A 57441-nucleotide genomic window follows, 5' to 3' on the forward strand; every position below is an offset into this window, starting at 1 on the left:
GAGCCATGATCAAACTCTTCAATTAAATATATCGAAAAACTTTTATGAATCGTCGGTTGACACTCTTAACGAGTGCCCACACAGATTGTCTTGTCTAAATTTTTAAAGAACATTTTGACAACCGGCTTTGCCGATTGGCACGCTCCTGAGCTTATTCAATAAGCTTGTCGAGCTTTCTGCTTCAGGTGTTAGCCCCGAAGCGGGATGCGCATTCTACGCTTTTCGCTATCTGTGTCAACAACTTTCTGAAAATTTCTTTTCTCTGCTGTTTTACGTTAGCGGCTTCGTTTTTCTGAGTTACTCAGTGTCCCGAAGCGAGGTGCGCATTGTACGCTGTTCGAATTTCCCGTCAACTATTTTTTGAAATTTATTTTCAATCAAGTTTTCTTGAAACCCTTGCTACACGTAACTTATACAGTTAGGAGTAACTAGCTTTGGTTGATAAGCTGTTTTGCTTTCCTGCCGAAGCGGATGCGCATTGTAGAGATTTAATCCTCACCGTCAACCGTTAATTTAAAAAAACTGTCATATTCCGTTTTGACCGCTTATTTTTAGTTCAACGCCCAGTATTTTAGCCTTTTTCGTAGTTTAAGTTTACGTATCAGGTTAACAGGCCTGGATTTAAGCTTACCCTGATAGTAGGTAACAAAATCATCTACGGCGTCAAGGACGCGCGCACTGTTATGCCCGTCTCTGTAAGCTTCGTGCTTTGCAGTAAACTGACGAATGTTATTCATTAAACTATCAGGCCGCGATAGCCCCTTCTCAATGCCAGCCTCAATATCTGTTAACGCTGTTACATTAAGTAAGTGCGGCCCAGGATTTGTATTGCGATATGTAACTACCGGTTTATCGAGCAACATGAACTCCAGAATTATGGAAGAACTGTCTGACAGCATCACGTCTGCCTGCCGAAAGTTTTCCATTCTGACATTGTCTTCAAAGTGGACATGTTCATATTTGTCTGCCAGTGCGCGGTATCGGGAAAGCAGTGACGCATCGTTGATTTTAGGATGAAACGTTAATACCCAGTTCCATGGTTTGGTTTTAACCAGCTTTTCGATAGTGTCATAGATCACCGGCGCGGAACTTATGCCCTTGCTGAAGGTAGTCGCATACAATACCGTTGGGTTATCACTACTGACGCTTTCACTATTGTCTGTGAAAAAAGGATCGACTTTACACCAGCCAGTCTCATAAACCTTAAAATGTCCGTGCTCTTGTTCGAGACGCTTAAAGTGAGTCGTGCTGGAACTTCCCTGCGTACAGTACATGTCAAACCAACCACGTATTGCAAAGTGATCATCCGTTTTACTACTTTTCTCACCGCGTTTGGCAATAGGGTAGCCATGAAATACTGACACTTTAACGCCCGGGAAAAAGTCATAAATCATATTGCCAGGTGTAAATACTGCCAGCGGATTAAACTGCTTCACTTCATCAAAGGAACGCAAGCGTCTTTCATCTGGCTGAAGCAGGTCGGCACAGCCACTCTCCAGGAACCAGGCGACGTCACCTCCACGTTTTCTTATTTCCTCCTGTAACGGCCGCAAAATAGAAAATGCATAAGGTAAAGAGGCAAATAAAAGATAGCGTTTAGACACTCAAACTTCCTTAATGATGATAAAATCGGCGTATTGTACCAACGTTTGAATGAAAGTGAGATAGTGCCAATGACTCAAACACTAAGTACTTTTAAAGGTGTCATGCCTACCATTGCCGACGGCTGCTACGTTGCAGATTCAGCCCGGTTAGTCGGTGATCTGCATTTAGGTAATGACAGCAGTGTATGGCATATGGTTGCAGCTCGTGGAGATGTGAATCATATTCGTATTGGGCAACGCACCAACGTGCAGGACGGCACCATATTGCACGTCACCCGACGCTCGGAGTCAAACCCAGGCGGATTCCCATTGATTATAGGTGATGATGTGACCATCGGTCACAAATGCATGTTGCATGGCTGCACACTGGGTAACCGTATTCTGGTTGGCATGGGGGCCATTATCATGGACGGCGTGGTCGTCGAAGATGATGTCTTTATTGGTGCGGGGACTCTTGTACCACCAAACAAGATACTGGAGAGCGGCTATCTGTACGTAGGTAACCCCATGCAGAAAAAACGCCCGCTAAAGGACAGTGAACGTGCGTTTTTAACACAGTCGGCGATCAATTATGTTGAATTAAAGAACGATTACCTTGAAGAAGGGCAACGCTAATACAATGACCAGATGACGATGAACAGCGCAACCCGGCACTCGTCGAAGCGCACTGTCGCATCTTCTGTGGTTAATCACTGGCTAAGCCTTGCTCTCAAACGCTCTTTCACATCAAAGGTCGCCGGATTGCATCCGGTCCAGATATGAAACGCAGCTGCGGCCTGCTCAACCAGCATGCCTAAACCGTCCGCCTGGTTTTCAGCACCGTATTCACACGCGTACTTCATAAAGGACGTCGGCTGGCTTGCATATACCATGTCATAGGCCATTTCACAGCGGGTAAAAAGTGTAGGGGCAACGCCCTGTGGTAACTCATGGTGCAAGCTGGCTGACGTGGAATTAATAATAAGTTGCCCGCCGGCCTGATCCGGCGACGCTACCTGTACGCGTGTATCGGCCACTTCATCCACCAGCGCCTGCGCCTTTGCGAGGGTTCTGTTAATGATGGCGACCTTCTCCACCCCTGCGTTGAGCAACGGCATGATGACTCCCCTCGCCGCGCCGCCGGCTCCTAGCAGCGACACCTGCTTACCCTGCAGAGATATATCCAGTGCTGCAAGGTCACGGACCAGACCCATGCCATCTGTATTATAACCGAAGTACTTACCGTCTACTTTCATTAAAGTGTTTAAGGCTCTGGCGACGCAGGCCGCATCATCTTTCACATCAGCCATAACAAAAGCCCGGGTTTTAAACGGCACCGTGACATTGCAGCCCACTGCGTTGGGGTCGTCAAAAAATCCCCGTACTTCGTCTTCGAACGTATCTTCCCCGGCACAGATGCGTGAGTATTGAATGTCCTGATCACAGCTTTCGGCGAACATCTGATGAATATCCGGTGATAGACTGTGTGCAATCGGGTTTCCAAAAACGGCAAATTTCTTCATGGGACTACTTTCATTATTTCGTAAAAAAACAGCGCCCTACGCCAATACGCCCTATCAGAAGCTAGGCGGTGATGAGGCTGTAAGACAGTTAGCAAACCAGTTTTACGATATCATGAGTACTGACCCTGCGGTAGCAGACCTGTATGCCATGCATCCGAAGCCTTTAGATAGCATTCGACATACGTTTTATCTGTATTTGTCGATGTGGCTGGGCGGACCAAAAACCTACGTTGAGCAGCGGGGGCACCCTCGTCTTCGCGCACGGCATCTTTCTTTTACGGTGACACCGGCGCTAAAAGAGCAATGGATGTATTGTATGCGAAAGGCCATGTTTGCCAGCGTGAGCGACCTGGCGCTGGCACACGCGCTGCTGGCCGATTTGGATGCACTGGCGACGCATATGATAAACAGCGAAAACAATGAAGATGCTCCCGGCTAAGCGGGCCGGGAGCATGTTTTAGGTTTACTTAAAAGGTGTAGCCGACTGAAATAGTGTACACCCAGGGGTCAATTTCAATATCCGCTATGCGGCCATCGGCACCGCCCACGTCAAAACTGGCTTCTGTATCAATATCAATCCAGCGCACTGACGCATTCACATGCCAGGTCTTATTCACCATATAGTCCATTCCGACCTGCGCAGACAAGCCTGCAGAATTATCCAGCGACAAATCACTCAAGCCGGCGTCACGGTTGGCACCGGTAAACTCTTCGTCGTAAATAAAGGTATAGTTTAGCCCTGCCCCCACATAAGGCTGAAAGGCGGATGAAGGATCATTGAAGTAGTAATTAACGCTCAGCGTAGGTGGCAGATGGGTCACCTCACCAACTTTATTACCTGTTCCCAGCGGATCATTCACTGAAAAATTCACATCGTGAGTGAACGGCGTTGCAGCCAGTAGCTCAACATTGATGTTGTCCGTCAGGAAATACGCAATATTCAGCCCAAGCTGAGTATTCTTGTCAATGGTAAGTGCAACGCCCAGATCCGCCCCACCGGCAAAGATATTCGAGGTGCTCTCATCCGGAGCCACGGTGGTGGCACCAGCACGCACTAAAATGTCGCCAGCCTGATGGCTGAACGTAAAAGGGCTAAAGACTGCAGCGCTAATAGCAAGAGCAAGTAATTGTTTTTTCATGTCGTATCTCGTCGTTCCAAGGTTGATGGCTCACACCATACCGGGCGGCAAAAACGAGATATTGATCTAAAACAACAACGCCGGAATGAACGACCTTGCCCTATCGCTGGGCTTGATCCATGTCAACCTAATGCGCCAATCAACTGCGTACGCGTTACTTACGCTTTTAACTGGCGTCAGTTTACACGCTGACAACTGACGCTATTGTGGCAACATTTTAGTATCGGTATTACCAGTCAGTAGGCTTTAGGTAGTCTGTCAGCTTAGCCTCGGCACTTCCCGGCGCGGGCTGATAATCGTATTCCCAGCGAGCCAGCGGTGGCATCGACATAAGAATAGACTCAGTGCGGCCACCGGTTTGCAATCCGAAAAGGGTGCCTCGGTCATAAACCAGATTGAACTCAACATAGCGGCCACGGCGATATAACTGAAAGTGTCGTTCACGGTCGGAGTAAGTCATGCCTTTGCGTTTTTCTACTATGGGCACGTACGCATCCATAAATCCGTTGCCTACTGCCTGCATAAAGGCAAATGAGCGTTCGAACCCCCAGCCGTTGAGATCATCAAAAAACAAACCACCGACACCGCGGGTTTCCTGACGATGCTTCAGGTAAAAATAATCATCACACCACTTTTTATACAGTGGATAAACATCGTCTCCGTATGGCGCACACAATGATTTTGCGACCTGATGCCAGTGCGCGACATCTTCTTTGAATGGATAAAACGGGGTGAGATCAAAGCCTCCGCCGAACCACCAGATAGGTTTATGGCCCGGCTTTTCAGCAATGAAAAAGCGCACATTGGCGTGTGACGTGGGTACATAAGGGTTATGCGGATGAATGACCAGCGACACCCCCATAGCCTGAAAACTCCGGCCAGCAAGCTCGGGACGCGATGCCGTGGCGGAGGCTGGCATCGCGCTGCCGTGTACATGAGAGAAATTCACGCCCCCCTGCTCTATTACCGCGCCCTGCTTAAGCACGCGTGAGCGACCACCGCCGCCTTCTTCCCGCGTCCAGCTGTCCTCCACAAAGTGGCCTGTGCCATCGGCGAGCTCCAGTGTCTGGCAAATATTATCCTGCAGGCTAAGCAAGTACGTCTTTACCTGCTCGATTGCAACCTCTGTATCAATTTCTGTCAGTGCCTTGCCGTCTGCCGCCATTTCTTACTCCCTGATCATTGCGCCGGTATTACCATCACGGATGACGCTCGGCTTCGAATTGCCACCTACCTCGCCCGGCACATAGGTCACTGCGTCGGCAAACATGGCTTTGGCATCATCGATAGTAAGTGCCGGCGGCTGACCTGTCAGATTCGCGCTGGTAGAGACCAGCGGTTTACCCACCCGCTCGCATATATCGCGCACGACAGGATGACCGGTAACACGCACTGCCACAGTCGGGTGCCCGCCCGTTATCCAGTCAGGCGCCCGCGATGATTTAGGGAGCAACCAGGTATTGGCGCCTGGCCAGCTGGAAAAGATCTCGGTGCGCTTGTCCATACGTATGGCATCGTCATTGACGTATGGCAGTAGTTGCGAGTAAGTCCCTGCGATAAGGATCAGGCCTTTCTCGACGACGCGCTTTTTAAGGGCGAGCAGTTGCATCACGGCTTCTTCATTGTCGGGATCACAACCCAGCCCCATGACAGCTTCGGTAGGATAAACCAGCAGCTCACCGGCAAAAAAGCCATCCACCAGCGGATCGGTTTGTCCGGCGTTTACAACGTGCGGCGTGTCATCATGCATGACGGAGATTCTCTATTCTGATTGCTTATAATCGCATTCCGGCTGTGGACAGTGCAGTGCCCCTTTCTTTTTAATCAGCACAGACCACCCGCATGCCGGACACGGTGATTCGACGGGCGGGAAATTTAGCACATATCGGCAGTGCGGATAATGGTCGCATGCAAAAAACTGCTTTCCATATTTGTTAGTGCGTGAGACCAGCTTGCCGGTCTGGCACTTGGGGCAGGTAACGGCCGTTTCTTCCTGAGGCTTAAGCGGAGCAATATAGTGGCAGTCGGGAAACCCCGTACAGCCAATGAACATACCGTAGCGCCCTTTTTTAATCGCCAGCGCTGATGCGCACTCGGGACAGTGCGTACCGTCGATGGTTTTGAGCAGCGTGGTCTGGGTATCGTGCAGGGGCTTGACAAACGTGCAGGACGGGTACCCGCTGCACCCGACAAACGGGCCAGATTTACTGTGTTTAACATGCAACGGTTTACCGCATTCCGGGCAATCGCCCATGCTGTGTTCCAGCGCATGCTCATTGGCACTGAATAACGAGTGGTCGATTTTTGACATCAGTCAGCAGGCGATACAGAGATAGCGCTACTGCACATTAGTGCAACGTTCCGTCAGCTTCGTCAAATAACAAATCTTCCATTTGCGCGTAGGCATTTTCTTTACCTGGTACATTAAACAGGACCATCAGTACTACCCATTTCAGGTCTTCCAGGCAAAATTCTGAGGAGTCGATTTCCATGACGCGGTCAATAACCATCTCACGGGTGGAGGCATCCAGCACCCCTACCTGCTCGAGAAACAGCAAAAAGCCCCGGCATTCAACATCCAGACGCATTTGCTCTTCATGCGTATAAATACGACTTAAACTTGAGTTAATGCCCTTACAAAAGTAGGGCTTGATATCTGTTTCCTGCAACGCAGCCAGCTTTTCAAGCCAGGCCAGTGCTTTATAAATTTCATCATGATGGAAACCGGCACGCACTAACTCGTCGGTCAGTTCGTCCTGATCGACACGAATTTCAGTTTCACTGTGTATGAAATTTTCAAACAGATACATGAGGATGTCGAACATGTTATTTCCCCCTCAATTTAACGTAACCACCAGGGACAGCGGCTACCCAACCACGCAACTCGTATTCTAATAGTGCTGCCATAACTTCATTAACTGGCAAGGCGTTGCGTTCGGCTATAACGTCAATAGCAGTGACGTCAAAATTCACACTAGCTAATAATTTGTCGGTTGCCAAGCAGTTTACCTCACTTTTTTCTTCAATGACTGCACGGTCAATCCCCGCCAGACTGGGAGCAAGCGCGTCTAAAATATCGTCGGAGGATGTTACCAGTGCCGCCCCCTGCTTAATGAGGTGGTGGCAACCGCTGGCATACGAGTGATGAATACTTCCCGGTATCGCAAAAACCTCTCTTCCCAGATCTGCGGCCAGATTCGCGGTTATCAAGGTGCCACTCTTAATTGTTGCCTCAACCACCAGCGTGCCTAAACTCAGCGCCGCAATGATCCGGTTGCGGCGCGGAAAATGATAGCGGCGGGGTCCGATACCGGGAAAGAACTCACTGATCACTGCCCCGTCATTGTCGATAATTTTTTCATAGAGCGACTGGTTGCGAAGCGGATATACCCGGTCGGGCCCAGTGCCCATTACCGCTACCGTCATGCCTGCGCTGAGCGCGCCCTCATGCGCAGCCGCATCGATACCTGTCGCCAGGCCACTGGTGACGACAATACCCGCACTACTGAGCGCTCTGGCTATTTCTGTGGCTGTGCTTTTTCCGGCATGAGACGCGCGCCGGCTACCAACAATGGCCAGCTGTGGCAGTTGCAGAGCGCCTGTATGACCGGCAACAAACAGTACCAGAGGTGGATGAGCAAGCGTCTTCAGTAAAGGTGGGTAGTTCTCATCGTCAATACATAAAAGACTGTGCTTAGTACACTGCGCCAGCCATTGCTCCGTGCGAGCCAGCCAGGTGGTATTGATAGTACCAAACAGGCGTCTTAGCGTGTCTGATTCATTGGCTCCGGTTCTTAGCAGTTGCTCGACCGTTCCAAAGTGTTCGACCTGGGTAAGCCAGTTTCCGGGTGCAACCCCGGCAATACTGGCCAGACTGAGCCACGCGCGGGCGCGACCGTTGAGTTGATGTAACATGCCGTCGCTCCCTGCTAACGGCACAACGGTTATGGCGCGGCGACGATGGCTCCGCGTTTAACCAGTTCACTGGCTTTCGTGATAATGCCGTAACTTACATTGGAAAATGTTTTAAATACCACAAGCTCGCCAATTTTCATGGCAGGCTGTTTTACCGTAGAGCCATCATCAAAGACGCTCTTTACCACACCGGAATCATTGGCATACTTTGGTTTTTCACCATCGATAATATCCGGCCCCTGAACATATATACCCATTACGGTGCCAGGCTCCAGCTGTCGCTTGCCAATATCGACAATCACCACATCATGCTTACCCAGTAACGTATGCTGATGCAGGTTACCGACCACATGGCCGCGCTGACGTTCAGCAGCCTGAAGCGTCAGATCCTGTTTCATATCCGCCGCTGCAGCGTAAAGACGATCGCCCCGGCGCGCTTCCTGATTTGAGTCTTCGACTTTAACCAGCCATTGCGAGATTTTGCGATCCTCGACCATTTTGGCATCGGCGATATGGTAAGCCTGAACGCCCAGCTCATTGCCGTTCATATCGATAATAGTAGCCTGCTTGCGCACCACCCGATACTGATCGTTAGCCCGGCCTTGCTTGCGACTCAGTACAATGTCGTCAGTAACAAACTGTGAGGTACCGGCATGATTGCCCAGCAAATGCGGGAGGTTGTCGTATGCTTCTCCCTCAAAAAACACATGTTGCTGTAAATACGGTTTGAGTGTTTCCCAGGACAGTGTTTCGATAGGCCGCGCTTTCACTTCACGGCGCATCCCCGGCGCCAGTGTCATCTTTTTCTTATCCGCATCCTGCGTGCGCTCGACACTAAGTACTGGCTCACCGTCGACATACCTGATGGTCAGCACATCGCCTGGGTAAATGAGATGAGGATTCTGAATTTGTGTATTGGTGCGCCACAATTCCGGCCACAACCAGGGCTGTTCTAAAAACATATTCGCAATATCCCATAGCGTGTCATTTTTCTTCACGGTATAGGTTTGCGGCGCGTCCTCTTTTAGCGGTACAGCCTGAACGCTGCCCCACAGCAACGCCAGCGCGCTAATCACACCTATCAGTAATGCCTTATGGCTTGTCATAGTGGTCTCACTACCCGTTTCTACGGGCACCTTTTTGTTGAAATTTCAAGCAGTGCTACTATATCGGTAAATATAATGGAAACGACAGGACAGTTTGATTGTCTTTCTTTCCCACATATACGTTAGAATAGTAGTTAAAGCAGCACAATAAATAGTGCTGACAATTGGATCGTATACGAATTTATACACAGACCGAGATATAACGAGCAACAGATGGCATTATTAGAAGTTCTTAGTTTTCCTGACGAAAGACTACGCACCGTTGCAAAGCCGGTTGAATCGGTAAACGACGAAATTAAACAACTGGTCGCTGACATGTTTGAAACCATGCGCGAGGAAAATGGTATTGGCCTGGCTGCAACACAGGTTGATCGCCACGTGCAGGTTGTGGTTATGGACGTTTCCGCCGATCAGGATGAGCCACGTGTCTTTATTAATCCAAAGATCACGCAGTCTGAAGGCAGCACCATCAGTGAAGAAGGCTGTCTGTCGGTGCCCGGAAATTACGCAAAGGTTGAGCGTGCCGAGAAAGTGACCGTAGAAGCCCTGGATGAAAATGGCGAAACGTTTAGTTTAGATGCAGAAGACCTTCTGGCTATTTGTATTCAGCACGAGCTTGATCACCTGAAAGGCAAACTTTTCGTTGATTATCTGTCGCCACTGAAACGCCAGCGCATTCGCAAAAAGCTGGAGAAAGAAGCGCGTCTGGCTGCACGCGCGTAAGGACAACTAAACCACCTATGAATATCATTTTTGCCGGTACGCCGGATTTTGCTGCTGCCCACCTGGCTGCACTGCTTGATGCAGGACTTAATGTTATCGCGGCTTATACACAGCCTGACAGACCTGCAGGACGGGGTAAGAAACTCACACCAAGTCCGGTAAAAGAACTGGCGCAGGCACATAATATTCCGGTATATCAGCCAGCAAGCCTGAAAACAGACGATGCGCAGGCGCAACTGGCGGCGTTAAACGCGGATCTGATGGTCGTGGTTGCCTATGGCCTGATTTTACCCAAGCGTATTCTCGACACTCCTCGTCTGGGCTGTATAAATGTGCATGGCTCGCTGTTGCCTAAATGGCGGGGCGCAGCGCCTATTCAGCGTGCTATCTGGGCTGGCGATGAGGAAAGCGGCGTAACCATTATGCAGATGGATGAAGGTCTGGATACCGGTGATATGCTACACAAAGCCCGGCAGCCACTGGTCTTTGATGAGACCAGCGCCAGTTTGTATCAGAAGCTGGCTGAGCTGGGGCCGAAGGCACTGATAGAAGCACTGAACAACTTTGAGGCATTAACCGCAACGCCGCAGCAAGAAAATGCGGCAACCTACGCGAAAAAGCTTAGTAAACCCGAAGCGCGCATGGACTGGCAGCTATCGGCTGATCAGCTAGAGCGCAATATACGCGCCTTTAATCCGTGGCCAGTCGCCTGGTTTGAGATCAATGATACCCGTATCAAAGTATGGAGTGCCGAGGTCGTGACGGGTGAAGCCAACACAACACCAGGTACTATCCTTCGGGCAACCAAAAAAGGCATTGTGATTGCCACCGGCGATGGCCAGGCGCTATCTGTTACCTTACTGCAGTTACCCGGTAAAAAAGCCCTTAGCGCTGCGGATGTGTTAAATGCACGCGCAGACTGGTTCACGCCAGGGCGAATCATTGCCGGACCCGATGCTGATGAAAACAATTAAATTACCGGCAAAGCCAGGATTACGCAGCGACTGCGCGTGGGTGTTATTTCAGGTGCTGGAAAAAGGCCGTTCCGGGCGCGACAGTCTTGAGCAGGTGCAACAACGCCATAACCCACGGGATAATGCCTGGATCCAGGAAATGACCTTTGGTGTCCTGCGCCAGTTACCACTGTTGCAGTCGTGGCTGCGAACATTGCTTACCTCTCCGCTGAAAGGGGATAAGAAAATTATTGAGCACCTGTTGCTGCTGGGACTCTATCAACAGGCGTTTAGTCGGGTCGCCGGCCATGCGGCGGTGTCTGAGACGGTCAATGCAGCAGCTTCTCTGGGTGCGCCCCGGTTGAAAGGTCTGGTCAATGCGGTGCTGCGCAATTTCAGCCGCCAGGCGCTGGCAGAACAACCGGTCCGTGACCCTATCATTCAGAGCGGCTTGCCCAAGTGGTTGTATCAGGCAATAGATGCGGCCTATGGCGATAGCAGTCAGCAGGTCATTGAACAAACCAATCAGCCTGCGCCACTCTGGCTGCGGATAAACACGCGGCAGGTAAGCAAGGCTGCATTTACGGACCGTCTTGATGAGGCAGGTATTACCTACACCAGTCCGGGCAGTCATCCAGAGGCCATTATTTTAAATAAACGTCAGGATGTGACCGCCTTACCAGGCTTTGAACAGGGCTGGTTTGCGGTGCAGGATGGCGCTGCGCAACTGGCCGCCCATTATCTGGATGCCCAGCCCGGTGAAAGGGTACTGGATTGCTGCGCGGCCCCGGGTGGAAAAACCGGCCATATTGTTGAGCGTACACCTGACTTAGCGAGTTGTGTGGCACTGGATAGTGATGCGTCACGCATCAAGCGTACGACTGAAAATATGCAGCGACTGCAGCACAGTCAGGCGGTCAGCCTTGCCTGTGCCGATGCGGCTTTGCCTGCCGACTGGTGGGACGGTGAACCCTTTGACCGCATCTTGCTGGACGCGCCCTGCTCTGCCACCGGTGTAATACGCCGCCACCCCGATATTCGCTGGCTGCGAAAAGCTTCAGACATTGAACAACTGATGACAATCCAGGCAAAGTTACTGGACGCTTTGTGGCCACTACTCCGTCCCGGTGGCACCCTGTTATATGCTACCTGCTCGGTGTTACCGCGCGAGAACCAGCACCAGATTCGGGCATTTCTTGATACTCACACGGATGCGTCATTAGAGCCCGTGTCGAGCGGTGAGAGCCGCGCTCAGCCCGGCCGGCAGATACTGCCAGGTGAGCAACAAATGGATGGTTTCTACTATGCGAGGCTGGTAAAGTCAGCCAATAATCAATGACAAAGGGTCTGTCTGCACTATGAAGATCATTATTCTCGGCGCCGGTCAGGTTGGCGGCACACTGGCTGAAAACCTGGTTGGTGAGAAAAATGAAATTACCGTCATTGACGCAGATCCGACTATTCTTCGAGGGTTGCAGGACAGGCTTGATCTTCAGGTTGTGACCGGTGTCGGCTCTCACCCGGACGTTCTTAAAAAAGCCGGCGCTGATGACGCCGATATGCTGATTGCTGTAACCAACAGTGATGAGAGCAATATGCTGGCCTGCCAGGTTGCGTACAGCCTGTTTAAAACCCCTACCAAAATTGCCCGGGTTCGATCCGAACAGTACATCATCTATCAGGAACAACTGTATAAGCAGCAGGATATTCCGGTTGATCATATCATTGCCCCCGAACAACTGGTCACTAAAGCCATCAAGCGTCTGATTGACTATCCAGGTGCCCTGCAGGTGGTCGAGTTCGCTGAAGGCAAAGCCAGCCTGGTTGCAGTTAAAGCCTACTATGGCGGCCTGTTGGTGGGTCATGCTCTCTCCGCATTGAAAGATCATATGCCCAATGTAGAAACCCGGGTGGCTGCCATCTACCGTCGCGGCAGACCTATCCGCCCGCTGGGCACCACCGTAATAGAAGCCGATGACGAAGTGTTCTTTATTGCGGCAACCAAACATATCCGCGCCGTTATGAGCGAACTGCAAAAGCTGGAGTCGAGCTACAAGCGTATTATGATTGCCGGTGGTGGTCTTATAGGTGCGGGTCTTGCCAAGCGCCTGGAACATAAGCACAACGTCAAGTTAATTGAGAGCAGCCCTGAACGGGCCCAGTACCTTTCCGCACACCTTGATAACACCATTGTTTTTTCCGGCGACGCATCCGACTACGAATTATTGACGGAAGAAAGTGTTGATCAGGTCGATGCTTTTATCGCAGTCACGAATGATGATGAAGCCAATATCATGTCTGCCATGCTGGCAAAACGCATGGGCGCGCAAAAAGCCATGGTGCTTATCCAGCGTGGTGCTTATGTCGATTTGGTACAGGGCGGTGAGATTGATATTGCCTTCTCACCGCAACAGGCAACGATTTCTGCATTGCTCACACACATCCGTCGCGGCGACATCGTGAATGTGTACTCACTGCGTCGTGGCGCCGCAGAAGCCATTGAGGCCATTGCGCATGGTGACGAAAATACCTCAAAGGTCGTCGGCCGTCAGATAGGCAACATTAAATTACCACCCGGCACGACGATTGGCGCAGTTGTCCGAGACGATCAGGTCATCATTGCCCACAGTGACACTGTGATTGAAGCCAACGACCACGTGATCCTGTTTTTGGTCGACAAAAAGTACATTGGCGACGTGGAGAAACTCTTCCAGCCCAGCGCATTCTTTTTTGGATAATTTGTTCCAGGCAGCATTACGTCCGACGAAGAAAATTTACCAAACACCGCATGCTGGTCACCATTTTTCCGTGCGCACTGACGTCGTGAGAGAAAATGCATCTGAAACCTTTCGCCGCATGGATGCTGCGGCAGAGCGCTCAGGGAGCGGGTTGCCGCGTGTTTGACTGATACACCTTCTCACCCGGCTCCCGATTGCATGAGCAGCTAGCCACGCCAGAACGTTGGCGAGAAGAGTACCAGTAGTGAGAATATTTCCAGCCGCCCGAACAGCATGGCAACCACCAGCAGCCATTTGCCCACATCTGTGACACTGGCATAATTGCCGGCCACATCGCCGAGGCCCGGGCCCAGGTTGTTCATGGTGGCAGCGGTTGCGGTAAAGGCGGTGAGATTGTCCAGGCCGGTAGCAATCAGGCCAATCATAATGATCACAAAAACAATGGCATAGGCGGAGAAAAAGCCCCACACAGCTTCTACCACCCTGTCAGGCATAGCACGGTCGCCCAGCTTGACGGAATACACCGCCTTTGGATGCACCAGCCTGTCGATTTCTCGCTTACCTTGTAAAAATAACAAATAGACCCGTATGACTTTCAGGCCACCGCCGGTAGAACTGGCGCAGGCGCCAATGAAGCTTGCGAAGATAAGCATAATCGGCAGAAAGGTCGGCCAGGACGCGAAATCGGTTGTCGCAAAGCCAGCGGTGGTACTGATGGAGACGGCCTGGATCATGGCCTGATCGAGCGCCGCTTCGGCGTCAGTGTAGTAACCACTTAGCGTTAAAACCAGAAAGCAGGCCAGGATCAGCGTCGCCTGAATAACAAAAAACGCTTTGAACTCAGGATCGCCCAGGTAGGCCCGAAAGGAACGAGAGCTGACTGCCGCATAATGCAATGAAAAATTAAGCGCAGCGATCAGCAAAAATACTGTGCACACCACATTAACAACCGGGCTGTTAAAATGGCCCAGGCTGGCATCGTAGGTAGAAAATCCACCGATGGCGACCGTTGAGAAAGAGTGACAAATGGCGTCGAACCAGCCCATACCTGCCAGCCAGTAGGCCACTGTGCAGGCAACCGTTAATGACAGGTAGATATACCAGAGATGCTTCGCCGTGTCGGCAATACGCGGCGTCATTTTCGAGTCTTTGACCGGCCCCGGGATTTCTGCCCGGTATAGCTGCATGCCCCCAACGCCAAGAATAGGCAAAATTGCTACCGCCAATACGATGATCCCCATGCCACCCAGCCATTGCAGTTGCTGGCGATAAAACTGGACGGAATGTGGCAGGTACTCAATGCCCTGGATGACTGTTGCACCGGTCGTGGTCAGTCCTGAGAAAGCCTCGAAAAAAGAATCGGTGACCGTCATACTTGGCTGTTCAAGCAGCATAAACGGGATCGCAGCAAAGCTGGCCAGCACCGTCCAGAACAGCACAACAATCAGAAAGCCTTCCCGTGCACGCAAGTCACGCCGGTATTGCCGGTTTGGATACCACATGGCAACCCCGGTAAACACACACATCAGAAATGCCAGTGTAAACGGTAACCCGCTGCCATCCTGGTAAAACAGCGACACCAGTCCCGGTGGGATCATCGTTACGCTGAATAGCGCCACCAGCAGCCCTAAGATACGTACAATTGCACGGTAGTGCATGTTTTAACTAGCCTTTTTATTGTTATTACCGGCTTCGGGCATTACCAAATAAGTCTGCAGTCATCCGTTATGCAGCCTGCATGGCCGCAAACTTATTTGCTTATCCTCCGAAATACGGTGTCGTTTTGTGTACGAACATACCGGCGTTGTGTCCGGTATGCCGCACAGTCTACCGTTTATTTCATCGCCAGCACAGACTGAACCATTTTATTCAGTCCGGTATGGGCCTCAAGAATATCCTGAGCCAGCATATAGGCAGGTGTTGTGACCAGTTTGTGTTCGACATCCACCACCACATCATCAACCTGGCAGTCGACATGGGTTGCGCCCAGCGCATTGATGCCATTCGCCGTATTTTCATCGGTCCCAATGGTCAGTTTTACCCCTTTGTCATACACACAGGCCGCCAGTGCCGGTGCGATACACGCATATCCGGCGGGCTTTCTGGCTGCAGCAAAGGCTTTGCAGACACTCATGACATCGCTGTCGACCGAACAGTCGGGCCCGTCTACTGCAAATGTACACAAATTCTTGGCTGCACCAAAACCACCCGGCAGAATGAGTGCGTCAAAGTCTTCAGCCTTACACTCAGTTACTGGCTTGATGTCACCACGCGCTATGCGCGATGCCTCTACCAGCACATTGCGTGTTTCCCCTTCGGCGACATCGCCGGTTAGATGATTCACTACGTGCAGCTGCTCTTTATCCGGCGCAAAACAGGTATAGTCTGCGCCCTGTTGTCGAATGGCCAGCAGAGTCAGAACCGTCTCGTAGATCTCGGCACCGTCAAATACCCCACAACCACTCAAAATTACCGCTACTTTTTTCATAGGATCCTCCTATTGCTTGTATTCGTTGACTTATGCTTTTTTAAACACCAACAAATTTATCATCAACAAAAAAGTTATTATTTTTCTCTGTTGGAATTCGATTTGATTATGCTACATTAGCTGACCAACGTGGATACATGCTAATAATCTGTTAAAAAATTATCCACAGTGTCAGGGATTGGCAGTCCGCAGGTTCGAAGTCCGCAAGCATTCTCTACAAACCATATTTTTCCTAATTCAGAGGCTGATCATTCACTCGTTTTGATCGGCTCGATCGTATTGGCAAAAGAAAAAGATCACAAAGTTATCCACAAGTAAAGTGCGATCTGAGCGATCCTTGAGTGGCGAATCCCCCTACCCTATGGCATCCTTTCGCCTATCTCCTACCAGTAAAAGAAAAAGGTTATGTCGAATACTCCTCCATTCGTTCTTGTCGACGGATCCTCGTACCTGTTCAGAGCCTTTCACGGTCTGCCTCCGCTAACTAATTCTAAAGGAAAGGATACGGGGGCAATTTATGGTGTGATCAACATGCTCAAGAGTTTGATCAAGCAATACCACCCTACTCATATGGCGGTGGTCTTCGATGCCAAGGGCAAAACCTTCAGGGATGACATCTACGCCGAGTATAAGGCCAACCGTCCACCTATGCCCGCAGAGCTTAGCGAACAGATAGAACCATTACATGCGATCATTCGCGCCATGGGGATCCCAATTATTATCGAGCCAGGTGTAGAGGCAGACGACGTTATTGGCACCCTGTCGAAGCGCGCGACCGAAAAAGGCTACAAAACGCTAATCAGTACCGGCGATAAGGACATGGCGCAGCTGGTGGATGACAATGTAACGCTGATCAATACCATGACAAACCAGCTGATGGATGAGGCCATGGTAAAGGAAAAGTTTGGGATCCCACCTGAGCTGGTCATCGACTTTTTGGCATTAAAAGGCGACAAAGTTGACAATATTCCGGGCGTTCCCGGCGTCGGTGACAAAAGTGCCCAGGCGCTGCTCAATGGCATAGGTGGCATTGATGCGATATACGATAACCTGGACAAAATTGCCGATTTGTCTTTCCGTGGCGCCAAAACCATGGCCAAAAAGATGCAAGAGTATGAAGAGCAGGCACGTCTTTCCTACCAGCTGGCTACCATCAGCATTGATTTAGACCTTGATGATTACAGCGTTGAGACACTTTGCCCGTCGTCACCAGACAATGAAAAATTGCAGGCATTGTATGGTGAATACGAATTTAAGCGCTGGCATGCACAAGTCAGCGCCGAGGTAGACGGCGCAGGTACAGAAGAGAAAGAGGAAAGTGAAGCGGTATCTGAGATGACTATCGACCGCAGTCAGTATGTCACCATCACTGACGAAACGACACTTGATACCTGGCTTGAAAAGCTTGAGCAGTCAGAATTATTTGCTTTTGATACCGAAACAACCAGCCTGAATTATATGGATGCCGAAATTGTTGGCCTGTCATTCTGTATCGCACCTGGCGAAGCAGCCTATGTGCCGGTTGCCCACGATTATCCGGATGCACCGGAGCAGCTTGATCGGGAGCTGGTGCTGGAGAAGCTTAAGCCATTGCTCGAGTCTGCCTCGCACCTGAAAGTTGGCCAGCACCTGAAATACGACAATAATGTGCTGGCGAACTACGACATTCACCTTGCGGGAATTGCGTTTGACACCATGCTTGAATCGTACGCGTTAAACAGCACCGCCACGCGCCATGATATGGACTCGCTGGCGCTGGCGTACCTGAATCACAAAACAATTCATTTTGAAGATATTGCCGGCAAAGGCGCTAAGCAATTAACGTTTAATCAGATCGCTTTGGAAGAGGCTGCACCTTACGCGGCCGAAGATGCGGATATTACCCTGCGCCTGCATCAGGTACTGTGGGAAAAGCTGCAACAGGAGGCACCGCTTAAGTCACTGCTGACCGATATCGAAGTGCCGCTCTCCAGCGTGCTTGCCCGCATGGAACAGCGTGGAGTTCTGATTGACAGCCAGCGTCTTGCTCAGCAAAGTCAGGATCTGGCTGTACGTATTGCCGAACTGGAAAAGGAAGTACACGAAGAAGCCGGCGAGAGTTTTAATTTAGGGTCTACCAAACAACTGCAGCGTATTCTGTTTGAAAAAATGGAACTGCCGGTAATTAAAAAGACGCCGAAGGGCGCTCCGTCTACCTCTGAGGACGTACTGCAGGAGCTTGCGCTTGACTATTCCCTGCCCCATAAGATTATGGAATATCGGGGGCTGACGAAGCTCAAGAGCACCTACACCGACAAGCTGCCGAAGATGATCAATCATCGAACCGGCCGCGTGCATACGTCTTATCACCAGGCGGTCACCGCGACCGGGCGTTTGTCTTCAACCGATCCTAACCTGCAGAATATCCCAATTCGTAATGAAGAAGGCCGGCGGGTTCGTCAGGCCTTTGTCCCTAAGGAAGGGTTCCGGTTTGTCGCCGCCGACTATTCGCAGATTGAGTTAAGGATCATGGCGCACCTGTCTAAGGATAAAGGGCTGTTGTCGGCCTTCGAGGAAGGCAAGGACATTCACAGTGCTACCGCGTCTGAAGTCTTTGATATTGCTCTTGATGACGTGACTGCTGAGCAGCGACGCAGCGCCAAAGCCATTAATTTCGGTCTCATCTACGGTATGTCAGCATTTGGCCTTTCCAAACAGCTGAATATATCGCGCAACGATGCACAAAAATACATGGATTTGTATTTTGAACGTTATCCAGGTGTGCTCACCTATATGGACAGCACCCGGGAAAAAGCGAAGCAGGATGGCTATGTCGAAACGGTGTTTGGCCGTCGCCTTTACCTGCCTGACATAAAGGCCAGTAATGGTGCCCGCCGTAAAGGTGCAGAGCGTGCAGCCATTAATGCCCCCATGCAGGGTACCGCCGCCGATATAATAAAAATGGCAATGCTCAAGGTGGATGAATGGATCCAGAAAGAAGCGCCTGAAGATGTCTGTATGACAATGCAGGTGCATGACGAGCTGGTCTTTGAGATCCGCGAAGATAAGCTGGATAGCTACATAGAATCCATTACTGCACTGATGGAAAATGCGGCAACACTGTCGGTGCCATTACTGGTGGAAGCCGGCGTTGGCGATAACTGGGATGAAGCCCACTAAACCTTGCCACGAAGTATAACTATAATCTGCGAAGCCTGCCTTGCCACGATGCACGCCAGGCCTCGCTGAGCGAGCTGACAGTGTTCGCCACCTATATGTAATTTAATTACATAAGTGCTCAGCAAACACTATTTTGACGCATTATTACGTAAATAAATTACACTTTTTGCTTGCGCATCGTTGTAAATGGCGTTAATGTCGTGCCTGTAGGGTACAGAGGTGAGAACGCTGTTTTCAAACCTTTGCTTTAACCCCGACCATTGTCGGGGTTTTTTTATGTCTGAAATTCAGTAACAGCAATTATTTTTGTCTTTTTTTACTACGAGAGGGAACTTACCGGAAAGCGCGTACTCTTATCTACGGTTTTTATGTGTTTTCTCTCAGTCCTTTTAGCCCCATCCTTTGATGGGGCTTTTCTTTATCTGGCTTAGTCCCCGGCCTGCTCATCTAATTGCAGCCACTGCCTGAGTACGCCCTCAACCTCAGATAATCCCTGTTTATTCAGCGCTGAAAAAGTGTGCACCGTCACATCCCCGCAAAAGGCCAGCGCAGCTTCACGGGCCATGAGCAACTGCTGCTTGCGTTTGCCAGACTTGAGCTTATCGGATTTGGTGAGCAGCGCCAGAACTGGCAATTCCGCGTCTACCGCCCAGTGGATTAAATCCTGATCCAAATCTTTGAATGGGTGACGGATATCCATCAGCACCACCAGTCCGCGCAACGACTCGCGCTTTTGCAGGTATTCACCAAGGGCGATCTGCCATTTCTTTTTCATAGTTATCGGCACCTGTGCAAATCCATAGCCGGGTAAATCCACCAGGCGGCGGTGCTCATCTAGATCGAACACATTGATAAGCTGTGTTCGTCCCGGTGTTTTACTGGTTCGGGCCAGGTTCTTTTGGCGTGTCAGTGCGTTCAGGGCACTGGACTTACCCGCGTTAGAACGCCCGGCAAATGCGACTTCAATTCCCTCGTCCGCCATTAAATGACGAATATCCGGTGCACTGGTAGCAAATTTGGCATTGGTGAAATAGGACATGAAAGCCTCGTGAAAGTCGAATGTTTTACGATATCTGAACTGCAAACTGCGCAAAAACCCTGTATAACCGTACTTTAATCGTGGAATAGGTTTTTCTGACGCAGTAAATGTGTAAAATACGCATGATATCACGTATATCATGCGAGCCGTTGGATCCATTTAAGAGATTGATTATGAAAAAATTGTGTTTGTTGGTATGTATGTCACTGGGGTTGTCTGCAAATGTGATGGCGAAAGGTGATGCCGAAGCGGGTAAATCCAAGTCGTCTGTTTGTGCAGCTTGCCACGGACCTGATGGAAACAGTGCAATTGAAATGAATCCTAAATTAGCGGGTCAGCACGAAGGTTACCTGACCAAGCAACTGAAAGAATTCAAGCTGGCGTCAGAAACCGGTGGTGAAGAAGGCCGCAACAACGCTGTGATGAATGGTCAGGCCGCGCAGTTATCAGAACAGGACATGATGGATCTGGCGGCATACTTTGCCAGTCAGGATAAGATGTCCGGTGAAACGCCAGAAGAGTTTATCGAGCCCGGTAAAGCATTATACCAGGGTGGCGATCCAGAACGTGGTATTACCGCGTGTATTGCCTGCCATGGTCCAAAAGGTAATGGCATGGGCCTCGCCGGTTTCCCCGACATCAGTGGTCAGCATGCAGCATACACGGCAACTCAGTTGAAAGCGTTCCGGGATGGCAGCCGCCACAACGATATGAACGGCATGATGCGAGACATTGCGATGAAATTATCAGATAAAGATATCGAAATTTTGTCTAATTATGTCGCGGGCTTACATTAAAAGTACGCGCTGAACCATCCGCTTGTTAACAGATTGTAATAAAAATTGTTGTGTTTTAAATTTATTCGTGTATTCTACGCACATGCTTCAGGCCGCTACTTCTGCTTTCGGTCTGTAGATCACAAATAATAATAAGAAAGATAGGGACGAGTTAATAAAGCGTCAGGAAGACCCAGAACAATAAACTCGCTCTGCAAAAAACAACAATAAGGGGAGCACGGCTAGGGAAGCCACGTTGCACAGAGACGTGCACAATAACGGGAGAGGTGTCATCAGACACTCGTATATATGAGGTGATGGTCGCAAGATCATCACCTTTTTCTTTTTTCAGCGTCTATTTTCTTTCACCTATGTTGTCCTGCCCTTTATGCCACAGTACTGTAAACACACCGCCCTATTGCGAAGATAAGGCGCGTAGTTATTACCACTGCCACGAGTGTGCGCTGGTGTTTGTGCCGCCGGCTTACTTACCCACTGAAAGTCAGGAACTGGATGAGTACAACCTTCACCAGAATAGTGAACATGACGCAGGCTATTGTCAGTTTCTGAATAAAATTGCAGACCCATTACTGCAACACATCACGCCTGGTCAGTATGGTCTGGATTTTGGTTGCGGTCCCGCGCCGGTACTCGCCACCATACTGGAGAAAGCTGGCATGCACATGCGCGTTTATGATCCGCTGTTTTACCCGGACAGCGAGGTCCTGACTGGCCAGTATGACTTCATTACCTGCACCGAAGCCATTGAACATTTTCATCACCCCGCCGATGAACTTGCTGTGTTGAACAAACTGCTTGCGCCCGGCGGCTGGCTGGCAATAATGACAAAACGCGTGATAAGTCGCACCAGATTTGCCAGCTGGCACTATAAGAACGATCTCACCCATGTCTGTTTTTTTAGTGAGGCCAGCTTTGAATATATTGGCAGAAAGTTTGGCTTTTCGGTGTCCTTTCCCGGCACTGACACCGTATTAATGCAGAAGAACACCTGAATCCACGTTATACTATCCGTTTTTACAAAGTCTGAAGGATCCTATGCCACGCAATAAAAAATCCCGTAAAGTTGGGCTTATCGGTGTTAGAAAAGATCCCGATCGCAAGCCTGGAGAAAACCGCTCTGACCGGGTGAAAAAACCCAGCAAGGGCAAACCCGCCGGCAACCGGCATAATGTCGCATCCTCCTCAAAGCGCGGTAACGGTGGCGGTCCACAGCAAACGGACCCTCGTCATGGCAGCAAAAAGCCAGTGCCACTTGTGAAGTCGACTAACAAGGATGGCCAGACGCCCCAGCAAAAGCGTCGCTATGCCACACCGGCTGAAGAGCTCGCCGCCCTTGAAGCCGATGAGCGACTCGCTTCGCTTCTGGATAAGCTTGATGCTGGCGAATCGCTGAATCGTGAGCAACAGGCCTATGTTGACAAAAGCGTGACCAGACATGGTCAGTTATGTGAAATGCTGGGCATTGATTTGGAAGAAGATACGCCCGCCGATGATCAGGATGATCCGCTTGACTCACTGGACGCGATTAATATCGATGATTACAAACGCTAGAGGTTAGCTATGATGTGGACATTACTTCTGCTTGCTGGCCTCGCTATCATTGCCGGGCTTGGTATTTATGCTGGCAGGTTACTGTTTATGCTGAGGCAGCAAAATCAGCGTCAGCAGAAGGTGCGTGATGCCCGGGTAAGTACCATTACTGAAAGTATTCTGACGATTACCCTGGCAATGGAACAACAACAGTGTGAACTGTCTGAAGGTGCTATTCGGGTGGTGAATTTGCTTGATGCCCTGCCCATTCAGTCGCCCCCCGATTACCGGCAAAAGTTCCCGAGCATTCATCAGCTGTTTACCGAGATCAGTGGCTTCGCAGTCCTTGAAGCACGCAAAAAGCTGTCACCTAAAGAGAAGTGGCGGCAGGACAAAGCGCGTGAGCAAGTAGAGTCGGAGCATGAATCAAAGGTACTGGCTGAACTGCCCGAAATCCGGCAGTTTTGTCAGCAGTTGTAGCCTAAGCCTGTCTGTGCATCAGCGTCGTGCCTCAGCACACGCTGATGCGTAACAATGGCAGTGTGTCTCATGGTCGTTCACCATTCCGACTGCCTGCATAAACGCATAGCAGATCGTTTCTCCCACAAATGAAAAGCCCCTCTTCTTCAGCGCTTTTGACATCGCTTTTGATTCCTCTGTTGCCGTGGGCACCTGTGACAGCGAATCCCAGGCGTTGATGATGGTCTTGTGGTTAGTGAACTGCCAGATAAAATCAGTGAAGGGCATCTCTTTTTCAATGGCCAGATACCCTCTGGCATTTTTAACCACAGAGGCTATCTTAAGCCGGTTTCTGACAATCCCTTTATTGTGCATGAGTGCATCAAGTTCGCCGTCGGTCATTGCCACGATGCGATGCGGGTCGAAATGGTGAAAAGCCGCTTCGTAACTGGCTTGTTTTTTCAGGATCGTCAGCCATGACAACCCTGCCTGCTGACCGTCTAAACACAACTTAGCAAACAACGTCTTACTGTCAGTAACCGGACGTCCCCAAACATTGTCATGGTACTCAATATACTGTGGATCATTTGTCAGCCAGCCACACCGGGAGAGCTTGTCATTATGCATCGCCTTTTTCCTATTAAATCTGCATACAATCGGCGTTTTTCCTATGTTACACCTACATACACAGGCTCTCAGATTGTATACTATCCCACCTTTATGCAATCAAATTACAGTAAAGCAGCGGAAGTATGCAAAAGTACGATATTAAAACCTTCCAGGGGTTAATTCTGGCGCTTCAAGATTACTGGGCCAGACAAGGCTGCGTTATCATTCAGCCACTGGATATGGAAGTTGGCGCAGGCACCTTCCACCCAATGACATTTCTGCGCTCGCTGGGCCCTGAGCCTATGAGCAGTGCCTATGTGCAGCCCTGCCGTCGCCCTACTGATGGTCGCTACGGCGAAAACCCAAACCGGCTGCAGCATTATTATCAGTTTCAGGTAATGCTTAAGCCATCTCCGGATAATATTCAGGAACTTTACCTGGGCTCGCTTAAAGAATTAGGCTTCGATCCGCTGGTCCATGATATCCGTTTTGTCGAAGATAACTGGGAGTCGCCGACGCTTGGTGCCTGGGGACTTGGCTGGGAAGTCTGGCTAAACGGTATGGAAGTAACTCAGTTCACCTATTTTCAGCAGGTGGGCGGCCTTGAGTGTAAGCCTGTCACTGGCGAGATCACTTATGGGCTTGAGCGTCTGGCAATGTATGTTCAGGACGTCGACAGCATTTATGACCTTGTGTGGACAGACGGTCCGCTTGGCAAAGTCACTTATGGTGATGTTTTCCATCAGAACGAAGTTGAACAGTCTGAATATAACTTCGAACACGCCACCGTTGACGCCTTGTTTCGCACTTTCGACGAATGTGAAGCGGCCAGTCAGTCGCTTATAGAAAGCGACCTCCCCCTGCCCGCCTATGAGCAGGTGATGAAAGCGTCGCACGCATTTAACATGCTTGATGCACGTCACGCCATCTCTGTCACCGAGCGTCAACGTTACATACTGCGTGTCCGGTCGCTGGCAAAAGCGTGTGCCGAGAGCTATTACAACAAGCGTGAAGCGCTTGGTTTCCCATTGTGCAATAAGGAGGTATAACGTGCGCACTGAAAATCTACTCATTGAGCTTGGCACCGAAGAATTACCGCCAACGGCTCTTCGCACGTTAGGTGAAAGTTTTGCACAACAGTTTGAGCAAGCGCTGGTCGGTGCTGAACTTGATTATGCCTCTGTTAATTGGTTTGCCGCTCCACGCCGGCTTGCTGTGTATGTCTCTGACCTTGCAGAGAGCCAGCACGATAAAGTTGTTGAAAAGCGCGGTCCCGCGGTTTCTGCGGCATTTGATGAGCAAGGCGAGCCAACCAGAGCTGCGTTAGGCTGGGCAAAAGGTAACGGTATAGCCGTGAGCGATGCCCAACGCCTGAGCACCGATAAAGGCGAATGGCTGCTACACAAAGCCAGTGTTAAAGGACAGCCCATCGCCAGTCTGCTTGAAGCATTGCTCAACCAGGCCATCAATAAGTTGCCCATTCCCAAGCCTATGCGTTGGGGAAGCAGTAACACGCAGTTTATTCGTCCTGTTCATACTCTTACAGTGCTGTACGGCAGTGAAATTATCAATCTCTCGGCACTGGGGCTGACCAGCGACCGTATCATCCAGGGTCACCGCTTTCATGGCGAAGCACGCTTTGAACTTCCGCATGCCGATACCTATGCCACGTCACTGGAAGAACATTATGTACTGGCTGACTTCACTGCAAGAAAAGACAAGGTAAAGCAACAACTTGAAGCGACTGCTGCGACGCTCGGTTTAACACCGGACTTTAATGACAGCCTGCTTGAGGAAATTGCCTCATTGGTAGAGTGGCCGGTGGTGATGCAGGCAAGCTTTGATGAGGCGTTTTTAGATGTGCCCAAAGAAGCACTCATCTATACCATGAAGGACGATCAGAAGTATGTGCCGTTGTTGAACAAAGACGGCTCCCTGTCAAACCAGTTCCTGTTTGTTAGCAACATAGACAGTAGCGACCCGAAACAGGTTATTGATGGTAACGAGAAAGTCATTCGTCCCCGCCTTGCTGATGCAGAGTTTTTCTTTACCAGTGATAAAAAGCACAGTCTGGAAAGCCGTTTGCCTAAGCTGGCAAGTGTTCTGTTCCAGAAGCAGCTTGGTACTCTGGAGGAAAAATCACAGCGTATTGCGGCGTTAGCTGGTCAAATCGCATCGGCAATTGGCGCGAATGCAACTCAGGCACAACGTGCAGGCTTGCTGTCAAAGACTGATCTCATGACCAATATGGTTATGGAGTTCCCGGATGTTCAGGGTGTGATGGGCATGTACTATGCGCAAAACGACGGTGAAGCGGCGCCAGTCGCACAAGCACTGTATGAGCAGTACCTTCCCCGCTTTGCCGGTGATAGCCTTCCCTCAACAGGGGTCAGTTCTGCCGTGTCTCTGGCAGACAAGCTCGACACACTGGTTGGCATTTTCGGTATCGGTCAGTTGCCTAAGGGTGATAAAGATCCTTTTGCTCTTCGTCGCGCCGCCATTGGTGTGCTGCGTATTATCACTGAGAATAACCTGGCGCTGGATCTTGCGTCTTTGGTTGATTCTGCCATTGATGTGTATGGTGACAAGCTGACGAATCAAGATTGCAAAGACCAGGTTGTAGACTTTGTATTAGGCCGGTTCGTGTCTTTGCTTCAGGATCAGGGCATTAGCATCGATGTTATTCAGGCAGTGTCAGCAAGGCGCCCTACTGCGCCCGCTGACTATGCAGCCCGCATTGATGCTGTCTCTGAATTTAAACAGCTGGAGCAGTCAGAGGCGCTCGCCGCCGCCAATAAACGGGTTGCCAACATACTGTCAAAGCAGAAGGTGTCGTTAGACAACACGGATGTAGATAAACAATTACTGAGCCAGAATGAAGAGGTGGCGCTGTATGATGCGCTCAGCGCCATTCAGGCAGATGTTGAGCAAAGCGCAGTCAGTCAGAATTACGGCGAGACATTGCGCTTACTGGCCACATTACGCGATGTCATTGATGCATTTTTTGACAATGTTATGGTCATGGCGGACGATGAGAAAGTGAGACGAAACAGGCTGAATTTATTGGCATTGTTACGTAAACTGTTTTTGATTACCGCAGATATTTCACTTCTGGCAAAGTCGTAATCAATGTTCCATGTTGCGGCGTCACGTATGGCGCCGTCCGCCCTCCTGGCTAGTTAAGGAGCAGTGTGTGATAAAACGAAGTATACTGTTATCGCTTTTTGTAATTCTTAGTGGGTGTAGTTCCAGTACTAATTTTCCCATACCCGGTGTGAATGACTCCCCTGATATCCAGTTTAATAAGCTGTATTTACGAGGCGTATTTAATTGGTGGGAAGCCACCTCCTCGTTTAACTTTCAGCAAAGTAGCACGGGCTGGTATGTTGACGTCGAATTGATTGCAGATGGTCAGCCCTATGATTTTCGGGTATCAGACGCAAACTGGACGCCAGCGCAGACTTGCGGTGCGAAGTATCCGGGTCAGCCAGTGAATACTGACAGTGTGATTTACATTGTCTGTAACCCTGGCGAAAAGAATCTTCAATTCACCCCGTCGACAACCGGTGTATACCGTTTTACGCTCACACCTGCCAGTGGTGATGAAGTGGCCCTGGTCGTCTCCAAACAGTAGCTCAGTGCTATTTTTTAGTTAGTCCAGCAACTGTTTTTTCCGCAAGGATGCGAACCTTCCCCGAACAAAGAAAAGCAATGACGAATGCTGCCGGCCAGGCAAGTAGAAAGGCATGCACCCAGCTACCCACAAAATTACTCTCCAGCCCAATATTAATGAATGTTACCCACCCAGACATCAACACTGAAAGCAGTAATGACATGTAGAATGAGAAGAAGAAGCGCATAGAAAGATTTTGCATACCAAACCTGTGATTAACCACTTTTGTCTTACTATGTTCCACGTGAAACACACTGAAAAATGATATTTTAACAGCGCATAATTCTTTGTAACCGCAATTCACCTCAACAATTATGCACTTGTTCATACGGATAATTGAATTTAAAAAACTCTTGGTAATGCTGACCTAGCTAACAAGTATCAGTGTCAGGTAATTCCCCTCTTACTCGCACCTAGCTATCAAACGCTATATTGACTCATAGTCTGCAAGGTCACTGCGTAACTATTTCCATCTTATGTTATTAACCATGCAATCAGCTGTGTGCTCCTCACTAAGAAGTCAGATTACCTTTCTCGACTTATATAACGGCATAAAAAAGGCCAGCTCTATTGGCTGGCCATTTTATGATTTAGCTACCTTTACCAGAGACTATACGTCCAGGTTTGCTACCTTAAGTGCATTAGCTTCGATAAACTCACGACGAGGCTCAACATGATCACCCATCAGCGTAGTAAACAACTGGTCACAGGCAATGGCATCTTCGATGGTCACTTGCAGCATACGACGTCCTTCGGGATCCATCGTCGTTTCCCAAAGCTGCTCTGGGTTCATCTCACCCAGCCCTTTGTAACGCTGTATATACTGACCACGCTTAGCTTCACCCATCAACCAGTCAAGTGCATCCTTAAATGCTTCTACTGGCTGTTTGCGGTCATTTCTACGCACAAATGCGTTGTTATCCATCATGTTATTAATAGAGTGATTAAGCTCTTTTAAGCGCTCGTACTCGGTCGAATCAATAAAGTCATGCCCGATGTGGTACTCGTAATCAATACCATGCATGCGCATTATGATGGTGATATAGAATTCGCTGAGTTCGTTGTCGCGACGAATTTCATGGCGATAGGTTGCACCATCATTCTCACGCTCAGTGAGTTGCTCAACAAAGTGCTTAGCAATATTGTCCAGCTTCGTGTCATCTTTGAGATCAGTGAGATCGATAGTTGGCGTATAAATCATTCTATAGAGAATGGTTGCTGGCATTACGCGACGCATTCTCTCAATCATTTTATCGGCAGCCTGGTATTTTTTAACTAGCTCTTCGAGGGCTACACCGCTGATACCCGGGTCGTCATCACTGGTATGCAGTGACGCACCATCGAGTGCAATAGACGTTAGATAATTGATCAGCGCGTCATCATCTTTAAGATACTGTTCCTGCTTGCCTTTTTTAACTTTATACAAAGGTGGTTGCGCGATATAGACATACCCACGTTCAATAATTTCAGGCATTTGACGGTAAAAGAAAGTCAGTAGCAGTGTACGGATGTGCGAACCGTCAACGTCAGCATCCGTCATTATGATGATACTGTGGTAGCGAAGCTTATCCGGATTGTACTCGTCACGACCAATGCCACAACCAAGCGCAGTGATCAGCGTCGCGACTTCTTGGGAAGACAGCATTTTATCAAAACGTGCTTTTTCTACGTTCAGGATTTTACCTTTTAACGGCAAAATAGCCTGATTTTTACGGTTACGACCTTGTTTCGCTGAACCACCGGCTGAGTCACCCTCCACAATATACAGCTCACTGAGCGCCGGATCTTTTTCCTGACAATCTGCGAGTTTGCCGGGTAAGCCGGCCAGATCTAACGCCCCCTTACGGCGAGTCATATCACGGGCTTTTCGTGCTGCTTCACGAGCACGCGCGGCATCGATGATCTTATTTGCTATCACCTTACCTTCTGTAGGGTGTTCGAGTAGGAACTCTGCCAGCTTTTCGTTCATCGCAGACTCAACTGCCGGGCGAACTTCAGAAGAAACCAGTTTATCTTTAGTTTGAGAGGAGAATTTAGGGTCGGGTACTTTCACAGAAATTACCGCTGTCAGCCCCTCTCGAGCATCATCCCCACTGGCACTGGTTTTGGACTTTTTATTCAGTCCTTCAGCTTCCATATAGTTGTTTAACGTACGCGTAAGCGCACCACGGAAACCTGCCAGATGCGTACCGCCATCACGTTGTGGAATGTTGTTAGTAAAGCAGAATATGCTTTCCTGAAAGCTGTCATTCCATTGCATTGCCACCTCAACCGAGATGCCATCATCCCTTTCACTGCTAAAGTGAAACACTTTTTGATGGATGGCAGTTTTCTTATCATTCAGATACTCAACGAAGGCCTGTATACCACCATCATATTTGAAATGATCTTCACGGCCATCACGTTCGTCTTTCAGTCGAATAGACACACCAGAGTTAAGAAATGACAGCTCACGCAGGCGCTTAGCCAGAATATCGTAATGAAATTCGGTGTTGGTAAAGGTGTCATGACTCGGCCAGAAGCGTAGCATGGTACCCGTTGAATCCGTGTCACCCATAACGCCTAGCGGTGCTTGGGGCACGCCGTGCTGGTATTCCTGCTCATAGGTTTTACCCGCGCGTCTGATACGAAGTTTCAGTTTGCTGGACAACGCATTCACTACAGAAACACCTACACCATGCAGGCCCCCTGATACTTTGTAGGAGTTATCATCGAATTTACCGCCTGCATGAAGTACAGTCATGATCACTTCAGCCGCAGAGACGCCCTCTTCTTCATGAATTTCGGTAGGGATGCCTCGACCATCATCTGATACTGCAACGGATCCATCGGTATGGATTTGAACAGTAATCTCCGAGCAGTGTCCTGCTAATGCTTCGTCGATTGAGTTATCAACAACCTCGAAAACCATATGGTGAAGTCCGGTCCCATCGTCCGTATCACCGATGTACATTCCTGGGCGCTTTCTTACCGCATCAAGTCCTTTGAGTACTTTGATACTCGACGAGTCGTAGTTGTTCTGCTCTGACATACTGTCTTTTACTCCTCTTTCACGCTTCCATGTTCCACGTGAAACATTTTCTTATCTTCATATTTTTCAATAAAGTCGAGTTGCGACTTCTCAATTGCTGTGACGAATACCTGCGTATCAACCTGCAATAGGCCATCGATGAATCGTTCTCGCTTGTCGCTGTCTAGTTCCGCACCGACATCATCGAGTAAGAATATTGATTTGCGTGACGTTAACTGAGTAAACAGGTTTGTTTGCGCAAGTTGTAACGCCGCAACCGCCATTCTTAGCTGTCCTCGGGATAATATCTCCTGGGCATTAACCCCATCAATCTTTAGCCGCATATCGGCCTTATGAGGCCCCGATGATGTATGCCCTATTTTACCATCATACTCACGCTTTTTAACCAAGCTTTCGGTTAAAGACGCGTCTTTTTCCCAGCCTTTGTAATACGACAGTGTCACCGCAAACTCTGGCAAAAATTCACTGGCGATATTTTCGAAGTGATGGCGTAATTGCTCAACGTATCGCTGCCGAAACGCCGTCAAACGCTCTCCACATTCGACAAACTGCTCTTCCCAGTAACGGTTTTGCGGCGCACCCAAATCTGCCTGTTGCTTGATTAACGCATTACGATGACGAAGCAGTTTTCTGTATTGTCCCGCGTACTGATGGAATAATTGTTCCACGTGGAACAATCCCCAATCCAAAAACCGACGACGTTCTGACGGTGAACCCAGTATTAAATCGGTACTTTGAGGTGTAAAAAGCTGTACGGGAAGTAGGCTCACCAAATCGGCCAACCGGTTAGAATGTTCACCATTAATGCTACAGGTGAAGGGCTCATCTTCACGACGTTCTAATCCCACGCGATACGTTTCCCCCTGCTCGTTATGGCAAAGTGCAAAAACACTGAAGGACGCGGCATCATGATTAATAACGGAGCGATAGCGTTTGGTCCTGAAAGAACGACCAAAACCAAGAAAATAAAGACTTTCGATTAAAGAAGACTTGCCACTTCCATTTTTACCGCAAATTACGGTAAGTGCACGTGACGGTGTCAAAGAGGCACGCGGAATATTTCTAAAGTTGTGGAGCTGGACTTTGTCCAGTTTCATAGTAAAGCTCGAGCAGGAAGGTGTGTCATAAAGGGGGTATGGTTTAAACCAATACCCACTCCTTAATTAGCAGCTACTATACAGAGCTACAAACGCATCGGCATAATGACGTAAAGTGCCGCGTCGTCTTCCGCGTCTTCGATCAACGCACTGGCATTAGAATCTGAAAGGTTGATTTTGATCTTATCCGAAACCAACGCATTCATGACATCAATAAGGTAGGCAACGTTAAAGCCAATTTCGAGTTCATCGCCCTGGTAATCGACATCAACCATTTCCTCAGCTTCTTCCTGCTCAGGGTTGTTCGCAGTGATTTTCAGTTCACCTGATGCCAGGTTAAGACGCACACCGCGGAATTTTTCATTCGACAGGATCGCGGCTCGTGAAAACGCATCTTTAAGCACCGCTTTACTTGCCTGAACGACCTTATCACCATCTTTTGGCAGTACCCTGCGATAGTCAGGGAAACGACCGTCTACAAGCTTACTGGTAAAAATAAAGTCGGTAGAAAACATTCGCAGGTGATTAGCACCTATCTGAATTTTTATAGACTTATCATCCTCACCAATCAGACGGGAAATTTCCATGACACCTTTGCGTGGAATAATCACCTGACGCGCAGGCAACTGGGTTTCATAGGTAAGGCGACACAATGCCAGGCGATGGCCGTCGGTGGCCACAGTGCGGATGACATTTTCTTCGGTTTCAAGTGACATGCCATTTAAGTAATAGCGCACATCCTGCTGCGCCATTGAGAAAGACGTAGAGTCGATTAACCGTTTCAGGTCACTGCAAGACAGCTCAAATTCGACTTCCCCTTCCCAATCTTCAAGGTTAGGGTAATCGCTGGCAGACAGTGTCGATAAGGTATAACGTCCCCGACCAGCACGGATCAAAGCTTTACTGCCGTCGACGCTAAAATCAATTTGCGTGCCTTCGGCCAGCCCGCGAATGATATCAAACAGCTTTTTAGCCGGAACAGTGATTTCACCTTCCGTAAAATCGCCTTCCAGCTTAATACTGGAAATAAGCTCCACCTCGAGATCAGTGCCCGTTAGCCAAAGTGCGTCCTCACTTACTTTTATGAGAACATTGGACAGAATGGGTAGCGTATGACGCCGTTCGACGGCACCTGATACCAATTGCAGGGGCTGTAAAAACTTTTCGCGGCTAATGGTAAATTTCATCGCTCTTTGATCTCGCCTCGCGGTTGGTTAAGAAGACAATGTACGAATCAGATTCTTATAGTCTTCTTTTATATCATGACTTTCTTCTCTAAGCTGCTCTATTTTTCTGCAGGCATGGAGGACCGTTGTATGGTCCCGCCCGCCAAACGCATTCCCTAACTCAGGCAAGCTGTGATTGGTCAGTTCCTTGGCTAACGCCATAGCGACCTGACGCGGGCGCGCAACGCTTCTGCTTCTGCGTTTAGACAGAATATCAGCAACCTTGATTTTATAATAGTCAGCGACGGTTTTTTGTATGTTGTCTACCGTTACCAGTTTTTCCTGTAGTGCCAGCAAATCCCGCAACGCTTCACGTACGAAGTCGATAGTAATAGGCCGGCCGGTAAAGTTCGCGTTAGCAATCACGCGATTTAACGCGCCTTCCAGTTCCCGCACATTGGAGCGCAGTCGCTTAGCGATGAAAAAAGCAACTTCATTTGGCAACTGAATTCTGTTTTCGGCCGCTTTGCGCATGAGAATGGCGACCCGTGTTTCCAGCTCAGGCGGTTCAATGGCGATCGTTAATCCCCAGCCGAATCGGGATTTCAATCTGTCCTCTACACCGTCAATTTCTTTAGGGTAACGATCAGAGGTAAGGATGATCTGCTGATTCCCCTCCAGCAATGCATTAAAGGTATGGAAGAACTCTTCCTGTGACCGTTCTTTATTGGCAAAGAACTGGATGTCATCAATAAGCAACGCGTCAACAGAACGGTAGAACCGTTTGAAGTCCTCAATAGCGTTGTTTTGCAGTGCCTTCACCATATCCTGCACAAAGCGTTCGGAGTGCATATAAACAATTTTAGCATCTGGACGATTCGCGATGATGCCATTCCCTACCGCATGCAAGAGGTGAGTTTTACCCAGACCGGTGCCACCATAAATGAACAAGGGGTTATAAGAGCCCCCAGGATTATTCGCCACCTGTGTCGCCGCTGCCCGTGCCAGCTGGTTTGACTTACCTTCGACAAAGTTTTCGAACTTATACGTGGGATTGATATTACTCTTGTGCTTCATTCCCTCAGGAATAGGGACAACAGACGGCGCATTGCTCCCTCTGGCGACAGCAACGGTATTGGTCGCTTTCTCGTCATTCTGCTGTACATAACCCGCATTCCCCTGAAACTGACCGGAGCCGGCTTCACGCTGCGCGGGTTTATCCGGAACGTCTTTAGGCGTCACCGAAGGACGTGAACGAACCGCCGTTGGCGCGTGATTTCGGCTCACGACATCCAGGCGCAGCGCAGGGGCATCGCTACCTGCAAACTCGGCAAGTAGCTGAGAAATTTTATCAAGGTATTTATCCCGGACCCAATCGAGAATAAAGCGGTTTGGCGCATAAAGCGCGAGCGATCCCGACTCTTCCTCAGATGATAATGGCCTTATCCACATACTGAATTGTTGGGTCGGCAATTCCTGTTTTAACCGCTCCAGGCAAAGATTCCAAAGTGACATAGGCGAACATAGCTCCGGTGCTCGCTGTAAGAACCAATAAATAAGGGGCCGACGGGCAATAGCGCACTCCGTCTAACGATAAGACCAATGCAACAGATATCGGGTAACAGCGAGAGAATTAGTTTTCTTTTTTCTTGTCCTGTGGATTATCCTCGCAAGCTGCTTCAATGTAAATATTGATCTGTTGCGATCTTTCTGATCAGAAACATAAACTTATGTATTTAAAGGATTAATTAAAAAATTAAAAATAAACCCTGCTACGATCGCAGATCACTGTATCGATGATCAGCGATATAGATCCGGATGATAATGTTACGTTTTTTACCGTTTTTAAGTGATGTCAACGGCAAACTGTGGATAATTTTATTTTATTTATTTTTTTATTCACAAACATGCAGCCTCAGGTCACCACATCGACGCTGATTATTTGTGTAATGCACAAAAAACCAACCAAAAAAGTGTTATTTCACCGCACAGGACATTGACATTAGGCCGCGAGATCTCTATAGTTCAGCGTCCTTTTTGAGTGGGCTTTCAGGCGGGCACAGCAAGTAGTTGGCTGTGTAATACCGATGAAACGCCTGAAGTTAATTAAACAAGTGAGACTTTGGTCATGAAAAGAACATTTCAACCGAGCAATCTGAAACGCAAGCGTTCTCACGGTTTCCGCGCCCGCATGGCGACTAAAAACGGTCGTAAAGTGCTGGCGGCTCGCCGTGCAAAAGGTCGTGCTCGTCTTTCAGCATAACCGATAGCGCTAGTCCAAAGTGGGTGAAAATCACTTTTCCAGGGAGTTACGTCTGTTAACTCCCTCCCACTTTACGCATGTTTTTGATAACGCCACCCCTGCTGTATCCCCTTCCTTTACCGTTTTAGCAAGAAAAAGTGATAACCCGACGCCGCGTCTGGGTATAACCATTTCTAAAAAACGCGTTCGTAAGGCACATGACAGAAACCGAATAAAACGACTGATCCGGGAAAGTTTTCGTCACAAGCGACAACACCTGCCCAATGTCGATATCATCGTGATTGGAAAAAGTGGCGCCGACAATCTGTCAAATCAGGAAGTGTTCACCATCCTGGAAAAGTTATGGAAAAAGTTAGCAAAGCGTTGCAGCGACTAACCATTGCCCTGCCCTTTTTCATCATCAAGTGCTACCAGTGGTTCATTTCTCCTATCCTTGGGCAACGTTGCCGGTTTCATCCAACCTGTTCATTTTACGCGCTTGAAGCACTAAAAACTCACGGATTGCTAATTGGCGGTTGGTTATCAATCAAACGCATATTAAAATGCCACCCTTTGCACGCCGGTGGTTTTGATCCGGTACCGGAAAAACAACAACAGAAACCCCCAAAATAAAGAGACCTCTATGGAATCGCAACGAAGTTTTCTGATAATTGGCCTTGCGCTGGTAAGTTTTTTACTCTGGCAGCAATGGCAGAAAGATTATGGGCCTCAGCCAGTCGCCCAGACGGAAATGTCGTCTTCTGAATCTCAAACCGCCGGCGCACAGAGCCAGGGAGTTCCGTCATTTGACGATTCCGCATCCGGCAACGCCACTTCAGCAGGCAATCAAAGCAGCGCAGATGTCCCCGTTTCGGATGCTGCACCTGCTCCTGTACAACAAAATACTGCGCGCACTATTGTTGTTCGCACCGATACACTGGATTTGCGGATCGATTTATTAGGGGGTGACGTGATTGTTGCCGACCTGCTGAAGTTTCCGGTGAAACAGGGTGCCGAAGAACCGTACAGCCTGCTGCGCTCATCAAACGGGCTACATGTTGCGCAAAGTGGCCTGGTCGGTGCACAGGGTCCCGATGCAAGTGGTCAGGGCCGGCCTGTTTACCGCGCCGAGAAAGAAATTTATGAAATGACCGGCGATACACTTGAGGTTCCGTTAACCTGGCGCAACGATAAAGGCCTTGAAGTCACAAAAACCTTCACCTTTAACCGCGACAGTTACAATGTCGATGTCAGCTTCAGCATTACTAATAACACGGCTACCCCCGCTTCCGTGCAACAATATGCGCAACTTAAGCAGGATACACAGGTGGAGCAGGATGACAGCATGATGTTTATGCCCACCTACCGTGGTGCCGCATTCTCAAGCGAAGACGAGCGTTATACCAAATATGACTTTGGCGATATTGAAGATGGCAATCTGCGCCGTAAAACCGCGGCTGGCTGGGCAGCGATGCTTGAGCATTATTTCGTGTCTGCCTGGGTGCCACCACAGGATCAGACCAATACCATCTACTCTCGTAATCTGTCAGATCGCTATGCAGTTATTGGTTTTCTGGGCGAGCCTGCCACTATCCAGTCTGGCGAATCACAACGTCTGACCTCGACTCTGTACATGGGGCCAAAAGATCAGGATAACCTGGCGAAGCTGGCACGCGGCCTGGATCTGACGGTGGACTACGGCATCCTTTGGTGGATATCCAAACCCTTATTTCACCTGCTGCAGTTCCTGCACAGTCTGGTCGGAAACTGGGGCTTTGCCATTATCCTTATCACGATTATCGTGAAAGGCGCCATGTACCCGCTTACCAAGAAGCAATACGAGTCGATGGCGCGCATGCGTAATCTGGCGCCGAAGATGCAGCAGTTAAAAGAGCGTCATGGCGATGACCGTCAGAAGATGTCGCAATCGATGATGGAACTGTATAAAAAGGAAAAGGTGAATCCCATGGGTGGCTGTCTGCCACTGTTACTGCAGATGCCGATTTTCCTGGCGCTATACTGGGTATTCATGGAAAGTGTGGAGTTACGCCACGCTGACTTCATCCTGTGGATCACTGATCTGTCGGTGAAAGACCCGTACTTCGTGCTGCCAATCCTGACCGGCGCCAGCATGTACCTGTTGCAAAAAATGCAGCCAACCACCATTAGTGATCCGATGCAGCAGAAAATTATGCAGTTCATGCCGGTCATGATGAGTATTTTCTTCCTGTGGTTCCCGGCAGGTCTGGTACTTTACTGGCTGGTCAGTAATGTAATTACGCTTATTCAGGCGAGAATGATATACGCCAATATGGAAAAGCGTGGTATAAGTTCGAAATCATAACCTTCTGTACAGCCCGCATCACGCGGGCTGTTTTGTCTAAGAGGATAAACACGTGCCATCATTTGATATTGTTTCTGAAATCAACATGGAAGAAGTGCGCAACGCCACGGAAAATGCCAGTCGTGAACTGTCCACACGCTTCGACTTTCGCGGTGTTGATGCCAGTTTTGAATATAAAGACAAAACCGTTGTCATGACCGCGCAAGCCGAATTCCAGCTGCAGCAAATGGAATCGATGTTCCGCGGCGCCTGCGCGAAACGGGGGGTTGATACCTCCGCACTGGAAGTAAAGCCTTTTGATCACCATGGCAAAACGTATCGCCAGACCATCATCTTCAAAGAAGGGATAGAGCAGCCCATCGCCAAAAAAATCGTTAAGCTGATTAAAGACAGCAAAATGAAAGTACAAACGGCGATTCAGGGCGACGAGTTGCGGGTGACCGGCAAGAAACGTGATGATTTGCAGCAGGCCATGGCGCTGGTAAAAGAGTCCGATCTGGGTCAGCCGTTCCAGTTTAAAAACTTCCGCGATTAATCATGACAGATAGCGCCTTTTCATCAGAGACCATCACCGCCCAGGCCACCGCACCAGGTCGTGGTGGTGTGGGTATTGTGCGGGTATCCGGTCCACAGGCTGGCAACATCGCTGAGGCACTGGTAAAACAATCGCTGCCACCGCGTCAGGCTGTGTACACCCCTTTTTATGATGCGCATGGCAATGTCATTGATCAGGGGCTCGCTCTGTACTTTGTAAATCCGCACTCCTTCACCGGTGAAGACGTGCTTGAGCTGCATGGTCATGGCGGGCAGGTGGTAATGGATATGCTGCTTAATGCCGTACTGGCCACTGGCAAGGCGCGTCTGGCGCGACCGGGAGAGTTTTCAGAACAGGCGTTCATGAATGATAAGCTGGATTTGGCACAGGCCGAAGCCATTGCCGATTTAATCGATGCCAGCTCTGCACAGGCAGCCCGCAGTGCCATGCGTTCATTGCAGGGGGATTTTTCCCAGCGCATTCATGCCTTAAGTGATCAGATTATTCATCTTAGGATGTATGTGGAAGCCGCCATCGACTTTCCCGACGAGGAAATTGATTTTCTTGCCGATGGTAAAGTGGCAGCAGATTTATCCGCCATTGTCGAAAGCCTGGACAGCATTATGCGACAGGCCAAGCAAGGCAGTTTGCTGCGCGAAGGTATGCAGGTGGTGATTGCCGGACGACCTAACGCCGGTAAGTCCAGTTTGCTTAATAGCCTGGCCGGTCGTGACAGCGCCATCGTTACCGATATCGCCGGTACAACCCGGGATGTATTGCGTGAGCACATCGATATAAACGGCATGCCAGTGCACATTATTGACACGGCCGGCTTACGGGACAGCCCGGATAAAGTAGAAAAAATCGGCATTGAGCGGGCCTGGCAGGCCATTGAACAGGCCGATCAGGTGCTGTTTGTGGTCGATGTATCACAAACCAGCACCATCGATCCCTATGACATCTGGCCGGAGTTCATGCAAAAGTTGCCCGCCGGGATCCCGGTCACGGTGATTCGCAATAAAGCCGACCTGGTGGATGAATCCATTGGCCATCAGCATGTCACGACAGCGCACGGGGATATCGGCGTGATCAGCTTATCTGCACGTTCGGGCAAAGGGGTGGACCTGTTACGCAAACACCTGGCCGATACCATGGGTCTGGATACCACCACAGAAGGCCAGTTTATTGCCCGCCGCCGGCACCTTGATGCTCTTGGTCAGGCCCATACACATATACAAAGTGGTCAGCAGCAACTGCTGGACAACATGGCCGGTGAGCTGCTTGCAGAAGAGCTGCGTTTAGCCCATCAGTACTTAAGCGAAATCACCGGTGAATTTACCTCCGACGATTTGCTGGGTAAGATCTTCTCTTCTTTCTGTATTGGTAAATAGTATGAGCACCCGTTATTCCATCATTGTTGGTTCCATGCTGGGCGCCGCTGAATATGTGGCTGATGCACTGGCCGAGGTCATTCGTGAACACAATGGCCAGGCTGAGATTCACCTTGAGCCAGCACTGGACGACATTCCCAAAGACAGTGTCTGGGTGGTTTGTACATCTACGCATGGCGCCGGCGACTTGCCGGATAACATTCAGCCGTTTGCCACCTCACTGGAAAACACCGATCTCAGTGATATTTCAGCGTATATCGTGGGCCTGGGCGACAGCAGCTATGACACCTTCTGCTTTGGTGCCGAAACCATGGAAGGACTGCTCAGGAAAGGTGGCGCCACCTTGCTGGAAAAACCGCTGCATATTGATGTTCTGCACCACCCTATTCCTGAAGATGAAGCCGTGAACTGGTTTCGATCCAGGATACGTAGCTAATGCTATGACATTAAACGATGCAGAGCGTGCCGCCTTACACATACCGCTTGCCAATGATGCACGCGTATTATACTGCCTGGGACTCAGACCTGACGCGAATGAGAAAACCGGCGCCAGTGCGCCCCTGGACTATCGCGCATTGCTGACACTGTTAAATGCGGATAACAAAGATGCCCCTTATCAGCGCGGTCGCCAGATCAACAGCTTATTAAAACAGCTGGACAGCGCGGGGTTAGTTACCCTTGTCAGCGGGACTGACTTTGAACATTCGCTGAACGGTCAGCAGGTGATGCTGCCGCTGTGCAAACTGGCGCAGTCTGCTTTTGAGACTCTGCATTCCACCCACACTGGTATGACGCGTCACTGGCAACCCGACAACGCTCTGTATAAAGAGCTTACAGCCTTAATGGGCGTCATCGACAGTGACTTTGATGACCAGGATGTGGGCGAGTTCGTGGCCTACTGGCTAGGGCGGCCAGACGCGGTATTCAGTTTATTTCAGTGGACTCAGAAGTTTGCCTACAGCATGCGTAAAAAGCGTCTCGCGGCCGGTTATGTGCCAACCCGTCGCGTAGGTAACCAGACCACCAAGGTTGCAGCCGGTGTCGAAGCGGATGATAATGCCCGTAAACTGGTAGAGAAATACGCCGCCAAGAAGCCTGAATCGTAATTATGGAATCAATTAAAGATCGCATCGCTAATCTCGCAAGAGCGATGAACAAAAAGCCAGAGATGGACGGTGAGTACATCGACTATCCGACGCTGCGCAAACAGTACGAGCAACAGGCCAGTCAGGATATTCAGGCGTTGCAGCAACGTACCAAGCAGGAGCGCATAGAAACCATTCATGGTCGTTCCGATCTGAATCCCAAATGGACCTTTGCCAACCTGATAGAAGACAGCGATGATGTAATTGAGGCGATTTCGATAGCCAAATCCTTTATTGCTGCGCATGATGATCCGTCCTGGCGTCAGAGTGGCTCGCATATGATGCTGTTCTATGGTGACTATGGCCGTGGCAAGTCGCACATAGCAGGTGCTATGGCCCATCAGCTAATTGAACAGTATGAAATCTCGGTACTCTACCGGCAATTATCTACGCTGCTGGAAATGCGTTATTTCTCTTACGATTACAGTGCAAAGGACAATATTGGTGAGAAGTTCCGTGAAGCCAATCAGGAACTGCTCGACGTGGATCTGCTGATTCTGGATGAGGTATGCGTCAACGAAACCGTTCTGAAGAAAAATACCCAGAGCTGGCTGGGTAATCTGCTGCGCCAGCGCCTGGTTAATAAGAAAAACTGTATTCTCATCACTAACCATAACCTGCAGGATTTAGAACAGGCTGTCGGGCGCTACTGCTTTGAATCCATCAAGGAATACGATACCTACAAGGTCAGATTCTCCGGACCCAGCCGACGCACAGCCGTCTCCCAGGAGGATGATCCACACTCGGCTCCTCAGGGCTATCAGCCCAATCAAATAAAATAGGCATTTAAACCTTCCGCGTTTACCCAGCGACTAAAACCAGGATAGCCACTATCTTTAGGTATACGGTGTACAAATCGACGCTGCACACCGTTGTCGCATAAACGAGGAATCACTATGACCATCACTGCCCTATGTCGCACCGCACTACTCAGCGCTCTGTTACTCACGCCTGAGGCATTTGCCAGACAGATTGAACGGACCTTCAACGCATCACCGGGTGGCACGCTTGAAGTGCAGACACAAACCGGGAGTATCCACGTACAAACCCATGACAGAAACGAAATCCTCGTCGACATTGAAATTGAAGGTGATGATGAAGACGACTTTAGCCTTGAGTTTGAGCACGAGGGTGATGATCTGACCATCATCGGTGAAAAAGAAAGTACGGGCAGCGGCTGGTGGGGCGGGAACCGCCTGAGAGCCAGCTTTACCATTACCGTCCCCAGAACCTTTGATCTCGACTTACACACCGCCGGCGGGCGCATAGAAACGGAGGATCTTAAAGGCGACGTGTACGCCCGCACATCAGGCGGCTCAATCATTATCGGTAATATAGAAGGCGATGTGGATTTAAGAACGTCTGGGGGCTCTATCCGTACCGAGGATATTGTTGGTGAAATTGATGCCCACACCTCCGGTGGCAGTATTGATGTGACGTTTGCAAAGCAACTTACGCAAGATGCGACGTTACGAACGTCTGGCGGCAGCATTAAGGCAAGATTGCCCGAAGATGTGCAGATTGATCTTGATGCATCAACCAGTGGCGGGCGTGTTACTACCGAATTTAACGTTGACGGACGAATAAAAAAGCGATCCATTGATGGTGAGATCAACGGCGGCGGTCCCCGCCTGACACTGCAAACATCTGGAGGAAGCGTCCGTGTGGACAAGATCTAATCCACACCCTGATCAGCGATCACGCCCGTTAAATGCGGGCGTTGTTGTGATCGCACGATCGTTTGGCAAACAACTTATCCCCACGACGATCACAAATTGATCAGAGATGTGGATATGATCCCCCAGAGCACTGTGTATAAGCTTTGATCTAATTTTGTATGAATTGAGCGGCAGATCGCAATGTGGATAACAAAGGGGGTTATACACAGGATCTGATCCTACTTATGGATCCACGTTTCCCAAACTTATTAATCTCGCAAGTAACTGAAAATAATAGTTAATAAACACTTATAAACAGATCTGTGCGATCCTAATAACAATAAAAATAAGAGATCATATAAAGATCTTAAGATCATAAGAGCCGATCGCACGAGCACACTGCCGCAGTTTTGAAGAAAATTTAACCGTTTTCTTATCGCGCTATCTCAGCTAAAATACGCGCCCTTTTTCCGTACAGACCGGGATCAGGCCACATTTTTCTACGTGCACGAGGTTACTATGTTTTATCAGCAAGCGTTTGATGTCATCGTTGTCGGTGGCGGACATGCAGGCACCGAGGCCGCCCTGGCCGCTGCCCGGATGGGAGTTCGTACCCTGCTGTTAACGCACAACGTTGAAACCATTGGACAGATGTCCTGTAACCCCGCCATTGGTGGTATTGGTAAAGGTCATCTGGTAAAAGAAATCGATGCCTTAGGTGGTGCAATGGGCCTGGCGACCGATCACGGCGGGATCCAGTTCAGAACACTGAATTCCAGTAAAGGTCCGGCCGTGCGTGCAACCCGTGCCCAGGCTGATCGCAGCCTGTATAAACAGGCCATCCGAAACATTGTAGAAAATCAGCCTAATCTAACCTTATTCCAGCAAAGCGTGGATGATCTGATCGTAGAAAACGATCAGGTTACCGGTGTTGTGACCCAGATGGGGCTTAAGTTTCATGCCAAAACCGTGGTGCTGACCGTGGGTACATTTTTGGGCGGGACGATCCATATTGGCATGCAAAACTATCGGGGCGGACGCGCGGGTGATCCGCCTGCGATCGCACTGGCAGATCGGTTACGTGCCTTGCCATTTCGCGTAGATCGGCTTAAAACCGGCACACCAGCACGGCTTGATGCACGTTCGCTGGATTTCAGCGTGATGCAGGAACAACCCGGTGATAGCCCGGCGCCGGTGGTATCGTTTATGGGTAACCGCGATATGCATCCGCGCCAGATTTCCTGTTATATCACCCATACCAATGAGAAGACCCACGAGATTATCCGCGGTGGACTGGATCGCTCACCCATGTATTCCGGCATCATTGAGGGGGTGGGCCCGCGTTACTGTCCAAGTATCGAGGATAAGATCATGCGTTTTGCTGACAAAGATTCACACCAGATCTTTGTGGAACCGGAAGGTTTAAACAGCATTGAAGTTTATCCCAACGGGATTTCCACCAGTCTGCCCTTCGATGTGCAGATGGAGCTGGTACGCTCTATTAAAGGGTTTGAAAATGCCCATATCGTGCGCCCTGGTTATGCCATTGAGTATGACTATTTTGATCCGCGCGATCTGAAGCAAACCCTGGAAACCAAATATATCGACAATCTGTATTTTGCTGGCCAAATCAACGGCACGACCGGCTATGAAGAAGCCGGGGCTCAGGGCCTGGTAGCAGGTGCCAATGCGGCGCTGCGGGTGCAGGAACGAGAACCGCTGATCCTGCGTCGTGATCAGGCTTACATAGGCGTATTGATCGATGATCTCGCAACCATGGGTACCAAAGAACCGTATCGCATGTTTACCAGTCGTGCCGAGTACCGGTTGTTGCTGAGAGAAGACAATGCCGACATGCGTCTGACTAAACTGGGTCGTGAAATAGGACTGGTCGATGATGCGCGCTGGGCGGCATTTAACCGCAAAATGGAGCTGGTGGAGGCGGAACAGGAGCGCCTGCGTGGCCAGTTTATCCATCCCGAGCATGAAGCGGCAGCGGCCCTGAATGATATGCTGAAAAATCCGGTAAGTCGCGAACACTCGCTGGAAGAGCTGATCCGCCGCCCGGAAATGACTTACCAGCAGCTCATGAGTATTGACTGTCTGGGGCCGGGCGTGGCCGATCCTATTGCAGCCCAGCAGGTTGAGATCCAGATTAAATACGCCGGCTATATTGCCCGTCAGTTAGACGAAATTGCCAAAGCGCAGCGCCACGAAAATACGCTGTTGCCGTCGGACCTGGACTACAGCCGGATATCCGGATTGTCCAATGAGGTTATTGCTAAACTGTCCGATGCCCGTCCGGAGACCATCGGCAAAGCATCACGCATTTCCGGCGTCACGCCTGCCGCCATTTCCCTGTTGCTGGTGTACATGAAAAAGCACGGCATTTTACGTAAGCAGGAATCACTGTCTGCATGAATAACACGGTGAATCTGAAAGACAGACTTGGCGAGATCCTGGACGCGGGCTGCAAAAACCTGGGCGTGCAGTTGCATGACGAGCAGCGCAGCGCGCTGGTAGGCTATGTGCTGCTGATGGACAAATGGAACAAAGCCTATAACCTCACCTCGGTGCGTGATCCACAACAAATGATGGTGCGTCATGTGCTGGATTCACTCAGCGTGGCGCCGCATCTTCGTGCGTCGCAGGTGATTGATGTTGGTACGGGTCCCGGACTGCCAGGGATCCCGCTGGCCATCATGCAACCGGGAACTCACTTCACGTTGCTCGACAGTCTGGGAAAGCGTGTGCGCTTTTTAAAACAGTGCGCCTACGAACTACAACTTGAGAATGTTACGCCCATTCAGTCCCGGGTAGAGGCCCACACGCCGGATACCCCCTACGATGTGGTATTAAGTCGGGCCTTTGCATCACTAAAAGATATGTTGCACTGGTGTGCGCATCTGGTAGATTCAAAGGGACAATTTCTTGCTCTGAAAGGTCAGTTTCCTCAGTCAGAGCTAGACGAAGTGAGTAATCACTTTCATATTGACGATATCATCAACGTGGATGTTCCGGATCAGGACGGCGACAGACACCTGGTATTTATCAGCAAAGCGTAACGGGATTCAGGGTGGCAAAGGTAATCGCAATTGCGAATCAGAAAGGCGGTGTGGGTAAAACCACAACGGCGGTGAACGTAGCGGCATCCATGGCTGCAACAAAACGAAAAGTATTGCTGATCGACCTCGATCCTCAGGGCAATGCCACCATGGGTAGTGGTGTTGACAAGTATGATGTCGAGGCCACCGCGTATGAACTGCTGATTGAGGAAGCCGCTGCTGATAAGGTCATTATTCCTTCAACAACAGGAAAGTATGATCTCATCCCTGCCAACGGCGATGTTACCGCCGCTGAAATCAAACTGATGGAAATGTTTGCCCGTGAAGTGCGGCTACGCAATGCCCTTAACCCTGTGATGAACGATTATGACTTTGTGTTTATAGACTGTCCGCCATCACTGAATCAGTTAACGGTGAATGCACTGGCGGCTGCCGACTCGGTAATGGTGCCGATGCAGTGTGAATATTACGCACTGGAAGGCCTGACAGCGTTGATGGATACGATTGGCAAACTGGCCTCAGTAGTGAATCCGCAGCTTAAGATAGAAGGTGTGCTGCGAACCATGTATGATCCGCGCAACCGTCTGGCGAATGATGTGTCGGAGCAACTTAAACGTCACTTTGGTGAGCAGGTTTACCGCACGGTCATTCCCCGTAATGTACGGCTGGCAGAAGCCCCTAGTTTTGGCGCGCCCGCCATGTATTACGATAAATCGTCAACGGGCGCGAAGGCGTATCTGTCGCTGGCCGGTGAAATATTACGGCGACGGGATAAAGTCTCACCTGCCCCGGCTAAAGCCAGTTAATCACAAGAAATCATCGTCGTCGGCAACGATAACGTTAATGCCATAGAGGAAACTATGTCAGCGAAAAAACGCGGATTAGGGCGCGGCCTGGATGCGCTGCTTGCAACCAGTCAGTCATCATCTAATGCTCAGCCGGAAACCTCGGCCACGCACAGTGAACTGAGTACACTGCCTATTGAACATCTGGTGCCGGGCAAATACCAGCCGCGTAAAGATATGTCACCCGAAGCGCTGGAAGAGCTGGCATCATCCATCCGTTCTCAGGGTGTTATTCAGCCTATTGTGGTTCGACAGGTCGACAATCACCGTTTTGAAATCATTGCCGGGGAGCGTCGCTGGCGCGCCGCGCAACTTGCGCAACTCGATGAGGTGCCGTGTCTGGTTAAAAACGTACCGGATGAAGCGGCCGTGGCCATCGCGCTGATTGAAAACATTCAGCGTGAGGACCTTAATGCCATGGAAGAAGCTATGGCGTTAGACCGGCTGATGAACGAATTTTCTCTCACCCATGCCCAGGTCGCCGAAGCCGTCGGTAAGTCGCGTACCACGGTGACTAACCTTCTGCGTCTGAATAATCTCAACGATGATGTTAAGTTGCTGGTCGAGCACGGTGATATCGAGATGGGTCATGCCCGCGCATTACTGTCACTGGAAGGCGATGCTCAGTCTGACGCTGCACAAACTGTATCCGGCAAAGGTCTGACTGTGCGGGATACAGAAAAACTGGTGAAGAAACTACTGGAACCGGCTAAGCCTAAACCCGAAAAACCGATTGATCCTGACGTAAAACAGCTCATCGAACGCCTGTCTGAGAACCTCGGTGCAGAGGTCAATATTGCGCACAATGCGAAAGGCAAAGGGAAAATGGTCATTAACTTTAATGACTTGGATCAGCTAGACGGAATTATCTCTAAATTTCAATAAGTTAAATTTTCCTCGTGCGACGCAATTACACTGTACTGCGGTGGGTTACAGCGCGGGGTTTTTCAGGTACACTTGTTCGCCGTATTGGTTATTGAACAGGTAAATTTTCAGGATAACTTTCAAAAAGCGCTGGGTTGTTGAAAATAATCGGTAAAACAGTATACTTCTGACGCTTTTTGCAAGACGAGATGACATTGCAGCGCAGTAACACAAACAGACTGACAGCGCCCGGCAGAGAGCTGGCAAAAAAAGGCCTTCTTTTTCAAAGCGTCACTGCGTTTTTTCTGATTGTTTTATCGGCATTTTTTGGTTCAGCCGAGGCAGTCATCTCAATAGCGTCGGGAACGCTGATAAGTCTTCTGCCGTCAGCGCTATTTGCAGTATTCGCGTTTCGCTACGCTGGCGCAACGCAGCTAAAACAGGTCAATCAGAGTTTTGGCCAGGGGGCCAAGCTGAAAATGGCCCTGACAATCATATTATTTGTGGTTGCGTTTGCGGGCTTACAGGCTCACCCGCTTTTCGTATTGCTCGGGTACGCGATCACAGCAGTAAGCCACGTGCTTGCTATGTTCCGGCATGGTACATAAAAAACGATAACAGCATAACCAATGCGTATACGCCGCGACAGGCGCGCCGGACACTGAACAGAATTTATACTTTGCAACTTGGGTTAAAAAATGGCATCTGAATACACGACTACAGGATATATCAAGCACCACTTGACCAATGCCACCATGTGCTCAACCGAAAACGGAATTGCTTTTAACAAGGCCTGTTCTGATGCCGGTTTCTGGCAATGGCATGTTGATACGTTAGGCTGGTCAATTGTTCTTGGTATTTTCTTTTTATGGCTGTTTCGCAGCGTCGGTAAGAAAGCAACCACTGGCGTGCCGGGCAAAATGCAGGCCTTCATTGAGCTTATCGTAGAGTTCGTTGACGATAACGTAAAAAGCACTTATCACGGCAAAAGCGCTCTGATTGCGCCGCTGGCTCTGACCATTTTCGTCTGGGTGCTGCTGATGAACCTGATGGACTTGGTCCCGGTTGATCTGCTGCCATGGATTGCGGGGCAAATTGGCGCCGCTGGATTTGGCATGGATCCGCATGACGTTTACATGAAAGCCGTCCCTACGACTGACTTGAACCTGACCTTTGCGCTGGCGTTCGGTGTGTTCGTGCTGATCATCTACTATTCACTGAAAATGAAAGGCATTGGTGGCTTTGCCAAAGAGCTGACCATGCAGCCTTTCAATCACTGGGCCTTTATTCCGGTGAACTTCATTCTGGAAACCGTTACCCTGCTGGCGCGTCCTTTATCACTGGCGCTGCGTTTGTTCGGTAACCTGTACGCCAGTGAGCTTATCTTTATTCTGATAGCCACCATTGGCTACTTCCAGCTGCCGCTGCATTTCATGTGGGCAGTGTTCCATATTCTGGTATTGCCGCTACAGGCCTTCATATTCATGATGCTGACCATCGTGTATCTGAGTCTGGCGAGCGAAGACCATTAAGAAGTAACGGCTGTGCGGCTACAGCGCCTGGTGTTGATGTCGCACTGTCACAATGAGTAACGCTTTTAACTTTAACTTTAAATAACTTAAATCGGAGACGTAAATGTTATACATCGCTGCTGCACTACTGATTGGTCTGGGTGCCCTGGGTACCGCTATTGGTTTCGGTCTGCTGGGTGGTAAATTCCTGGAATCTGCTGCTCGTCAACCAGAACTGGCCCCTCAACTGCAAGTTAAAATGTTCATCGTAGCGGGTCTTATCGACGCCATCGCGATGATCGGTGTTGGTATCGCTCTTTACCTGTTGTTCGCTGTTGGTGCTTAACTTTCATACCCAAATTATTAGCGAACTATTAGAGGAGGGGCGATTGTGAATTTTAACGCCACTTTTATTGGTCAATTAATCGCCTTCGCTGTGTTCGTGGTGTTCTGCATGAAATATGTATGGCCACCGCTGATCGCAGCGATTGAAGAACGTCAGAAGAAGATTGCCGATGGTCTTGAAGCTTCTGAACGGGCAGAGAAAGACTTAGAACTTGCTCAGGAGAAAGCAACTGAGCAACTGAAAGATGCGAAAGCGCAAGCAGCTGAAATTGTCGAGCAGGCCAAAAAGCGTGCTAATCAACTTGTTGATGAAGAAACGCAGAAAGGCCGTGACGAACGCGAGAAGATTGTCGCGTCCGGTTATGCCGAAATTGAAGCTGAACGCAATCGTGCCAAAGAAGAACTGCGTCAACAGGTTGCCGTACTGGCAGTGACTGGTGCACAGCAGATTCTTCAACGTGAAATCGATGCACAAGCCCATAACGACATTGTTGAAAAACTTGTCGCTGAGCTTTAACGAGGGAGATGAGCCATGTCTGAATTGACAACCGTTGCTCGTCCCTATGCTAAAGCGGCTTTCGATTTTGCCGTCGAGCACAAGGCCGTCGACCAATGGCAGCAAATGCTGACATTTGCCGGCGCTGTTGCCCAGAATGAAGAAATGCATGCGTTGTTAACCGGTGCCATGGCATCTGAACAGCTTGCAGAAATCTTCATGAATATCTGCGGTGAAGAGCTCGATGAAAATGGCCAGAACCTGATTAAGGTACTGGCGGAAAATAAACGTTTGGCTGCCCTGCCCGACATTGTCGTGCTATTCGATGCTTACAAAGCAGAATACGACAAAGAAGTTGAAGTCGATGTGACTTCGGCGGCAGAGCTCAGTGACACTCAGCAACAAGAACTGAGTAAATCACTGGAAGAACGTTTGGCACGTAAAGTGAAGCTTAATTGTAACGTGGATCCTGACCTGATCGCGGGACTGGTTGTAAAAGCCGGTGACACCGTAATTGATGGTTCCGTCAAATCGAAATTGAACCGTCTGTCAGACGCGTTGCAAGCATAACGGGGATAAGAGCATGCAACTTAATTCCACTGAAATTGCAGAACTGATCAAGAAAAGAATTGAGAAGTTCAATGTAGCCAGTGAAGCACGCAATGAAGGCACCATCGTCGCAGTAACCGACGGTATTATTCGTATTCACGGCCTGGCCGATGTAATGCAAGGTGAGATGATTGAGCTTCCTGGTGGTCGTTATGCAATGGCACTGAACCTTGAGCGAGACTCAGTCGGTGCGGTTGTAATGGGTCCTTATGCGGACCTGCAGGAAGGTGTAAAAGTCCAGTCTACCGGGCGTATTCTGGAAGTACCGGTAGGTCGTGCCCTGCTTGGCCGTGTTGTAAACACGCTGGGTGAGCCGATCGACGGTAAAGGCGCAATCGATGCCGACAGCTATGAGCCGGTAGAGAAAATTGCACCAGGCGTAATCGAACGTCAGTCAGTCGACCAGCCGGTACAAACCGGTTACAAGTCGGTTGACGCCATGATCCCAATTGGTCGTGGTCAGCGTGAGCTGGTCATCGGTGACCGCCAGACGGGTAAAACCGCGATGGCCGTCGATGCCATCATCAACCAGAAAGGCACCGGCATTAAATGTGTGTACGTAGCGATTGGTCAGAAAGCCTCGACCATCTCTAACGTGGTACGCAAGCTGGAAGAACATGGCGCGATGGAACACACTATCATCGTTGCGGCGTCTGCCTCTGAGTCTGCGGCATTGCAGTATCTGTCTGCCTACTCGGGTTGTACGATGGGTGAATTCTTCCGTGACCGCGGTGAAGATGCCCTGATCGTTTATGATGATCTGTCTAAGCAGGCCGTTGCCTATCGTCAGATTTCACTGCTGCTGCGTCGTCCGCCAGGCCGTGAAGCTTACCCAGGTGATGTTTTCTACCTTCACTCACGTCTGCTTGAGCGTGCTGCACGGGTTAACGCAGATTACGTTGAAAAGTTCACTAACGGTGATGTGAAAGGCCAGACCGGTTCACTGACGGCACTGCCAATCATTGAAACCCAGGCGGGTGACGTATCGGCATTCGTACCGACCAACGTTATCTCAATCACTGACGGTCAGATCTTCTTAGAAACTGACCTGTTCAACGCAGGTATCCGTCCGGCCGTAAACGCCGGTGTCTCGGTATCGCGTGTTGGTGGTTCGGCACAGACCAAAATCATCAAGAAGCTGGGTGGCGGTATCCGTCTGGCCCTGGCTCAGTATCGTGAACTTGCTGCGTTCTCGCAGTTCGCGTCTGACCTTGATGAAGCAACCCGTGAACAGCTTGAGCACGGTGAGCGCGTTACCGAACTGATGAAGCAGAAGCAGTATACGCCACTGTCGATTGCAGACATGGGTGTGTCACTGTTCGCCGTTGAAAAAGGCTTCTTAAAAGATGTTGAGCTGAACAAGATCCTGGATTTTGAAGCAGCCCTGCACTCTTACATGAACAGCGAACACGCTGAGCTGATGAAGACTATCAACGAATCTGGAAATTACAACGACGAGATTGCCTCTAAACTGAGCGACGCTTTAACCAAGTTTAAAGAAACGCAAACGTGGTAATCGGCGGGCCGGCATTGTCGTAAGACACTGCCGGCATCAACGTTAAGTAATTGGAGAGATAGTCATGGCCAGCGGTAAAGAAATAAAAGGTAAGATTGGGAGTATTAAAAATACTCAAAAGATTACCAGCGCGATGGAAATGGTTGCGGCGTCTAAAATGAAAAAGGCGCAGCAGCGCATGGCCACAGGCCGTCCATACGCACAAAATATGCTTAAAGTGATTGGTCACATTGCCAACGGTAACCTCGAATACCGCCATCCTTATCTGGAAGAGCGTGAGGTTAAGCGTGTTGGTTATATTGTGATTTCCACTGACCGGGGCTTATGTGGTGGTTTGAACACCAACGAATTCAAAATGGTTACGCAGGAAGTGAAGAAGTGGCGTGATCAGGACGTTGAAGTTGATTTTGCAGCGTTAGGTGCAAAAGCGTGTTCGTTCTTCAATCGGTTCGGCGGCCAGTTACTGGCGGCAGAGTCCGGGTTAGGAGACAAACCATCGGTAAGCGATGTGGTGGGCGTTGTTCGCACCATGCTGCGAGCTTATGATGAAGGCAAGCTGGACCGGGTTTTCCTGGTTTACAACGACTTTATCAATACCATGTCACAAGAGCCGGTGAGCAACCAGTTATTGCCTTTGCCCAAATCTGAAAATGAAGATTATCACCATCGCTGGGATTACATCTACGAGCCGGATCCAAAAGCCATTTTGGAAGCATTAATGGTTCGTTACATTGAATCTCAGGTGTATCAGGGCGTTGTGGAAAATGCCGCGTCAGAACAGGCGGCACGGATGGTTGCCATGAAAGCAGCCACCGACAACGCAGGTAACCTTATTGATGACCTGCAACTGGTATACAACAAAGCGCGTCAGGCCGCGATCACGCAGGAAATCAGCGAGATTGTTGGTGGCGCATCAGCGGTGTAGGCAAAGGTTTAAAAGAGATAACGAGGACAAATTATGAGTCAAGGTAAGGTCGTCCAAATCATTGGCGCCGTTGTGGACATTGAGTTTCCACAGGATGCGGTACCAAAAGTTTACGACGCACTGCGAGTTACCGAAGGTGACTTATCCGGGTTGACCCTGGAAGTGCAACAACAGCTTGGTGGCGGTGTTATCCGTGCCATTGCTATGGGTACCACTGACGGTCTGCGTCGCGGACTGGCAGTAGAGAACTCAGGCGAGCCCATCATGGTTCCGGTCGGTACACAAACACTGGGCCGTATCATGGACGTGCTGGGTAACCCTATCGACGAAGCAGGCCCGATCGGTGAAGAAGAGCGTATGTCTATTCACCGCGCAGCGCCTAGCTACGAAGAGCAATCCAACTCACAGGAAATCCTGGAAACCGGCATTAAGGTTATCGACCTGATTTGCCCGTTCGCCAAAGGTGGTAAAGTTGGTCTGTTCGGTGGTGCCGGTGTTGGTAAAACCGTTAACATGATGGAGCTTATCCGTAACATCGCCATCGAGCACAGTGGTTTCTCTGTATTCGCTGGTGTGGGTGAGCGTACCCGTGAAGGTAACGATTTCTATCACGAAATGAACGACTCCAACGTACTGGATAAAGTATCGCTGGTATACGGTCAAATGAACGAGCCACCGGGTAACCGCCTGCGTGTTGCACTGACTGGTCTGACCATGGCGGAGAAATTCCGTGATGAAGGTCGTGACGTACTGTTCTTCGTTGATAACATCTATCGCTATACGCTGGCAGGTACCGAAGTATCGGCACTGCTGGGTCGTATGCCATCTGCCGTAGGTTATCAGCCTACCCTGGCTGAAGAGATGGGTGTACTGCAGGAACGTATTACCTCAACCAAGACAGGTTCAATCACGTCAATTCAGGCGGTATACGTACCAGCCGATGACTTGACGGATCCGTCGCCAGCCACAACCTTTGCCCACCTGGACGCAACAGTTGTACTGTCACGTGATATCGCCTCTTTGGGTATCTATCCTGCGGTAGACCCGCTGGATTCAACATCACGTCAGCTGGATCCACTGGTGATTGGTCAGGAGCACTACGATGTAGCGCGTGGCGTACAAACCGTACTGCAGCGTTATAAAGAGCTGAAAGATATCATTGCGATTCTGGGTATGGACGAGCTGTCTGAAGAAGACAAGCTAACGGTTGCCCGTGCACGTAAGATCCAGCGCTTCCTGTCTCAGCCGTTCTTCGTAGCCGAAGTATTTACCGGTGCGCCAGGCAAATATGTGCCTCTGAAAGACACTATCAGCGGCTTTAAAGCGATTCTTGATGGCGAGTACGACGATCTGCAGGAGCAGCACTTCTACATGGTCGGTACCATCGAAGACGCAGCGGAAAAGGCCAACAAAGGCTAAGGACGGTGCTGCTGGTGGATTAGCCACCAGCCACTACCCTTGCTTGCGTACCTAATTGGGAGGTTCTTATGGCAGCAATGACAGTACATCTGGATGTGGTAAGCGCGGAAGAAGAGATTTTCTCGGGCCGTGTTGAGCGCATTCAGGTGACCGGAAGTGAAGGTGAACTGGGTATCTATCCGGGTCACGCACCTCTGATCTCTGCTATTAAACCTGGAATGGTGCGTTTGGTGAAACAGCACGGTGACGAAGAAGTCATCTATGTTGCCGGTGGCTTCCTGGAAGTTCAGCCTGGCAACGTGACTGTTCTGGCCGATACCGCGGTGCGCGCGGAAGAGCTTGACGAACAGGCGGCAGAAGAAGCCAAACGACGTGCAGAAGAGCACATCGCCAACCCAGGTGCGGACTTTAATTATGCGGAGGCGGCCCACGAGCTTGCCGAAGCAATCGCGCAGCTTCGACTTATTAAGAAATTGCGTAATTAAAGAGTCTGATAGTTCAAAAGCCCGCTCTTCAGCGGGTTTTTTTATGTCATAATAGAGGTGCCGAGTCGCTTGCAGAGAGCACCAGAGTGCGGTGCATTATCTCACCCGGCTGATAACTTCGCACATGACAAAACGACGGGTAACGCAACGAAGATGGTGCCCGCAACTAAATAACGCCTGACAGACTGTACATGGAGCCTACGGTCACAGGTTTAATAACAAACAATATCAATGACAATACGTTCCTATGAGAGCCGCCTGTCAACACGAAACGTGTGGCTGTTTCCCTTGCTTTTCATCATCGTCACGATGACAGGGCATTATCTTTCCGGCGCCCTGCACTGGCCTGTAATTTCACCGGATCACCAGCGCGATTTTAATACAGCATTGGGAATTAGCCTGTTGACGGCCGTTTTTTGGGCTGGGCTGCGTGCCATCCATCAAAACGTGGCCAGCACGCTGATAGCCATACTAGTCAAGCGCCATCAACTGAGTGAATTTAACCGTCATCGCTGGACTCTGAGTCGCAAATTTAAGTGGCAATTAAGTCTGTGCTGCTGCCTCGCGCCGCTGATGCCGGCGCTTTATCTGGTAGATCAGGGTTTACTGCCGCGCATCGATGAGCCCGGTGTCTACATGATCACCCTGACAGCCATTCCTTTCTGGCTGTTATTACTCGTCTTTCTGTGGCAGACCAGCACCAATACCCGTTATATCTTTGCCCTTGCCTTTGATCAATCAGCATCACAACCCACCGATCTGGATACGTATAAGTCAGTCTTCGACATGGCGATCGCCAATGCCCGCTATGCACTTGGTGCTATCGCTATCCTGCCAGTATTCTGGTTCAATAAACCGATTCCTATGCTGGATATGATCATCGTCAGTATGGCTGGCAGTGTACTGCTGATATATTTATTTATTCCGGTATGGCAGGCGTACCGCAGAATTTCGGACCTGCGCCAGCGTATCAGGCTGGATGTTGAGCACAAAGTTACGAATATGGTCCGGGATCAGGCCAGAGGTGATGCCATTCCGGATTTTAGTTTCCGGCTGGAATCGCTGTTTCTTCTTCGGGATCAGGCTACAGATTTTGTACAAACCCGCCAGCGCCTGGGGTTTTTATTCAGCCTGACCTGGCTACCCTTGTCTCTGTTTATCGTTAACCTTTTCGAACGACTGATGTCGACATGATTGTCAGCGCCTGTGAGCCGCAGGCGCCCTCCAGCGTTCTACAAATACTTTCTGAAGTGAATAAAGCGGCGACACATCATCCTGATAAACCTGATGCATGCAATAAGCTATGGCCTCAAGTGTCGACAGGCTATTGATTTTTTGGGTATGGCGTATGTGGTAAGCTGAATCCGGCGGACTGGCAAAGTGATACGCTGGTAGCGCCTGCAAAAAAGGATGCTGATGCAACATTGCATAAGCCTGTTTCCAGCTGCCATCCAGAAACAGCCATTGTTTGACCGGCATCTCACTGAATGCTGTGTCTTCAAGTGGCCGGCTGTATTCGGCGGGATAAATCAGGGCGCTGGACGTGGCGTCACAGTGTATGCGAAGTTTCTGCATTGCGTCGGCATCTGACGTATTAATCACGGTAACCTTGCGTGAACATAATTGCGCCAGCCGGGCGGTATTCTTAGCATGTTTTTGTTCTTTTGGGTGCTGAAGAACAATGGCGGGCGCGGACAAGCAGGTCGGCGTAACAGCGGCACAGAGACACTGACTTGCCGGGTACTGACAACGGTCGCAATACGCACGCATGGTGTGGCCTCACATAAAAAGGAAGAGTATGCCCAACTTGCCCGCGTATACGCAAATTCAGCAAACACTTAAACTGGTGCCTGCAGGCACAGTGGTCAGCTATGGCCAATTGGCTGATCTTGCAGGGTTACCGGGACGAGCGAGGCTTGTCGGGCGATGTCTGAAAGAGGCGGGATCAGAAGCACTCCCCTGGCACCGGGTGCTCAGAGCCGATGGTAAAATTGCCTTTCCTGCCGGTAGCGATGCAGCCGGGGAGCAGCGTCAGCGGCTTATTGCAGAAGGGGTGATGGTGCGCAATTACCGGGTAAAGCTTAGCGAATTCGGCTGGCAACCGGACAGCTATACATTGCTGCACAGGCTGCAATTCTAAATAGTTTGCCTGCACCGGCTATTTTGGTTAGGTTTAACTATGTTACAGGAGTGAATCAGATAATGACGGAATCATCGCTTAGAACGATAAAAATAAAAGACCTGAAGCCCGGCATGTATGTCCATGAAATTCTTGATCACAGCGGTAAGCTGAAGGTTAAGAGCAGAGGGCGCGTAAGCAGTGATGCCATTGTCGCTAAGCTAAAGGCGCGCGGCGTTAAAGAAGTGGTGATTGACGAAGCCCGGCAAGATGATGATGTACCAAAGGATTCAACAGTGGCCGTGACGGTCGCGCCTGAGAAAGAATCAGAAGATCCCGGCAGTGCTAATGTCACAATAGAAGACGAACTCGCCCGTGCCAGAAAGCTGCATGCCAAAGGTAAGAATATTCAAAAGCAGTTATTGAAGTCGGTGAAAAAAGGCCTGCCGTTCGATAACGCAATCCCCCGTGATTTCTCGCACAGTCTGGTTGAATCTATTGACCGTAATCCCAATGCGCTGGTATGCCTGACCAAAATCCGTGAAAAAGATGATTACCTGTTAGAGCATTCACTGAATGTGGCTATCTTGCTGGCGAACTTTGGACGGCATCTTGGCATGAGTACCAAAGAAGTGGAAGACCTTGCTTATGCAGGCTTTTTGCACGATATCGGTAAAATTCAGATACCCGATGAGATCCTGCATAAGCCGGGCCGTCTGACCGATGCAGAAATGACGGTGATGAAAGAGCACGTGCAGCGAGGTGTTGACGTGCTGGTAGAGACTGGCATAAGCGAGGAGTTAATCAGAACCGTGAGCGAACACCACGAGCGGCTTGATGGCCTGGGCTATCCTGCCGGCGTGAGTGGCGATGATATCAGCCATACAGGGCGAATGCTGGCCATTGCCGATGTCTACGATGCACTTACCGCTGACAGGGTGTATAAAGCCGGTATGCCCAGCCAGAAGGCGTTTTCAATTTTGATGGCTGACAGCCCGCATAAATTGGATAAAGACCTGGTGCAGCAGTTTATTAAGTGCATGGGCGTGTACCCGATTGGAAGCCTGGTACTATTAAGTAACGAGCGTCTGGCGATGGTTATGGAGCAAACCGATGCCCCGCTTGCGCCTAAGGTGAAAATATTCTACTCGGTCAGAAATCAGCATTTTCTGGAACCCAAAGATTGTGATTTGTCTGCC

59 protein-coding genes (1 of these 59 only partly in view) are annotated in these 57441 nt (G+C 49.8%); 40 read left to right on the plus strand and 19 right to left on the minus strand.

Features of this window, described 5'->3' with window-relative positions:
• Positions 1-551: 551 nt before the first annotated feature.
• Entirely contained in the window at positions 552-1604 is a 1053-nt protein-coding gene (locus tag IE054_RS16550; protein ID WP_189408265.1) for a CDP-glycerol glycerophosphotransferase family protein, read from the minus strand.
• A 69-nt stretch (positions 1605-1673) separates the two neighbouring features.
• Here IE054_RS16550 and IE054_RS16555 point away from each other — a divergent pair, with 69 nt between their 5' ends.
• Positions 1674-2219 carry a gamma carbonic anhydrase family protein gene (locus tag IE054_RS16555; RefSeq protein WP_189408267.1) on the plus strand — a complete coding sequence of 182 codons (546 nt, stop codon included), beginning with the start codon at positions 1674-1676 and terminating at the stop codon, positions 2217-2219.
• A gap of 74 nt (positions 2220-2293) precedes the next feature.
• On the opposite strand, the gene aroE is transcribed toward IE054_RS16555, so the two are convergent.
• Positions 2294-3106 carry a shikimate dehydrogenase gene (gene aroE, locus IE054_RS16560; protein WP_189408269.1) on the minus strand — a complete coding sequence of 271 codons (813 nt, stop codon included), beginning with the start codon at positions 3104-3106 and terminating at the stop codon, positions 2294-2296.
• Between aroE and IE054_RS16565 the strand changes: the two genes are divergently transcribed.
• On the plus strand, positions 3105-3545 hold the full coding sequence (locus IE054_RS16565) for a group II truncated hemoglobin (RefSeq protein WP_189408271.1): 441 nt from the start codon (positions 3105-3107) through the stop codon (positions 3543-3545). The two genes, aroE and IE054_RS16565, sit on opposite strands and share 2 nt — an antisense overlap.
• 28 nt (positions 3546-3573) lie before the next feature.
• Here the strand turns inward: IE054_RS16565 and IE054_RS16570 are convergent, their stop codons facing one another.
• The 7 genes from IE054_RS16570 to IE054_RS16600 all read right to left on the minus strand — a co-directional run bounded on the left by IE054_RS16570 (position 3574) and on the right by IE054_RS16600 (position 9266).
• A complete protein-coding gene (locus tag IE054_RS16570; RefSeq protein WP_189408273.1) occupies positions 3574-4245 on the minus strand; it encodes an OmpW family outer membrane protein in 672 nt (223 codons plus the stop codon).
• A gap of 229 nt (positions 4246-4474) precedes the next feature.
• Complete coding sequence (gene hemF / locus IE054_RS16575) at positions 4475-5410, minus strand: oxygen-dependent coproporphyrinogen oxidase (protein ID WP_189408274.1); 936 nt, start codon at positions 5408-5410, stop codon at positions 4475-4477.
• A 3-nt stretch (positions 5411-5413) separates the two neighbouring features.
• Positions 5414-5995: an L-threonylcarbamoyladenylate synthase type 1 TsaC gene (tsaC, locus tag IE054_RS16580; protein WP_189408276.1), complete on the minus strand. Its 582-nt coding sequence runs from the start codon at positions 5993-5995 to the stop codon at positions 5414-5416.
• 12 nt (positions 5996-6007) lie between these two features.
• Entirely contained in the window at positions 6008-6556 is a 549-nt protein-coding gene (locus tag IE054_RS16585) for a DNA topoisomerase family protein (protein WP_189408278.1), read from the minus strand.
• Between the two features lie 37 nt (positions 6557-6593).
• Positions 6594-7070 carry a DUF494 family protein gene (locus IE054_RS16590; protein ID WP_189408280.1) on the minus strand — a complete coding sequence of 159 codons (477 nt, stop codon included), beginning with the start codon at positions 7068-7070 and terminating at the stop codon, positions 6594-6596.
• A 1-nt stretch (position 7071) separates the two neighbouring features.
• Positions 7072-8160 carry a DNA-processing protein DprA gene (gene dprA, locus IE054_RS16595; RefSeq protein ID WP_189408282.1) on the minus strand — a complete coding sequence of 363 codons (1089 nt, stop codon included), beginning with the start codon at positions 8158-8160 and terminating at the stop codon, positions 7072-7074.
• A 29-nt stretch (positions 8161-8189) separates the two neighbouring features.
• Positions 8190-9266: a LysM peptidoglycan-binding domain-containing protein gene (locus tag IE054_RS16600; RefSeq protein WP_189408284.1), complete on the minus strand. Its 1077-nt coding sequence runs from the start codon at positions 9264-9266 to the stop codon at positions 8190-8192.
• A gap of 213 nt (positions 9267-9479) precedes the next feature.
• On the opposite strand from IE054_RS16600, the gene def reads away from it, so the two are divergent.
• From def to trkA, 4 genes are read left to right on the plus strand one after another with little or no spacing between them, the layout of a single operon-like run.
• Positions 9480-9989, plus strand: coding sequence for a peptide deformylase (gene def, locus IE054_RS16605; RefSeq protein ID WP_189408286.1), 510 nt, complete (start codon positions 9480-9482; stop codon positions 9987-9989).
• Between the two features lie 17 nt (positions 9990-10006).
• Positions 10007-10963, plus strand: a complete 957-nt coding sequence (fmt, locus tag IE054_RS16610) for a methionyl-tRNA formyltransferase (RefSeq protein ID WP_189408287.1) — start codon at positions 10007-10009, stop codon at positions 10961-10963.
• Positions 10950-12281, plus strand: a complete 1332-nt coding sequence (gene rsmB / locus IE054_RS16615; protein WP_189408289.1) for a 16S rRNA (cytosine(967)-C(5))-methyltransferase RsmB — start codon at positions 10950-10952, stop codon at positions 12279-12281. Before fmt ends, rsmB begins: the two co-directional genes overlap by 14 nt.
• A 19-nt stretch (positions 12282-12300) precedes the next feature.
• Complete coding sequence (gene trkA, locus IE054_RS16620; RefSeq protein ID WP_189408291.1) at positions 12301-13680, plus strand: Trk system potassium transporter TrkA; 1380 nt, start codon at positions 12301-12303, stop codon at positions 13678-13680.
• Positions 13681-13886: 206 nt separating this feature from the next.
• On the opposite strand, the gene IE054_RS16625 is transcribed toward trkA, so the two are convergent.
• Positions 13887-15338, minus strand: coding sequence for a TrkH family potassium uptake protein (locus IE054_RS16625; protein ID WP_189408293.1), 1452 nt, complete (start codon positions 15336-15338; stop codon positions 13887-13889).
• A gap of 176 nt (positions 15339-15514) precedes the next feature.
• On the minus strand, positions 15515-16168 hold the full coding sequence (gene elbB, locus IE054_RS16630; RefSeq protein WP_189408294.1) for an isoprenoid biosynthesis glyoxalase ElbB: 654 nt from the start codon (positions 16166-16168) through the stop codon (positions 15515-15517).
• A gap of 405 nt (positions 16169-16573) precedes the next feature.
• On the opposite strand from elbB, the gene polA reads away from it, so the two are divergent.
• Positions 16574-19327 carry a DNA polymerase I gene (gene polA, locus IE054_RS16635; RefSeq protein WP_189408296.1) on the plus strand — a complete coding sequence of 918 codons (2754 nt, stop codon included), beginning with the start codon at positions 16574-16576 and terminating at the stop codon, positions 19325-19327.
• A gap of 427 nt (positions 19328-19754) precedes the next feature.
• Here the strand turns inward: polA and yihA are convergent, their stop codons facing one another.
• Positions 19755-20366 carry a ribosome biogenesis GTP-binding protein YihA/YsxC gene (gene yihA, locus IE054_RS16640; RefSeq protein WP_189408298.1) on the minus strand — a complete coding sequence of 204 codons (612 nt, stop codon included), beginning with the start codon at positions 20364-20366 and terminating at the stop codon, positions 19755-19757.
• Positions 20367-20539: 173 nt separating this feature from the next.
• Between yihA and IE054_RS16645 the strand changes: the two genes are divergently transcribed.
• From IE054_RS16645 to IE054_RS16660, 4 genes are all read left to right on the plus strand, one after another.
• On the plus strand, positions 20540-21163 hold the full coding sequence (locus IE054_RS16645; RefSeq protein ID WP_189408299.1) for a c-type cytochrome: 624 nt from the start codon (positions 20540-20542) through the stop codon (positions 21161-21163).
• 446 nt (positions 21164-21609) lie between these two features.
• Positions 21610-22155, plus strand: coding sequence for a class I SAM-dependent methyltransferase (locus IE054_RS16650; protein WP_229805226.1), 546 nt, complete (start codon positions 21610-21612; stop codon positions 22153-22155).
• A 43-nt stretch (positions 22156-22198) separates the two neighbouring features.
• Positions 22199-22714, plus strand: a complete 516-nt coding sequence (yihI, locus tag IE054_RS16655) for a Der GTPase-activating protein YihI (protein WP_189408301.1) — start codon at positions 22199-22201, stop codon at positions 22712-22714.
• A gap of 9 nt (positions 22715-22723) precedes the next feature.
• A complete protein-coding gene (locus IE054_RS16660) occupies positions 22724-23173 on the plus strand; it encodes a DUF2489 domain-containing protein (RefSeq protein ID WP_189408303.1) in 450 nt (149 codons plus the stop codon).
• Between the two features lie 18 nt (positions 23174-23191).
• Here the strand turns inward: IE054_RS16660 and IE054_RS16665 are convergent, their stop codons facing one another.
• Positions 23192-23779, minus strand: coding sequence for a DNA-3-methyladenine glycosylase I (locus IE054_RS16665; protein WP_189408304.1), 588 nt, complete (start codon positions 23777-23779; stop codon positions 23192-23194).
• Positions 23780-23904: 125 nt separating this feature from the next.
• Between IE054_RS16665 and glyQ the strand changes: the two genes are divergently transcribed.
• The 3 genes from glyQ to IE054_RS16680 all read left to right on the plus strand — a co-directional run bounded on the left by glyQ (position 23905) and on the right by IE054_RS16680 (position 27395).
• On the plus strand, positions 23905-24810 hold the full coding sequence (gene glyQ / locus IE054_RS16670; RefSeq protein WP_189408306.1) for a glycine--tRNA ligase subunit alpha: 906 nt from the start codon (positions 23905-23907) through the stop codon (positions 24808-24810).
• Position 24811: 1 nt separating this feature from the next.
• Positions 24812-26887, plus strand: coding sequence for a glycine--tRNA ligase subunit beta (gene glyS, locus IE054_RS16675; protein WP_189408308.1), 2076 nt, complete (start codon positions 24812-24814; stop codon positions 26885-26887).
• A gap of 67 nt (positions 26888-26954) precedes the next feature.
• On the plus strand, positions 26955-27395 hold the full coding sequence (locus tag IE054_RS16680; protein WP_308428293.1) for an early set domain-containing protein: 441 nt from the start codon (positions 26955-26957) through the stop codon (positions 27393-27395).
• A 7-nt stretch (positions 27396-27402) separates the two neighbouring features.
• Here the strand turns inward: IE054_RS16680 and IE054_RS16685 are convergent, their stop codons facing one another.
• The 5 genes from IE054_RS16685 to dnaA all read right to left on the minus strand — a co-directional run bounded on the left by IE054_RS16685 (position 27403) and on the right by dnaA (position 34243).
• Complete coding sequence (locus IE054_RS16685) at positions 27403-27636, minus strand: DUF2798 domain-containing protein (protein WP_189408310.1); 234 nt, start codon at positions 27634-27636, stop codon at positions 27403-27405.
• Positions 27637-28044: 408 nt separating this feature from the next.
• Complete coding sequence (gene gyrB / locus IE054_RS16690) at positions 28045-30465, minus strand: DNA topoisomerase (ATP-hydrolyzing) subunit B (protein WP_189408312.1); 2421 nt, start codon at positions 30463-30465, stop codon at positions 28045-28047.
• Positions 30466-30473: 8 nt separating this feature from the next.
• Positions 30474-31562, minus strand: coding sequence for a DNA replication/repair protein RecF (recF, locus tag IE054_RS16695; RefSeq protein ID WP_189408313.1), 1089 nt, complete (start codon positions 31560-31562; stop codon positions 30474-30476).
• An 86-nt stretch (positions 31563-31648) separates the two neighbouring features.
• A complete protein-coding gene (gene dnaN / locus IE054_RS16700) occupies positions 31649-32749 on the minus strand; it encodes a DNA polymerase III subunit beta (protein ID WP_189408314.1) in 1101 nt (366 codons plus the stop codon).
• 27 nt (positions 32750-32776) lie between these two features.
• Complete coding sequence (gene dnaA, locus IE054_RS16705) at positions 32777-34243, minus strand: chromosomal replication initiator protein DnaA (protein WP_189408317.1); 1467 nt, start codon at positions 34241-34243, stop codon at positions 32777-32779.
• Between the two features lie 613 nt (positions 34244-34856).
• Between dnaA and rpmH the strand changes: the two genes are divergently transcribed.
• From rpmH to IE054_RS16825, 24 genes are all read left to right on the plus strand, one after another.
• The gene (gene rpmH / locus IE054_RS16710; RefSeq protein WP_014290886.1) at positions 34857-34991 is read left to right on the plus strand and encodes a 50S ribosomal protein L34; all 135 of its coding nucleotides are present in this window, start codon (positions 34857-34859) and stop codon (positions 34989-34991) included.
• A 19-nt stretch (positions 34992-35010) separates the two neighbouring features.
• A complete protein-coding gene (rnpA, locus tag IE054_RS16715) occupies positions 35011-35367 on the plus strand; it encodes a ribonuclease P protein component (protein ID WP_189408318.1) in 357 nt (118 codons plus the stop codon).
• The gene (yidD, locus tag IE054_RS16720) at positions 35355-35603 is read left to right on the plus strand and encodes a membrane protein insertion efficiency factor YidD (protein ID WP_373293943.1); all 249 of its coding nucleotides are present in this window, start codon (positions 35355-35357) and stop codon (positions 35601-35603) included. Before rnpA ends, yidD begins: the two co-directional genes overlap by 13 nt.
• Positions 35604-35613: 10 nt before the next feature.
• On the plus strand, positions 35614-37314 hold the full coding sequence (yidC, locus tag IE054_RS16725) for a membrane protein insertase YidC (RefSeq protein ID WP_189408321.1): 1701 nt from the start codon (positions 35614-35616) through the stop codon (positions 37312-37314).
• Positions 37315-37366: 52 nt separating this feature from the next.
• A complete protein-coding gene (locus IE054_RS16730) occupies positions 37367-37849 on the plus strand; it encodes a YajQ family cyclic di-GMP-binding protein (protein ID WP_189408323.1) in 483 nt (160 codons plus the stop codon).
• Positions 37850-37851: 2 nt separating this feature from the next.
• Positions 37852-39240 (plus strand): tRNA uridine-5-carboxymethylaminomethyl(34) synthesis GTPase MnmE, encoded by a 1389-nt coding sequence (gene mnmE / locus IE054_RS16735; RefSeq protein WP_189408324.1) that lies wholly within the window; start codon positions 37852-37854, stop codon positions 39238-39240.
• A gap of 1 nt (position 39241) precedes the next feature.
• Complete coding sequence (gene mioC, locus IE054_RS16740) at positions 39242-39676, plus strand: FMN-binding protein MioC (protein WP_189408326.1); 435 nt, start codon at positions 39242-39244, stop codon at positions 39674-39676.
• Positions 39677-39680: 4 nt separating this feature from the next.
• Positions 39681-40346, plus strand: coding sequence for a DnaT-like ssDNA-binding domain-containing protein (locus IE054_RS16745; RefSeq protein ID WP_189408327.1), 666 nt, complete (start codon positions 39681-39683; stop codon positions 40344-40346).
• 2 nt (positions 40347-40348) lie between these two features.
• A complete protein-coding gene (locus IE054_RS16750) occupies positions 40349-41167 on the plus strand; it encodes an ATP-binding protein (RefSeq protein WP_189408329.1) in 819 nt (272 codons plus the stop codon).
• Between the two features lie 114 nt (positions 41168-41281).
• Entirely contained in the window at positions 41282-42064 is a 783-nt protein-coding gene (locus IE054_RS16755) for a DUF4097 family beta strand repeat-containing protein (protein ID WP_189408331.1), read from the plus strand.
• A 498-nt stretch (positions 42065-42562) separates the two neighbouring features.
• Positions 42563-44464 carry a tRNA uridine-5-carboxymethylaminomethyl(34) synthesis enzyme MnmG gene (gene mnmG / locus IE054_RS16760; protein ID WP_189408332.1) on the plus strand — a complete coding sequence of 634 codons (1902 nt, stop codon included), beginning with the start codon at positions 42563-42565 and terminating at the stop codon, positions 44462-44464.
• Positions 44461-45108, plus strand: a complete 648-nt coding sequence (gene rsmG, locus IE054_RS16765; protein ID WP_189408334.1) for a 16S rRNA (guanine(527)-N(7))-methyltransferase RsmG — start codon at positions 44461-44463, stop codon at positions 45106-45108. The genes mnmG and rsmG overlap by 4 nt, the downstream gene beginning before the upstream one ends.
• Positions 45109-45119: 11 nt before the next feature.
• The gene (locus IE054_RS16770; protein WP_189408335.1) at positions 45120-45914 is read left to right on the plus strand and encodes a ParA family protein; all 795 of its coding nucleotides are present in this window, start codon (positions 45120-45122) and stop codon (positions 45912-45914) included.
• 54 nt (positions 45915-45968) lie between these two features.
• Entirely contained in the window at positions 45969-46838 is an 870-nt protein-coding gene (locus tag IE054_RS16775) for a ParB/RepB/Spo0J family partition protein (protein ID WP_189408337.1), read from the plus strand.
• Positions 46839-47026: 188 nt separating this feature from the next.
• The gene (locus IE054_RS16780; RefSeq protein WP_189408339.1) at positions 47027-47425 is read left to right on the plus strand and encodes an ATP synthase subunit I; all 399 of its coding nucleotides are present in this window, start codon (positions 47027-47029) and stop codon (positions 47423-47425) included.
• 90 nt (positions 47426-47515) lie between these two features.
• Entirely contained in the window at positions 47516-48349 is an 834-nt protein-coding gene (gene atpB / locus IE054_RS16785; protein ID WP_189408341.1) for a F0F1 ATP synthase subunit A, read from the plus strand.
• Positions 48350-48452: 103 nt separating this feature from the next.
• Positions 48453-48674 (plus strand): F0F1 ATP synthase subunit C, encoded by a 222-nt coding sequence (atpE, locus tag IE054_RS16790; RefSeq protein WP_032095247.1) that lies wholly within the window; start codon positions 48453-48455, stop codon positions 48672-48674.
• Positions 48675-48719: 45 nt separating this feature from the next.
• The gene (atpF, locus tag IE054_RS16795) at positions 48720-49190 is read left to right on the plus strand and encodes a F0F1 ATP synthase subunit B (protein WP_189408343.1); all 471 of its coding nucleotides are present in this window, start codon (positions 48720-48722) and stop codon (positions 49188-49190) included.
• Between the two features lie 15 nt (positions 49191-49205).
• Positions 49206-49739: a F0F1 ATP synthase subunit delta gene (atpH, locus tag IE054_RS16800; RefSeq protein ID WP_189408344.1), complete on the plus strand. Its 534-nt coding sequence runs from the start codon at positions 49206-49208 to the stop codon at positions 49737-49739.
• 13 nt (positions 49740-49752) lie between these two features.
• Positions 49753-51294, plus strand: coding sequence for a F0F1 ATP synthase subunit alpha (gene atpA / locus IE054_RS16805; protein WP_189408346.1), 1542 nt, complete (start codon positions 49753-49755; stop codon positions 51292-51294).
• 64 nt (positions 51295-51358) lie between these two features.
• Positions 51359-52219 carry a F0F1 ATP synthase subunit gamma gene (gene atpG, locus IE054_RS16810; protein ID WP_189408347.1) on the plus strand — a complete coding sequence of 287 codons (861 nt, stop codon included), beginning with the start codon at positions 51359-51361 and terminating at the stop codon, positions 52217-52219.
• A gap of 33 nt (positions 52220-52252) precedes the next feature.
• Entirely contained in the window at positions 52253-53638 is a 1386-nt protein-coding gene (atpD, locus tag IE054_RS16815; RefSeq protein ID WP_189408348.1) for a F0F1 ATP synthase subunit beta, read from the plus strand.
• 68 nt (positions 53639-53706) lie between these two features.
• Positions 53707-54123, plus strand: a complete 417-nt coding sequence (locus IE054_RS16820; RefSeq protein WP_189408350.1) for a F0F1 ATP synthase subunit epsilon — start codon at positions 53707-53709, stop codon at positions 54121-54123.
• Between the two features lie 231 nt (positions 54124-54354).
• The gene (locus IE054_RS16825) at positions 54355-55317 is read left to right on the plus strand and encodes a hypothetical protein (protein WP_189408352.1); all 963 of its coding nucleotides are present in this window, start codon (positions 54355-54357) and stop codon (positions 55315-55317) included.
• 3 nt (positions 55318-55320) lie between these two features.
• Here the strand turns inward: IE054_RS16825 and IE054_RS16830 are convergent, their stop codons facing one another.
• Positions 55321-55893, minus strand: a complete 573-nt coding sequence (locus IE054_RS16830; RefSeq protein ID WP_189408353.1) for a tRNA-uridine aminocarboxypropyltransferase — start codon at positions 55891-55893, stop codon at positions 55321-55323.
• A 28-nt stretch (positions 55894-55921) separates the two neighbouring features.
• On the opposite strand from IE054_RS16830, the gene IE054_RS16835 reads away from it, so the two are divergent.
• Positions 55922-56263 (plus strand): MGMT family protein, encoded by a 342-nt coding sequence (locus IE054_RS16835; protein ID WP_189408354.1) that lies wholly within the window; start codon positions 55922-55924, stop codon positions 56261-56263.
• A gap of 62 nt (positions 56264-56325) precedes the next feature.
• Positions 56326-57441 carry the 5' portion of an HD-GYP domain-containing protein gene (locus tag IE054_RS16840; RefSeq protein WP_189408356.1) on the plus strand. Its footprint extends 93 nt past the window's final position, so the window shows 1116 of its 1209 coding nt (coding positions 1-1116); it begins with the start codon at positions 56326-56328; its stop codon lies off the right edge, out of view.

This window comes from Alteromonas halophila (assembly GCF_014651815.1).
Classification (GTDB): Bacteria; Pseudomonadota; Gammaproteobacteria; order Enterobacterales; family Alteromonadaceae; genus Alteromonas; species Alteromonas halophila.

Coding starts and splice junctions, on each gene's coding strand:
- IE054_RS16555 (WP_189408267.1), top strand. CDS start 1,674: ATGACTCAAACACTAAGTACTTTTAAAGGTGTCATGCCTACCATTGCC.
- IE054_RS16565 (WP_189408271.1), top strand. CDS start 3,105: ATGGGACTACTTTCATTATTTCGTAAAAAAACAGCGCCCTACGCCAAT.
- aroE (WP_189408269.1), bottom strand. CDS start 3,106: ATGAAGAAATTTGCCGTTTTTGGAAACCCGATTGCACACAGTCTATCA.
- IE054_RS16570 (WP_189408273.1), bottom strand. CDS start 4,245: ATGAAAAAACAATTACTTGCTCTTGCTATTAGCGCTGCAGTCTTTAGC.
- hemF (WP_189408274.1), bottom strand. CDS start 5,410: ATGGCGGCAGACGGCAAGGCACTGACAGAAATTGATACAGAGGTTGCA.
- tsaC (WP_189408276.1), bottom strand. CDS start 5,995: ATGCATGATGACACGCCGCACGTTGTAAACGCCGGACAAACCGATCCG.
- IE054_RS16585 (WP_189408278.1), bottom strand. CDS start 6,556: ATGTCAAAAATCGACCACTCGTTATTCAGTGCCAATGAGCATGCGCTG.
- IE054_RS16590 (WP_189408280.1), bottom strand. CDS start 7,070: ATGTTCGACATCCTCATGTATCTGTTTGAAAATTTCATACACAGTGAA.
- dprA (WP_189408282.1), bottom strand. CDS start 8,160: ATGTTACATCAACTCAACGGTCGCGCCCGCGCGTGGCTCAGTCTGGCC.
- IE054_RS16600 (WP_189408284.1), bottom strand. CDS start 9,266: ATGACAAGCCATAAGGCATTACTGATAGGTGTGATTAGCGCGCTGGCG.
- def (WP_189408286.1), top strand. CDS start 9,480: ATGGCATTATTAGAAGTTCTTAGTTTTCCTGACGAAAGACTACGCACC.
- fmt (WP_189408287.1), top strand. CDS start 10,007: ATGAATATCATTTTTGCCGGTACGCCGGATTTTGCTGCTGCCCACCTG.
- rsmB (WP_189408289.1), top strand. CDS start 10,950: ATGAAAACAATTAAATTACCGGCAAAGCCAGGATTACGCAGCGACTGC.
- trkA (WP_189408291.1), top strand. CDS start 12,301: ATGAAGATCATTATTCTCGGCGCCGGTCAGGTTGGCGGCACACTGGCT.
- IE054_RS16625 (WP_189408293.1), bottom strand. CDS start 15,338: ATGCACTACCGTGCAATTGTACGTATCTTAGGGCTGCTGGTGGCGCTA.
- elbB (WP_189408294.1), bottom strand. CDS start 16,168: ATGAAAAAAGTAGCGGTAATTTTGAGTGGTTGTGGGGTATTTGACGGT.
- polA (WP_189408296.1), top strand. CDS start 16,574: ATGTCGAATACTCCTCCATTCGTTCTTGTCGACGGATCCTCGTACCTG.
- yihA (WP_189408298.1), bottom strand. CDS start 20,366: ATGTCCTATTTCACCAATGCCAAATTTGCTACCAGTGCACCGGATATT.
- IE054_RS16645 (WP_189408299.1), top strand. CDS start 20,540: ATGAAAAAATTGTGTTTGTTGGTATGTATGTCACTGGGGTTGTCTGCA.
- yihI (WP_189408301.1), top strand. CDS start 22,199: ATGCCACGCAATAAAAAATCCCGTAAAGTTGGGCTTATCGGTGTTAGA.
- IE054_RS16660 (WP_189408303.1), top strand. CDS start 22,724: ATGATGTGGACATTACTTCTGCTTGCTGGCCTCGCTATCATTGCCGGG.
- IE054_RS16665 (WP_189408304.1), bottom strand. CDS start 23,779: ATGCATAATGACAAGCTCTCCCGGTGTGGCTGGCTGACAAATGATCCA.
- glyQ (WP_189408306.1), top strand. CDS start 23,905: ATGCAAAAGTACGATATTAAAACCTTCCAGGGGTTAATTCTGGCGCTT.
- IE054_RS16685 (WP_189408310.1), bottom strand. CDS start 27,636: ATGCAAAATCTTTCTATGCGCTTCTTCTTCTCATTCTACATGTCATTA.
- gyrB (WP_189408312.1), bottom strand. CDS start 30,465: ATGTCAGAGCAGAACAACTACGACTCGTCGAGTATCAAAGTACTCAAA.
- recF (WP_189408313.1), bottom strand. CDS start 31,562: ATGAAACTGGACAAAGTCCAGCTCCACAACTTTAGAAATATTCCGCGT.
- dnaN (WP_189408314.1), bottom strand. CDS start 32,749: ATGAAATTTACCATTAGCCGCGAAAAGTTTTTACAGCCCCTGCAATTG.
- dnaA (WP_189408317.1), bottom strand. CDS start 34,243: ATGTCACTTTGGAATCTTTGCCTGGAGCGGTTAAAACAGGAATTGCCG.
- rpmH (WP_014290886.1), top strand. CDS start 34,857: ATGAAAAGAACATTTCAACCGAGCAATCTGAAACGCAAGCGTTCTCAC.
- yidC (WP_189408321.1), top strand. CDS start 35,614: ATGGAATCGCAACGAAGTTTTCTGATAATTGGCCTTGCGCTGGTAAGT.
- mnmE (WP_189408324.1), top strand. CDS start 37,852: ATGACAGATAGCGCCTTTTCATCAGAGACCATCACCGCCCAGGCCACC.
- mioC (WP_189408326.1), top strand. CDS start 39,242: ATGAGCACCCGTTATTCCATCATTGTTGGTTCCATGCTGGGCGCCGCT.
- IE054_RS16745 (WP_189408327.1), top strand. CDS start 39,681: ATGACATTAAACGATGCAGAGCGTGCCGCCTTACACATACCGCTTGCC.
- IE054_RS16750 (WP_189408329.1), top strand. CDS start 40,349: ATGGAATCAATTAAAGATCGCATCGCTAATCTCGCAAGAGCGATGAAC.
- IE054_RS16755 (WP_189408331.1), top strand. CDS start 41,282: ATGACCATCACTGCCCTATGTCGCACCGCACTACTCAGCGCTCTGTTA.
- mnmG (WP_189408332.1), top strand. CDS start 42,563: ATGTTTTATCAGCAAGCGTTTGATGTCATCGTTGTCGGTGGCGGACAT.
- rsmG (WP_189408334.1), top strand. CDS start 44,461: ATGAATAACACGGTGAATCTGAAAGACAGACTTGGCGAGATCCTGGAC.
- IE054_RS16775 (WP_189408337.1), top strand. CDS start 45,969: ATGTCAGCGAAAAAACGCGGATTAGGGCGCGGCCTGGATGCGCTGCTT.
- IE054_RS16780 (WP_189408339.1), top strand. CDS start 47,027: ATGACATTGCAGCGCAGTAACACAAACAGACTGACAGCGCCCGGCAGA.
- atpB (WP_189408341.1), top strand. CDS start 47,516: ATGGCATCTGAATACACGACTACAGGATATATCAAGCACCACTTGACC.
- atpE (WP_032095247.1), top strand. CDS start 48,453: ATGTTATACATCGCTGCTGCACTACTGATTGGTCTGGGTGCCCTGGGT.
- atpH (WP_189408344.1), top strand. CDS start 49,206: ATGTCTGAATTGACAACCGTTGCTCGTCCCTATGCTAAAGCGGCTTTC.
- atpA (WP_189408346.1), top strand. CDS start 49,753: ATGCAACTTAATTCCACTGAAATTGCAGAACTGATCAAGAAAAGAATT.
- atpG (WP_189408347.1), top strand. CDS start 51,359: ATGGCCAGCGGTAAAGAAATAAAAGGTAAGATTGGGAGTATTAAAAAT.
- atpD (WP_189408348.1), top strand. CDS start 52,253: ATGAGTCAAGGTAAGGTCGTCCAAATCATTGGCGCCGTTGTGGACATT.
- IE054_RS16820 (WP_189408350.1), top strand. CDS start 53,707: ATGGCAGCAATGACAGTACATCTGGATGTGGTAAGCGCGGAAGAAGAG.
- IE054_RS16825 (WP_189408352.1), top strand. CDS start 54,355: ATGACAATACGTTCCTATGAGAGCCGCCTGTCAACACGAAACGTGTGG.
- IE054_RS16830 (WP_189408353.1), bottom strand. CDS start 55,893: ATGCGTGCGTATTGCGACCGTTGTCAGTACCCGGCAAGTCAGTGTCTC.
- IE054_RS16835 (WP_189408354.1), top strand. CDS start 55,922: ATGCCCAACTTGCCCGCGTATACGCAAATTCAGCAAACACTTAAACTG.